We start from the raw sequence: 57,671 nt of genomic DNA, 5'->3' as shown, positions 1-57,671 counted from the left end.
CGCCTTCAACGCCCTCAATGCGTCTGGCCAGTTCACTCCACGGCAGCCGTCCGGCCAGGGTGCTATTGATCGATTCAGTCACCCGCGCCACGCCCGTTTCAGTTTCAAAGCGGGTTTCCAGCACGTTGCTGTTTTCACGATACTGGCGCTGAACGGAGTAGGGCTGCACGGGCTCAAGCTGGAAATATCCGCCGATCTCATCATCCAGAATACGGTCGAACAGCGGCGGGGAGTCGAGATTGGGGGCGCACCACCAGTCAATGGCGCCGTCGGGCGCGATCAGCGCAACGGAACGGCCTTCGCCAATGGCGGCATAATCACCCAGATCGGCATAGCCCTGCTTGCGCGTTGGGCTCTGATACGTTTTGTTTTTCACTCGGCACTCATCCTTGTCAGGGAGGGGTTATACGCGGCCAGGAAACGGCTTTTGCGCAACGGCATTGGACAGAATAAGTGAATCATTCCGGCCCGGTCTTTTTTCATCCTGATTGAAAAGTATAGATAATTTTTGCCGAAGTTCACGTGGCTCAGAAAAAAAGGTTACCGGGAACAATACCTGGCGATCGTGAAATCCTGTTCTATGCTTAGTGGCAACACCGCCCGAAATTAACAGGAGCATACTATGACTAGCAAGAATGGCCTCCCGGCATCACTGAACCAAACCAACAGCGATGCTTATCCCGTTCCGCCTTTCGAGCGACAGAAGCAGCCGTTTCCTGGTCTGGCGAGCAAAATGAATCCCCGTCCCGATCACGGCGAAACCTCCTACAAAGGAAGTGGACGCCTGGCCGGTCGCAAAGCGCTCATTACCGGGGGTGATTCCGGTATTGGCCGCGCCGTCGCCATTGCTTATGCTCGTGAAGGCGCTGACGTGGTGATCAACTACCTGCCAGAGGAAGAGGAAGATGCGCAGGAAGTGATCAAGCTAATCAAGGAAGCAGGCCGTAAAGCGGTTGCTATCCCTGGCGACATTCGTGAAGAAAGCTTTTGTCAGAATCTGGTAAAGCAAGCCGCTGAACAGCTGGGTGGACTGGATATCCTGGTCAACAACGCTGGCCGTCAGCAGTACCATGAATCTATTAAAGACCTCTCGACTGAGGACTTTGACGCCACCTTCAAAACCAACGTTTATGCTATGTTCTGGATAACAAAAGCTGCGCTGGATCATCTGCCACGCGGCGCAACTATCGTGAATACCACCTCGGTACAGGCTTACCAGCCAAGCGATATTCTGCTGGATTACTCGCAGACGAAAGCCGCCATCGTTGCCTTTACCAAATCACTGGCAAAACAGCTGGGGCCGCAGGGAATTCGCGTTAACGCGGTCGCCCCCGGACCCTACTGGACCGCACTACAGTGCTGTGGCGGACAGCCGCAGGAGAAAGTTGAGCAATTTGGTGCCACCGCGCCGCTGGGCCGCCCAGGCCAGCCGGCTGAAATCGCGCCGCTGTACGTCACGCTCGCCTCCCAGGAGAGCACTTACACCTCTGGTCAGGTTTGGTGTTCTGACGGCGGTACCGGTACGCTGTAACAGACCAGGATGCCGTCTTAGCGGCCTCCTGATGCAGTAAAAAAAGGCCAGAGAGAATGCGTTCTCTCTGGCCTTTATGCAGGGTGCGAAACCCTGGCCTGCTTAAGTCAACCGGTCGCGTGTTGCCAGGCGGGGTGAGGCAGGGTATTCATGTCAGCAACCATGCTCCGGAGTTTATCAGGGAGAGGATTCCATTTCGCCAGCTGTCGCTGTTCTGCGGTTAAGTCGAGCATTTTACCTCCTCATTAGTGCCAAAGGAGGCTATTGCCTCCTTTGGTTCTCCTGGCCATCAGGCACAATAACGATTGTTCCATGAATCTCGATAGATAATATTAGACAGGTAATTTCCTTATCTGTGTGTATTAAATATTGGGTTGTTCAGCGTTTCACCATTTCACATAACGACCAAAAATAATCATTACGGCTATGAAGAAAACACCGATTGGCCAGACGGGACTACCGGGGAAGAAATGGGCCTGAATTAAGGCAAAAACGATTGCTAGCACGGTTGGGCCGTAGACCGAAAAGAAGAAGCGCCCCTGCCACCGAAAGAAACGTTTGATATAAGTCATCATAGTTATTGGATCATCCTCCTGATGATGTCCACAATGTCGTTATTTGATGCCCATTGCGCTTCGATAGCGCCCGCTTTTTGGAACACTGGCTCAATGAGGAAGTAGAGCATTTCCAGCCCCTGAACATAAAGAGTAGAATAATAGGCAGGGAATTGAATATGCAGACGATGAGCACTGTCCGCAGCTTTCTGCACTACTCCATAAACACCAACAGCGGCAATACCACGGGAGGCCCAAGTACCGGCAAGAGCGCTTATTTCGAGGCTGAGTTTTAACCCAATACGAACGCTGCTGGCAACTGCTAACGTAAATCCGGCACTGGTGAGAGAACTGGCGGCTATATGGACATTTACGGCCATGAGGCACTTCTTGATGTATTCTAATTGCTCAGATGTTTTGTATTTGAAAATTTCTTCAAAGTAGATCCGAAGCATCTCATAGACCACATCACCGTGGCGTATTACTTTATAAACGGCATCCCTGAAACGCAGGTCTTCCGTCTTTTGTTGCTGGCAAACATCGTTATATTCATCAGTAAAACAGGACGTGTAATACAGCAGACGGGTCGCGCCCTTTCCTAATGTTTCAACTTGATTTTCAACCTGTTGTCCAACGGCAGAAACTGCATGGTCGAGCTTCAATGCGAGGATCTTGTTGGCCTGAAGATAGCTGATAACTTCATTGTTGTTGTACATAACCGCTCCATGCTAATTTTTATTAAATCCAGTTTTCCATTATACACCACGCTTCAGGAGATGGTGAGCCGGGTTCTTTCTGATGAAAGGCAGCGGTTGGGGCGTATTCTGGCGGAGCGGTTTGATGACTCGACAATTGCTGAGCTGGATAAGCTGATTGAGCGTGATATAAACGCTTTTATGAGCAACTGTCATTCTGCGATGTGACCGGCATTTTCCGCTTTGTTAACGAACCGTGCCGCTTCCTCCCTGCAATGAAACCATTACAGCCCCGTTATGCAAAAAAATATGCTGATGCAGACAGTCTTATGACGGTCATCGTTGCTCAGGCGATGAATCAGACGATTCACTCGCCAGATAACCTGGTATCTCCGGGACGGGTAAATTGTAATATAGCCTGAAATGATTTCACCCACATAGGGTTAAAATGGATCGTTATGTGCGCCCTTATCGAAGCGGGCTGTCAGCCTGAGAACGCAGCATGTATGCTAGTCTGTACTGAATCTGACCTGAGATAAAGGTAGCCCGACCATGAAAAAGATAGGCTTTTTGTCATTCGGCCACTGGACGCCCTCGGCGCAGTCGGCAACGCGTTCGGCTGCGGATGCGCTGCTCCAGTCCATCGACCTTGCCGTGGCCGCCGAAGAGCTGGGCGCGGACGGGGCTTATTTCCGCGTGCATCACTTTGCCCGCCAGCTTAGCGCGCCATTCCCGCTACTTGCGGCGGTGGCTGCCAGGACGAAGCGTATCGAGATTGGCACCGGCGTTATTGATATGCGCTACGAAAACCCGCTCTATATGGCGGAAGATGCGGGCGTGGCCGACCTGATCAGCGGAGGCCGGTTGCAGCTGGGGCTGAGCCGCGGTTCGCCGGAACAGGTTGTCGACGGCTGGCGTTATTTCGGTTTTGAGCCGCAGCAGGGTGAAAACGACGCGCAGATGGGCCGCAGGCACACCGAAGAGCTGCTGGAGGTGCTGCGTGGAGAGGGCTTTGCCAAACCCAATCCGCAGCCGATGTTTCCTAATCCGCCCGGATTACTGCGCCCGGAACCCTGGTCCGACGGACTGCGCGAACGTATCTGGTGGGGATCCGGCTCCGATGCTACCGCCGTATGGGCCGCAAAGCTGGGGATGAATCTGCAAAGCTCCACCCTGAAAGACGATGAAACCGGTGAGCCGTTCCATATTCAGCAGGCCAGGCAGATCCGCGCTTACCGGGCGGCGTGGAAAGAGGCGGGTCATCAACGCGAGCCGCGGGTGTCGGTCAGCCGCAGTATTTTTGCGCTGATGAACAGCACCGATCGCGCCTATTTTGGATCCAGCTGGGAGGGCGGCGATCAGATAGGCTATCTGGATGAGAAAACGCGGGCTATTTTTGGCCGTAGCTATGCAGCCGAGCCGGAAGCACTGATCGCTCAGCTGGCAAAGGATGAAGCGATTGCCGAGTCGGATACTCTGCTGTTAACTATCCCCAATCAGCTCGGCGTTGACTACTGTGCTCACGTGATGGAAGCCATCCTGACGCACGTCGCACCCGCGCTGGGCTGGCGCGAGTAAAAGAGCAGGGCGCCATCTGTTTCTCACCGAGCCGGGTTCGCAAGGAGCAGGGCGCCGGTCAGTTTCCCACCTTGCCGTGTTCGGTCTGTTCCGAGGTGGAGAAGCCGGTGGTGCCCTGGGCATGCTCACCGGCTGCGGACACCCTTTGTAACTGGATCGTTTGCCCTTTTTCCCATGCATCGGCTCCAGTGACGATGGGATGAGCCTGAATATCACTGCGCTGCTGGCGGATCTTCCGGGTATCCGTATCGAAGCGACGATCCCTGTCGGCAAGCAGTTTAGGATCCAGCTGCCCGTCGGCGGTAAAGCCCATCATCAGGGACGGAATGCCAAGCGGCAGCGTTTTGTCCCGATCGGTATGCCAGGTGTGCCAGGTTTTGCCGTAGGTATTTACCAGCTTTTTCATCAGTGAATTTTCAGCCGCCTCGGGCAGGCCGGGTGCAATCAGACTGCCGGATTTAACCTCGTAGCGATGACTGTGCCACAGCTTTTTCTCCTCGGGCGGCAGGCCCGCAAAGAGTTTTTCGCTGATAATGTATTCCACGCCCATCAAATGGGCATCACGCGTATTCCCGTCGTAGATAACCGCCTGCATTACATCGTCATTGAGCACGGTGACGTAATGATGCGCTTCCATCTGGCCATTTTTGTCGCCGTTATAAAAATGAAATCCGTCAAGATAGGCATTGATTGCGTCAACGGGCGGGCGCGACTGCATCACCGCTGCGCCTTTATCCAGCACCTCCAGCTTAGTGGATTCGGGGTTTCCCGGCGCGTGAACCTTAGGCGGCGTATTGCCCCCGCCGCAGCCGGTCAGTATCAGCAGCGAACTGAACAGGGCAGCGCAGGATAACGTGGCAGGTTTTCTCAAGGGGGAAGCAATTGTTCCGCGTGTTGGTGCGGAAAGGGGGATAATGTTATTAAGATCGGGCATCGTAATTCCTCTTACAGGCGTACCGCCGCTAAATTTGCTGTAAGTGTAACGGCGGTGAGGAATTGTGCGCCCGCAGGAGGGGATTTATGTGCGTCCGATCATATTTCACCTAACCATTAAAGGGGATGTATACAGCTTCAATAACGGGGCGACTTACTCAACTACAATATATCTGAATGCATCACCATTCTAAGAGTAAATCCAGCATGAAAGCTGGATTTAGGGGTCTGAAGGCCAATGGAACGAAAACATACATACCGTTAGGAGACAGGAATGGTGCGACCGTTGTGAATTTGACGTTTTCCAGAATGATATTGAAATACTCGGCCTCGATGCCCGATTCCAGAATACGGTACATCTTGATTGTCGCTTTCTTCATGGTCCGGCCTTCGCAGACAGCGCGATACAAAAGTGGTGTTGTCTGATCAAATTCTTTCACTATCGTTATAGGGCGGTGTACGCGCGTACCTGTAAGTTTTCCCCAGCTCGGGTCAACCGGAATAGTGACACCGTGAGAGAATGATTTTAACTCGATAGAACCCAGGCGAAGTGGCATCATGCAACTACCGACTATCGGAGAACCGTTCTCATCTTCAAGCCATAAATGTGCGGGTGTAGACATAATATTTACTTATAAATAAATTTACGATGATGCTAACGTTTGAACTTTACAATCTCGCATATTGATAAAACAACCATCACAAATACGAAAAATACGGGGATGAGCCAGATTGGGCTGTCAGGGAAAAATAAACCCTGAGCCAAAGCGAAAATTATTGTCAACACTGCCGGGCCATAATACGAAATCAATGAACTGAATACCCGACTGAAAAACCTTTTAATAAGATTCATCATGATTATCGAATCATCCTGGTGATGATGTCTGCAATACCATCATCCGATGCCCATTGTGCTTTAAATGCCTCAGCCCGCTGAAACAATGGCTCTATCAGGAAGTACATCATTTCTAGTTGTTGCATGTACAGTGCAGAGTAATAGGCTGGGTATTGGACATGTAGGCGATGGGCACTATCTGCCGCTTTCTGTACCACGCCGTATATGCCAATAGCCCCGACAACCCCGCCCGCTCTTCGCCCTGCCAGTGCACTGAGTTCAAGACTTAGATTCATACCTGCAGCGACAAATGATGCTGTTGCCAGAGCAAATCCAGCGTTTGTGAGTGAACTGGCGGCAATATGGATATTAACAGCCATAAGCATCTGTTTGATGCGCTCCAGTTGATCGGGGGTTTTATATTTAAATATTTCTTCGAAATATATTTTGAGCATGTCATACGCAACATTTCCATGTCGCAAAAGATAAATAACGCCGTTTTTGAATCGAATGTCTTCGGTCTTTTGTTTCTGGCAGACATCCTGATATTCATCGGTAAAGCAGGATGTGTAATACAGTGCTCGCGTTGCACCGGCACCTATCGTTTCAATCTGATTGGATACAGCCTTTCCTACGCCCGTTAATGCATGGTCGAGTTTTAACGCAAGAATTTTATTAGCCTGCAAATAACTGATAACTTCATTGCTGTAGTACATAACCGCTCCTTGCTTATTTTCATTAAATCCAGTTCCATTATTTTCCACGGGTAAGCGTCCGATAGACCGTGGGACGGGAGACGGAGAATAATTCAGCCAGATCGCTGATAGAGTACTCACCGCTTCCGTGCATCCTGCAAAGCTCTTTCTGCTGTTTATCTGACAGCTTCGGCTGCTTCCCTCGCAGTTTTCCTTTCGCCCGTGCGATGGCCATCCCTTCGCGCGTGCGGAGACGTATCAGATCGCCTTCAAACTCGGCAAACGTCGCCAGCACGTTGAAGAACATTTTCCCCATCGGGTCCGCCGGATCGTAGATGCTGGTTCCCAGTGCCAGCTTCACGCCTCTGGCCTGTAATGCATCTGCTATCTCCCGCGCATCAGGCACCGAACGCGCCAGGCGGTCAAGTTTGGGAACTACCAGTGTGTCACCACTGCGCACAGCGGCCAGCGCCTGATCCAGGCCGGGCCGCAGGCGATTTGAGCCGGTCAACCCTTTATCGATATAAATTCTGTCCAGGGAGACACCGAGTTTCACCAGCGCTTCCTGCTGAGCAGTCAAATCTTGCTTGTCGGTCGAACATCGTGCATAGCCGATCCGTATTTCTGTCATAAATATGTACGTTTAAGGGGCCATGAAAGAGATTGATGCCTTACCAGTTATATGAGACAACGTCATCAGTGATTTTATCTGAAACACCAAAATTTATTTTACTGTCCGTTGAACGATCCTCTTACGGACACGATTAATCGAGGTCAGGATGACAACTCGTGATACAGCAACAGGCAAAAGTTAACGACTGGCGGTTTTAAACAGGGCTGAGCAGGAAGCGCTGTATGGCCTCCCTGATTTCGATGATGCACAGCGGCTGAAATTTCTGGCGCTGGATGAATCCGAACTGGCGCTGGCCTGTAGTCGTCAGGGGCTTCCTGCCCAGATTTATTGCATTCTTCAGATCGCTTACTTTAAAGCCAAACACCTGTTTTTCCGCTTCGGGTGGAGTGATGTTAAGGACGACTGCAACTTTATCCTGAGCCGTTATTTTCATGGTGAGTCACTTCCGGACCAATCTCCTACTAAGCATGAACGCTATGCGCAGCGGGAAAAAATCTGCGCACTGTATGGTTATCGACCGTGGGCATCTTCGCTGTCTTCACAACTTGAGCAACAGGCTTCCCACATTGTTCACCGCGATGTAACTCCCGGTTTTGTCGCCACCGAGCTGATTATCTGGCTCAACGCGCATAAAATTATCCGGCCCGGTTAAACCACTCTCCAGGAGCTGGTAAGGAAGGTTCTTTCTGATGAAAGGCAACGGCTGGGACGTATTCTGACGGAACAGCTTGATGATAGCGCATGAGTGTAAAACCCGTCAGTAAACTGGCGCTACAGTGGCAGGCCGTGGACGGTATGACGGCATTAATCCGGCGTCACCTGCGACCATTATATCTGTCACTCGATCTCACCAGTGTGGTCCAGGACAGCCCTTGGGCTGAGGCGCTGAGCTGGCTAAGAATAGTGTTCAGCAAAAAGCAGACGCTTTCGCAGCGACCGGTGGCGGAATGCCCGTCAGAAACGTTACCAGCGCGGCTGCGCCCGTACCTGCTGGAATACGGTGAGGATGGTGAACCCACAGGCCTGAATGCCGGGCGCTATGAGTTCTGGTTATATCGTCAGATAAGAAAGCGTTTTCAGTCGGGTGAATTCCACCTCAACGACAGTCTCCGGCACCGCCATCTTTCTGATGAACTTGTACCGGAAGGGGAACAGGCCGCAGTGCTGGCTGAAATAAATATTCCCTTTCTGCAGAAACCGGTTAAAACGCAGCTAAAGGAGCTGTCGTCCGAACTGCACCGGCAATGGAAAGCGTTTAACCGTGAGTTGAAGCAGGGGAAACTGAAACATCTGGAATACGATAAAGAAACGCAGAAACTGACCTGGCATAAATCGGTGGTCAGTCACCATAAGGCACAGGAGACGCGTTTTTACGAGCAACTGCCATTCTGCGATGTGACCGATGTTTTCCGCTTTGTTAACGGACAGTGCCGGTTCCTCCCCGCCATGAAGCCACTGCAACCCCGTTATGCCAAAAAAGAAGCCGATGCAGACAGCCTGATAGCGGTCATCGTTGCTCAGGCGATGAATCATGGCAATCATGTCATGGCGAGAACCAGCGACATACCGTTCCATGTACTGGAGACCACGTACGAACAGTACCTCCGCCTGGCGTCGCTGCTCACGGCCAATGACTGTATCACCGATGCCATAGAGGCCCTGCCGGTTTTTCCACTCTATTCGTTTGATCCAGAGACACTTTATGGTGCCGTTGACGGACAGAAATTTGGTGTTGAGCGCCCAACAGTTAAGGCCAGGTATTCGCGTAAATACTTTGGTCGCGGTAAAGGTATGGTGGCTTACACGCTGCTGTGCAACCATATTCCGATTAACGGATACCTGATTGGCACAAACGACTACGAAGGCCATCATATTTTTGATATCTGGTACCGGAACACCTCAGCAGTGAAACCCTCGGCCATCACCGGTGACATGCACAGTATCAACAAAGCCAACTTTGCAATCCTGCACTGGTTTGGCCTTCGCTTTGAACCTCATTTTACTGATCTGAACAAGCAACGGCTGGAGTTGCACTGCACCAGAGACCCATCGGCATATAAAAATTGCCTGATTCAGCCTGCCGGACAGATAGACCTGAACCTTATAATCCGCGAAAAAAGCAACCTCGATCGCATCGTCGCCACGCTGGGGCTGAAAGAAATGACGCAGGGAACGCTGATCCGCAAATTGTGTACGTACACAACAACCAATCCGACAAGGCAGGCGGTATTTGAATATGACCGGCTGGTTCGCAGCATTTACACACTGAAGTATCTGCGAGACCCGCGACTGGAACGCAATATCCGTCGTTCCCAGAACCGGATTGAATCGTATCACCAACTACGTGCCGCAGTTGCCAAAGTCGGCGGAAAGAAGGAGTTAACTGGGAAAAATGACATTGAAACAGAGATCAGTAATCAATGCGGGCGGTTGATCTCCAACGCGATCGTTTATTACAACTCCGCGATCCTGTCACGACTACTGGAGCGACTGGAAGCAGAGGGTAACGACAAAGGTATTGAGAATCTGACCCGGATATCGCCGGTGGCCTGGCAACACATTTTGCTGAACGGGCATTATACCTTCCAGAATAGCAATGAAATTATTGACCTAGATGTGCTGGTCGCCGGGCTGAAACTGGGGTAACGGAAATTTCGGCGGTTCCGGCGTAGAACCCCGTTAAGAAACTAACCGTCTAAAATGTCGATACTTATGAGACTATATATTGGCCTAGTGGAAGCGAAGCTGCAAAATGCGACATCTGACTTTTTTGAACTGGATCTGAGTAAAAATCACTCACCTGTGAAATGGTTGCCATAGCGATTAACCATCGATGATTCAGGGAGTTGGGATGTTATCACCGGAGTAGACTTTTGATGACAGGGACGAGTGGCGTTTGCTTGCTGAAGAGCTTTCCCTGTTACCGGGAATGACCGATACAGGGCGACTGGGATTTGCCATTCAACTAAAATTCCGACAGGTACAGGGCCATTGCCCTGAGTCATTAAGCGATTTCCCTTCAGGTGTTGTGCATGCTATTGCTGGGCAGATCGGATGCACTCCGGTATCTCTTGAAAACTACCAGCTTCAGGGGCGGCAGGCTCAGCGGCACCGACAAAATGTGTGTGAAAAGGAAGAAGCCTCGTTGTACCCGCATTTGACGCCGATTTTAACCCGGGGGATCGACTGGGAGCTTATTGCACAACAGTATGACGAGATAATCAAATATACAGCGGCACTGAGAACCGGAACAGCCGAACCGGAGGCCATATTACGACGATTCACCCGCAATAACATTCAGCACCCAACCTATAAAGCACTCGCGGAGCTGGGCAAGGCGATGTACAAAAAATGCACTTAGCGTACGTTTTCGTACGGTTGGGCTTCAGACCCCTATTATCTGAATATTGCTGTCACAGTACCAACGCAATAAAGGCGTCAATATCGTCTATTGCCTGCTGACGTGCAGCGGCAGAAGGTGCCACTACCAGCTTATCGGAGTAGCCGTTAAGCAGTGCCGCCAGCTGGCGCGTGATGCGCTGGCTGGCTGTCACCCTGAACGCGCCGCTCGCTTCGCCGGTGATGATAATTTCGGTCAGAAACTGCTTCCACTGATGCATCAGCCGGTCGGCCAACGCGGCCCATGCCGCGTTATGCGCCGCCAGCTGCCACAGGGAAACATAGAGCTGCCAGACTGCATCCTGTCCCTCGGGAAGATAGTTATCCACCAGCGCTTTGAGCTTCTCTCCCGGCGGCAGGTGCGCAATGCGGGCTTTGACCTCCTCCAGCTCAGACAGCATAAAATGCGTCAGCGCCTCAATACAGAGCGCCTGCCAGTCGCGGAAGTAGTGATAGATATGACTGCGCGAGATACCCAGATGTTCCGTCAACTCGCGCGTTGTTACTTTCTCAACGCCTCTGACGATAAACAGTTCGATTGCCCCATCAAGGATTTTGCCTCTGAGCGTGTCAGCCATCTCTTTCATCTTTCTTCCTGTATAAGGAGCCAGTTTTGATATTGAGAATTATGGTAGTAGTTACGTTTTTTAGCTTATTTTTAATTTTTCTTTAACTTCCGTAGGGATGAACACTGACATATGTTTTGACAAAATTTCCCCCTCTAATCTGAGATTAGCGTCCGTTTCAGGTTTTTCGCACTTTATAAAATCATCATAAAATTTATTAAGTTTTCTGCAGGCAATGAATAATGGAGATGTTAGCGCTTCATCTTCTGTGTCAAAACTTTTTTTGCACAATTTTCTGCAATTTTGGCATTTGCTGCGGCTACCGTAATAATTTCCGAAACACCCTGTTTTTTGTACTGTTCAAAAAAAGTTGAAAATTCTTCCTGCACTTTATCCGCAGGGGCAGGCATCTCGGTATAAATAAGGGTATGTGCAAAATTATATCGACAACAGTTCCATGCAAACGTTCTTATCTTTTCTGTTATCCCCTGTGTTTGTAATTCGTCAAGGGACAGCGCAAAAGAATTTTGATTTATAAACAACTCATTATTACTATGAACCTCTCCTGATAAATTAAAACTCTCCCAATCAGTGTCCCCGCATTTCATTGCAGCCATGCCGAATTTTATCTTCAATACCTGCAAATCTTTCTCTAACCTGTTTGTCAACCCATAACCTGCTTCCAGACTACCCTCTATTTGGTTAATAAAACCGAATATCAAATCGTTCAGCTCAAGTTTTCTTTTATTGTCTGGTTCATTTGTGCCGTTTAACTCACTTTCTATCTTCAATAAATTGTTGTTAATGTCACTTATGTCACTTTTGTGATTTATGTTATTTGAACCATTATTATATAATCGATGACCAGATTTTAAACCTACTTGATTATTGTTCATAATACCTCCCTGGATATAACAAAAAAATTCCATTATAAATATAGACATTTCATCTCGCCGGGGCATTTTCCGGTATTTCCATTATTAATTCAATATCTTTTGCAACATCTTGATAGGCTGAACAGCAGTGAATCACTGGTTTTAGCTTTTCGCCCCGACCTGCTGCCGGATTTGAGGCTGTCTTAACATGTATCTCAACGCAACCAGACTACAGGCAACCAGAACTGTCGCGCCGACCAGCACCAGTCTGAATGCGCGATCAAAAGCCTCTCTTGCCAGCTCGGTCAGTATAGTGGCGTAGGGCTGACTCATTTCCCTGGCGATCAGCAGCGCTTCATCCAGGCTGTCATAGGCCTTCACGCCGTTAACTAACCCTTCCGGCAGGACAAGGATAGTGCTGTAGGCCGCCGTCATCAGCCCGCCCAGCAGGGTGACCCCCAGTACGCCACCCAGTTCCCAGGATACATCCTCTATGGCGGCGACCATCCCGGCTTTTTCCTCCGGCGTATTGAGCATGATCGCCGTTGAGGCCGCGGTCACCGGACCGCCAAGGCCGAATCCGAGGATAAACAGTGCAATCATCTGATATAACAGGCCGTTTTCAAAACTTAGCGCCAGGCAAATAATCCCCAGTGCGGTCAGACTCAGGCCACCCAGAATGATCCGCCGCTCACCGAGGCGCGGCAGCAGCATGCCAGCCAGCGTGGAGGAGAGCGCAGAAGCGATCGGAATAGGGAGAATGGTCAGCGCGGCCCTCAGCGGTGACAGATCCTGAACCAGCTGTAGCCGCTGGGTGAGTACCAGCTCGATACCGATCAGCACGATCATTGAGATAATGGCGACGGCGACCCCGGCGCTGAATCCCGCATTTTTGAACAGGGAGAAGTCGATCATAGGATGGGCTGACCGCCTCTGGCGTCTGACAAACAGCCCCATAAACAGGATACCGGTTAACCCGCTTACCGCCACGGCCGCCATCGAGGCATCCATTTTGCTCAGCTCTTTCAGCGCATAAATGACGCCGACCAGCCCGATCATGATCATCAGCGATCCGATCACATCACAAGGGCGTGTTGCGTCGCCCTCGATGCGGGGGATATAGAGCGCGGCGAATACGATGGCCACCAGCACCACCGGTACGTTAATCAGAAACACCGATCCCCACCAGAAATGCGCCAGCAATACGCCTCCGATTACCGGGCCAAGGGCGGCGGCGCCTGAAGCCACAGCGGACCAGATGCCGATGGCAAGCGCCCGTTCGCGCGGATTGGTAAAAACATGGCGTACGATGGAGAGTGTCGCAGGCATCATCATTGCTGCGCCCACCGCCAGAAATACGCGGGAGGCAATCAGGATCTCTGCGCTGGGTGAATAAGCCGCACAGAGTGATGCAGTGGCAAAGACGGGCAGGCCGCTCATAAAGAGTGTTTTATGGCCAATGCGATCGCTGAGCATTCCTGCGCCCGGCAGCAGGCAGGCCACGACCAGCGGATAGGCATTCACAATCCACAGTTTTTGCGAAGCCGTGGCGTCCAGTGCCTGGGTAAGCCGCGGCAGTGCGGTATAAAGAACAGACATATCAATGACAATAAGGAAAAGGGTGCTGGTGATGATCGCCAGTATCAGCCAGCGATTTTTGACGTACATGATTTTGCCTCAGATTGAAAGTATCCTGGTCCCGGATCAGGGTAATGCAGGCGGGTTTCCAGGTTCGATCGCTTCTTGCACCGCGCAGAAGGGCGGCGAAATAACGTTTGAGCAACCGCTCAAGCCGGAAAGTTACTTGAGCGGTTGCTCAAAGGCAAGGTGGATGAACCGGTTGTTTAGGTTGGATTGAGTTTGCAACAGGGGTAAGGCGCGTCTGTCAGACGGAAGGAAGGCGTGATTTAAGGGAACCAGCTGTAACCCTTTGGTACGCGAGAGAAGCCCACCGCTCGCAGCGCCGGAACCAGCGGGGAGCCGCCGACCGGTTTGCTATCCACCCGTTCCAGGGTAAATCTGAGCTGCCTGTCGCGCTTAAGCGCCACGGCCAGCGCAGCAATGGCCGCGCGCTCATCGCTGTCCTTTTCGGGGGTAAAGGTCAGTAGCTCTTTTCCGCCCTGAACCAGACAGAGCAGAAGCCGGCCATGGCAGATAACGATCAGCGAACCATTGCGGCGCGTGGGGCGGACCCCCTGTAGCGATGTTGGCCATGGGAGCGTAGCCCCAAAAGGATTAGCGGGATCGATGGCCGATAACGCCACGGCGAGAAGCCGGTCCGATCGCCTGTCCGCTACGGCTCGGAGTTTTTCGATCGTCGCATTATCGGCAAACTGGGCGCCGCCCAGCCCCTGAACAAAGCGACCCCGCAGCATGCGTCCGGCATCTTCAACGCCGCGCAGAACGGGTTGTAGGGCAGGGAAGCCGCCCGGCACCTGCTCGGATATCGCCGCCCCCCGGGCGATAACGCCATATCGATCCTGCATGTTCTCAACCCACGCCAGTACGCGCCGCGTTGGCGTTACGGTGTCACGAATAACCACAGACCAGCGTCCGGTCACACTGTTAATACCCGGCCCTGCACGCGGTGAGGGCGCTTTTGCTACCAGATGGGTATGTCCACGACGGCTGCGTAGCACCCGATGGGCGCGTCCACGCTGGGTCGGCAAGGGGCTCGTTAGCGCACGCAGCGCAGCCCAGGTATCGGTGGTAATGTAGCCAGACCACACCAGCTGCCACATCGCCCCGGCAACCTCTTCCGGGTCGCTCTCTTCCAGCTGCGCCAGGATCTGACGCATAAAATACGCCCCGCCGTTAGCCAGTATCTTCATAATGGCCTGCTGAAGCGGCGTCTGGATCCCCGTTCCTTCTGCCGCTTCCACGGAGACGGGTAGCGTTTCGGCTGCAAATTCGCTGATATGCAGGGAAACCAGACCGTCATGACCGGCCAGCGCCTGCTCTCCGGTCCAGACCACCTCGCCGGTGGCGAGCAGCTCATCCAGCATGGAAGGCTGATAGTCCCGCACGCGCGCGGGTAAAATCTGCGTCTCCCACTGAGAAGCAGGAAGTGCAACGCCTGCCAGCTGCTCAATGACGCGCGCAACGCCGTTGGTCCCGGTATAGACGCCCTCCGCGACGCCATCCTGGTGTGGGATCCCCTCGCCGATCAGCCCCTGCCGCATTAGCAGCGACGTGACCCAGGCCTCCTGCGAAACCGGGCGCGTTGCCTCGCGGGCAGCCTGCAGGGAGCGTACACGCATTCGTCGAAACACCTCCTGAGCCACCCACTGTTCAGCGGGGGATGCATCTTCCGACAGGTTAAAGTTACCCTTTAGCACCTTTCCCTGTTCCCGCAGGCGTTCCAGCTCTGCGTCCGCTACCGCGACACCCAGCCCGAATCCTGAGGCAACGTCCTGGCTGCTGAACAGCGTATGGGTGCGCGCGTAGCGGCCAATCAGGTCCCGCAGCGGATGCGACACCGGTTCCAGAAAGGCCGCAGGAACAGACGCAGGCAGCAGGGTGCCCAGTGCATCGCGCAGTCGGGCAGCATCCTCAACGGATGCCCAGCACGGCTTACCGGCTATCGTGACCTGAATGATACGCCGGGCATCTGCCAGTACCCGCAGGCACTCCGCTGCCGTCTGATCTTCAGCCTCAAAGCGCCGATTCATCTCCCCGGACGAGAGCGGGCCCAGCTCGCGCAGCAGATCCGCCAGGCCTTCACTGCTGGCGACCCGGTACTCTGGCGTCAGTCGCTGTAGCTGCTGTTCAATGACAGAGACAACACCGGCATCAAGCAGCCCGGCCATATCCACCTGTCCCAGCAGTTCACCGAGCAGGCCGCTATCGAGGGCAAGGAGGGAGGCGCGCCGCTCTGCCGAGGGGGCATCGGTGGCGTACATAAATTCGGCGACATAGCCGAACAGCAGTGGCGCAGCAAAGGGCGAGGGCACCTCCGTGGTCACTTCGGCAAACTGGATCTCGTTCTGCTGGATCCTCCCCATCACCCCGTGCAGCGCCGGAAGGTCGTAGACATCCTGCAGACATTCACGCGCGGTCTCAATCAGTACCGGAAAATCAGCATATTCACGCGCCACCTCGAGCAGCTGACCCGCGCGAAGACGCTGCTGCCAGAGCGGCGAACGTTTGCCGGGGTTGCGCCGTGGCAGCAGCAGCGCGCGGGAGGCGCACTCGCGAAAACGGGCGGCAAACAGAGCGGAGCTGCCGACTGCATCGGCAACGGTGCGCTGAAGCTGCTCCGGTTCAAACAGGAAAAGCTCAGCGCCTGGAACCCGGCCGGCCGTATCAGGAAAGCGGGCAATGATGCCATCATCGCTGGCGACCACCGAGCCTTCCAGCCTCAGATCCGTGCGGATGCGCTCGGCCACGGCCAGCCCCCACGGACTGTTCACCCGCTTTCCCCAGGGGGAGTGGAGAATGACCCGCCAGTCGCCGCTCTCATCGCGGCAGCGTTCAATCAGTAGCGTCCGGTCAGTGGGGATCACCCCGGTAGCCTGATGCTGTTCATCGACCAGCGCCAGAATATTTTGCACCGCATAGCGATCCAGCCCGCTACGCGACAGCACCTTTTCGACCGCGCGCAGACCATGCTTAGCGGCCATCTGTTCTTCAACATACCGCAGGAAAGCCCCGGTCGATTCACCCAGCTCGGCGGATCGCCCCGGGCCTTCGCCGCGCCAGAAGGGTAGGCGGGCAGAACGGCCCGGGGCGGGAACCACTACCACCTGATCGTGAGTGATCTGCTGGATGCGCCAGGAGCTTGCCCCCAGCGTGATGATGTCATTCAGACGGGATTCATACACCATCTCCTCATCCAGCTCACCGACGCGGCGTGAACCCGCCTGCTCCTCACCTTCGGGTAAGACTACGCTAAACATGCCGCGATCCGGGATGGTGCCACCGCTGGTGACGGCCAGATGCTGCGCACCTGGTCGGGGAGTCAGCATACCGCTGTCGCGGTCCCAAACAATCCGCGGGCGAAACTGGGCGAACGCATCAGAAGGGTATTTCCCGGATAGCATATCCAGCGTGGCATCAAATGCGCCGCGCGGCAGCGTCTTAAAGGGATCCGCACGGCGTACAGTGCAGTACCAGTCATCAACGTGCAGGGGATCCATGGCCACGGCAGCAATAGTCTGCTGGGCCAGTATATCCAGCGGATTACGCGGTGGCGCGATTGCCTCCAGCTGACCGGAAAGCATGCAGTTAACCGTTACCGTCGCATCCACCAGATCGCGCCGGGTACGCGGGAAAATTACCCCGGATGAGATGCCGCCCACCTGGTGGCCAGCCCGACCCACGCGCTGGAGTGCGCTGGCGACGGAGGGCGGTGACCCTACCTGAATCACCAGGTCAACCAGCCCCATGTCAATGCCCAGTTCCAGGCTGGAGGTGGCTACCACGCAGCGGAGTTCTCCCGCTTTCAGGGCCGATTCAATCACCCGGCGCTGCTCTTTTGAAACCGAACCGTGGTGCGAACGGGCGATGACCGGCGCGGTTTCCTCTTCGCTCTGTGTGGCGCCGCCGCTGCGCGAGCCATACTGAAAGGCCTGAGTTGAGGCTTCAGGTACCTGGCTGAGCCGCATGGCGTAGCGCTCATTAAGGCGGGCGGTGAGTTTTTCAGCCAGCCCCCGGGAGTTGGTAAAAACCAGCGTCGCGCGGCATGCCAGCACCCGGTCGAGAATGCTGGCTTCCACATGGGGCCATATCGAACCCGCCGCACCGCTCTCCTGCGCGCTGTCCGGGCGCGTCGGACGGCTGGAGATATCCGTCATATCTTCCACCGGCACGATAATTTTCATATTCAGCTGGCGGTCAGAGGCGGGATTCACGATGGTGGTCTGCTGCAAACCGCCGAGGAAGGCGGCGACGGGGCCAACCGGGCGCACCGTGGCGGAGAGGCCGATCCGCTGAGCGGGCGCCGGGAGCAGCGCGTCGAGTCTTTCCAGACTCAGGGCAAGCTGTGACCCCCGTTTACTGCCCGCCACGGCGTGGACCTCATCAAGGATGACGGTGGTGACGTCGCGCAGCGTCTCTCGCGCTTTCGACGTCAGCATTAAAAAAAGGGATTCCGGCGTGGTGATCAGGATATCCGGCGGACGCCGCAGCAGTTTGCCTCGCTCAGCAGTGGAAGTGTCACCGGATCGCAACCCAACGCTAATGCTGATTTCAGGGGCGCCCATTCTGCTGCGCTGCCCGGTGACGCCCTCGAGCGGAAGCCGCAGGTTACGCTCGACGTCGGCAGCCAGGGCTTTGACCGGGGAGAGATAAAGGATGCGCGTGGTCGTCCTGCCCGCCTTTTTACCGGCTTCTGTGGCTATCTGACGCTCTGCAAAAAGGGCATCTATGGCATAGAGAAAGGCGGCCAGCGTTTTGCCCGACCCGGTAGGGGCGATAACCAGGCAGCTACTGCCCAAAGCAATAGCCTGCCAGGCGGCCCGCTGAACGGGCGTCGGGGCAGGGAAAGCGGAACGAAACCAGGCCTGAACGGGCGCGGAAAACCGATTCAGCGGATCTGTTTCAGATTGCGTATCCAGCTCAGGCATGACACTCCTCTACCCCTGATGCAGCCATTTTTCATATTTTTCCGGCCAGGCCACCGTCGGCGTACCGGGTTTTCCCATGCCGAACCCGTGACCCCCGCTGGAATAACGGTGCATCCCGACCGGCACATGCGCTTGCTCGCAGGCCGCCGCCATTATCAGCGTATTATGCGGATCTGAGATGGGATCGTCCTCGGCCTGAACCAGAAACACCGGCGGGGTTTGCCTGGTAACATAATTTTGCACCGACCAGGCCGCTTCTGCAGAGGCCGAAGCCTCTGGCCCAACCATAATTTTATGCGTTGAGGTATGAGTATAGGGCTTTTCCAGCGTGATAACCGGGTAAATCAGCGCAATACGATCGGCATGGACAGGCGCGTTGTCCAGTGCATCACGCGCGGGGTAGGACGCAAAATCAGTACGCGTCGCCGCCATCCCAAGCAAATGCCCCCCGGCGGAGAAGCCTAAAACGCTAACGTGCTTTTCATGCTGTCGGACAATCCTCAGCGCCCGCTGGGCATCCTGAAAGGCCACCACGCTTCCGTCTTTCCAGCCTTCGGCAGGCAGCCTGTAGGTCAGCACCCAGGCCGTATAGCCACGAGCGGTAAGCCACTTTGCGGCGGGCCAGGCTTCCGGGCCCATTTCGATTCTTTTATAACCGCCGCCGGCCGCAATCAGCACCGCCTTACCGTTCGGAACGGCAGGCGTGAAGCGGGTGAGCAGGGGACGGCTCACATGGGTCAGGGCACCTTTGCCTGAGAGATCGGCGCTGCCGGCTGGGCCGCCACCCCCGGGCGGATTACCGTCCCACAAGGGAATTTCACTGTGTTGTCCTGACGGGCTGGCCTGTAAAATGCCCGCCCGGACGGCGATGAATGTAGCAGCAACACCGGTGAGAAAATGACGACGATTCATAGTTCACTCCTGGTCTTAGGGAATGCTATTTCACTACAGTAATAGATTAGCCCCATAGATCACCAGACACTTCGCCTCTCTTAAAATAAGAGGTAGTCTTGGAACTATGTTTAACACCAGTCAGAATAATAAGATGGTTGAAGTGTTATCAGGACCTGAGCGGCGTCGGCGTCGTACACCGCAGGAAAAAATTGCCATTATTCAGCAGACTATGGAACCCGGTATGACCGTGTCTCATGTCGCGCGCCTGCATGGCATCAATGCAAACCAGATATTCAAATGGCGCAAGCAATATGAAGACGGCTCGCTGACGGCTGTTGCATCGGGCGAGGAAGTGGTGCCGGCCTCCGAGCTCGCTGCCGCCAATAAGCAAATCCGCGAACTCCAGCGCCTTCTGGGCAAAAAGACGATGGAAGCCGAGATCCTTAAAGAGGCCGTGGAGTTCGGTCGGGCAAAAAAATGGATTGCGCATGCGCCCTTGTTGCCCGGGGACGACGACTAACCTACGTCTGCCGGAGTATTGGTGTGTCGCGTGCGCAACTGAGCATCCGGGTTCACCGGCCATCTGACTGGCAGGATCACAGACGGCAGCCCCGTTCTGACGATACCACCGTATTGTCCCGGATAAACATGGCGGTGGCTGACCTGCCGACGTATGGTTATCGCCGTGTGTGGGCACTGCTGCGACGGGAGTCAGAGCGGGACGGCCTGCCTGTGGTTAATGCGAAGCGGGTGTATCGCATTATGAGAACACATAATCTGCTTCTTGAACGTAAACCCGCTGATCCTTGCCGTAAGCGGGCCCATAAGGGGCGCGTAGCAGTAGCTGAAAGTAACCGGCGCTGGTGCTCAGATGGCTTTGAGTTCCGCTGTGATAATGGCGAAAAGCTGCGGGTGACCTTCGCGCAGGACTGCTGCGACAGGGAGATCATTGACTGGGCAGCGAGCACCGGAGGCTATGACAAAGAAACGGTGCAGGATGTCATGCTGGGTGCGGTGGAAAAACGCTTCGGAAGGCAGTTGCCAACAGAGTCGCTGGAGTGGCTGACGGATAACGGTTCAGCCTACAGGGCTCATGAAACGCGGGCGTTCGCCCGATTGCTGGGACTGGAGCCTTGCACGACAGCAGTGCGAAGCCCGGAAAGCAACGGCATAGCAGAAAGCTTCGTGAAGACGATAAAACGGGACTACATCAGCATCATGCCGAAACCGGACAGTCAGGCAGCGGTGATGAATCTGGCGGTGGCGTTCAGTCATTACAACGAACATCATCCGCATAGTGCACTGGGATATCGCTCACCGCGGGAATATATACGCAGGAAGTTATCGCAATCGTAAGAGAGCAAAAACGTCTGGATATATAGGGTCAAATCCAAGTAATCAGGACATAATGTGAAGTAAATGGTGCGGTATGTTACATCGTGCAAGCGGGCGTTGCGGGGGGCAGAATTCGCACTGGAAGGGCGGAATGAGCAATGTAATGACTGGGCAGCACACACCAGTAATGCCTGTACGGATAAGGGGGACTGGGTCAATTCTTACAATCCTAACTGCAGTGGCGTGGAGTACGGTCGTCTGATTGAAGAGACCGCAGATTTCAACAATGCTGTGTCGGCGGTCATTGACTGGGTGGAAAAAAACAGCAGCTGGGAGGAAACACTGCTGGTTGTAACGACAGACCACGATAACGGGATGCCTATGGGACCTGATGCGCAAAAATCGGCCTTTCAGGCCGTCATCAATAAGGGCAAAGGCCATATGCCTGGTATCTCATTCCGTCCTACGGGAAATCATTCAAACTCGCTGGTTCCTTTATGGGCGAAAGGCGTCGGGGCCGAGGCGTTTAATGCCAGAGTACGAGGTACGGATGCAGGTTATGCAAGATATGTTGGACTGAATGATGGCAAGTTTATTGATAATACGGACGTTTACCGGGTTGTGAAAGCCGCGCTGGAAGGCAACGTGGTGGATAAAAACACCCCGTAAGATGTGTAAAAGTCGCTCCTGTAGAATTATCAGGGGCGACAATATCAATATCATCACCATTAGTAGAGGCGACAAATCTCAGGATTTCATGTAGCGTTACCTTGGTGCGCATAATGTATATTAATTAAAATTAAATTCTAAATCCGCCACGCGTTATTTTGCGTGGGCGATTCATCTTATGAGATCCAGAATGTTTACGGAAATTACGTTTAGAACTTTTACGAGACATACGACGACGTTTCATTATTTAGATCCTTTCATTGCTTTAATTAAGCGCCGCTGGTAATCAGTTGGTATCAACGGCGGTGTGGAATGTTTTACCTTTTTTGCAGAACTTTGAGGGCCTGGCCCAAGACTTGGATAATCCCGTTGAAAAGAGCGAAGAAAAGTATTAAGAATACCGATATTACCACCGCGAGAAGCATCCATATTGACACGAGCACTCTCCTTTCCTATTGGAGTTTGTAAATAATCACTCATCACTTTGTCTTGCATCGTCTGGTACTTAGTTCTGACAGACTGAGCAGACGACAACCCAGTGTTGGCCTCCAGATTAGATCGGCGCGCAGCTTCTGTCAAAACTTGCTGACCGATCAGCGAATTCTGAACATCCATGTTTTTAACCTGGGCGTCTTTAACACGAACGTCAGCAGCACTAGATTGAGTCTGCATGTCCTGTAATCTGATACTTGAGATAGCCTGTTGTAGGGCAGTTTGTTGTTGACGACGAGCTGTAATAGCTTGTGACGCAGAGTTAACGCCCTGAGATGCCTGAGAGTAGCCTGATGTATCGGCGACGGCACCAGAGGGCTGTGAGGCGGCCTGTAGGGCGCCATTGGTTGCGGCAAGGATAGGATTCATGCCGGCTTTGCGTAAATCCTCAGTACGGCGTTGTACAGCGGTATTAGACATCTTCTCTTGCCACTCGCGATTGCGATTAGCTTCACGATTAGCAGCGGCAGCAGAAGCAAGACCGCCAGCACCACCGACTAAGGCTCCTAAGATTTCACCAAACATAAATCACCTCAGAAATGGTCGATATAGCCAGGAACTGAATAGGTCGGCATTGGCCGGGCGCATTTCAAATCGAAATACACATCGGTGATAAATTCTGGTTCATCTTGCACAGCAAGCACACGTTTAAGAGGAGGGTTTTCCTCAATGAATGTTTTATTGAGGGTAGGGAGTGAGTCAAATTTTTGGCTTAAATGCCAAACGTCGAGACTCTGCGGATCCGTTGACCGCAATTTGCCAGTAATTTTACTATTGGCATAACGATATTCAGCGAAACGCTCTTGATATCCGAAAACGTCATCATCTTTATCAATGCCTTGAGCGAAAATTTCTTTATTTAATACAGCCTGCTCGCCTAAATGGGCGAGAGAAGGCCAGTAGTGATCGAAACGGGTTTGACGGGAAAACATCCGTGGAACGCCTTGCTGATAGGTTAAATCAGCACGAGCGCAGCAAATACCGATAATAAAACAATGCTCAACGAAAGAATGTTTAAATCCATTTTTAACGCCTGCGGCAATACCGTAGCTCGCTAAATTCCCCTGTGGGGTTTCTGAATTAGTAGCCGAGTTTTGAACGACAGGGTTTATATTGACATTAAACTTACCGCCGCCGAGATATTCGGGGCGCTGTACGCGAGCATCGGGGGAAATAACACCGAAGTGGGAACGAATCAACTCAGTATAACGAGTACCGCCACGAGCATCGCGTTCTAATAAACGCTGGAGCTGAAAAGCTTCACGCAGTGAATTAATAGTAACGCCGCTTGCAGTGCTTAAATCAGCGGCTAAACCATCACGAACGAATAAAGGTTCATTTTTAGTATAGGGGGTACTGAATGGTGACATGACATCATCATTTGAGTTACCAGACGTGCGAAAGAACTTGATAGCATTAGTCGGGCCTGTGCCCTCAAATTGTGGGCCAAGCATTAACGGACCTGTGGGAACTATATTAGCATTACCAGCTAAGCCGATATTAACACCTGGGCCTTTTTGCGGCCAGGGAAGACAGGAGGTGAAATAGTCATGGCGCTTACAGCGCTTTAATAGCTCGAATTTGTCTTCGGCGGGAACATTATCGCCGCGAGAGAAAGGAACGGAATCAACCAAATTCTGGTCGCGGAACCATTCATTAAAAATAAGATTGTAGGCACGGAATGGGAGGGCGCTTACGCTCAAATTATCTACGCCTGTTTGAATACCGAAATAATCAGCGATAGAACCAACTTTAAAGCCGCCAGCAGGGGCTTTTAGCTGTGGGATAAGATAATCAGTAGAATCGCCGGGATTCTCTTGCTCACCATTAAATTTCTGCCAGTTGTCCCAGACGAGACGATAGGGGACACTAAAGAAAAAATAATCAAGTGCAATATTATCCATAATCGGAACGATTGGGGTAGAGAGACGAGTAATCATAGAGACTTTCATATCAAAGGTGTCGCCTGGTAGGGCTTCATCAACGAAAAACGGTACGAGATAGCCACTGTCGAAAGTAGTCTTAAAGCCACTTGAACGATTAAACACGCTGCGCTGTATGTTGGCAGACGGAACTGAACTGAAATCATGCTTCATTACGGACTTGTTACGAAAGCTCATATAGAATCCTTATGCAATAAAAGTGAATAACTAACGTTAGGGACTGACACGTGGTGTCAGTCGGAACAATTACATCAAGTAGGGCATGTTCCGGCGTGAATAAATTCACGCTTTAGCCTCCGGTGTAGCGGTGGCTATGGGCGCTGCCGCGGGCTGCTCAGGCGCTTTCGCAGGCTCGCGAGCCTGCTCATCTCCTGAGCCTAATAGGCCAAGCTCTACGGCCTTATCGTAGTTTGCATCGTCGCTCATGAACTGGACGTACTTACCTGGGGTATCATCAAATTCACGCCGTATATTCGCTGGGAGGCTGTAAAAATCCTCTTCGACGGTTTCAAGCGTCTGCAATGCAGTTTGGTAGTCTTCATACATTGAAGTATCAATAAACTCCTGGCGTTCAGGAGGAGTAAAAATAGAAGTATCGCCAGTTCTGGCGACACGCTCGACGATTTTATTAATATTAGTTTCATCGCGAAACTGCTGCTGCGCGAGAGTAGGCTCAAAATCTCCGAGTGCGGGAGAAGTAGGGCGTTTATAACGGGAATATATTTTATTCATCTTCAACCTCTTCAAACATATATATGAGTGTGCGTTTAGCTTCTATAACTTGTAATTCATCACGAGAATTGTGTTGTAACGAAGCTATGCTATATAAACTAAATTCATTAGCGTTCCATTTAGAACAAAGTTCAAAATATATTCTTACAGCTTCCTCGTCAATGTGTGCGCAGAATGAATGAACATCACATCCAAGATGTGTGTCTCTAATTATATATAGTTTGGTCATTTTCTAAAGTCCTCATCATATTTTTGAATTTAATTAGATTGAATTTATCCAAATCCTGCAAACGCCACGGGTCTAATATTTTAGCGTTTTCAATCCTTTTTAATTTATTGGCTTCCAGTAGCTCCAAATCACAACCAGATAACAATTTATCATAATATTTGGGCGGCATAGATTGGCGACCGCCGCGACTAATTACGCGGTCTTGATAAACAATGTCGTCATAATATTTATAAAAAAAATCAGCACCAAGACCGGGCCGACGAGACATAACAGAGTATTCAGGAACTTTACCATTATAGTGTTCATCCTTAATTGAACCGTTGACTTTTTTAACGCAATAACGCGCGACATAGGCGGCAGATTCAAATGAAAAAGCAGCAACGATAGAAAAGCCATAATGCCATAGAGATTGAAGGTGGTCAGATGTAAATAGAGGGAACTTTCCGGCCTGATGTAGTCTTTTATCTGAAAAGTCATGGCCGAAAATAACAGCATGGTAATGGGGACGAGACAATTTAGTACCGTATTCGCCACAAGCGAAATAACGAATTTTTTTACTACCTAAAGATTTGCGATAACGTTTGAAAAATTTAGTTAGATGGTCTTTAACTAACGAACCATCAGAGGGCAGGTTATCATTGTTATATGTGAGCGTGATAAAGCATGAAGAATCATGCATATGGTTCTCATGAACCATGCGCGTAGCCCATTGGCGACTATGAGATAAGCGGCAAGATATGCACTGGCCGCATGGAAGAGAAAGGAAGTTAAAATTATGTAAATCGGAGTGATGGGGCATTTGAAAGAAAATCTTCTTTGATGCCTTAGACTGCCAGCTCTGGAGCGGCTTAGTACATGGCATAGAGACCTCCGTGAAATGTTAGCGCACTGTTACCCCAGTGCGCATAATGTATATTATGTTAAATTGAATATACTGATTACTTAGCTCATGCTCTCACTTACCCAACTCGATGTTCCCTGCTATCAGCGCCGGTGGATTTTTAGAGGTGGCAACCTGTTTGAGTTTTCTTAACGTTTGGCCTTTCTCTATTCATCACGTTAGTGCGTTGATCATCTCATTATCTCACTATCCTTAAGCGGTATACTTTTCACCTGCCCCTGAGAAAACTCAATTCCCGTCACCACGCTTCTTTGTGGCAATCCACCTGGCGCTTCAAGTATGTATTGTACGACGTACTGCGCCTTATCTGTGGATCGGTAAAAGTTGGGTGGAATGCATAACTTGCCGTTTTTAACCCTTAGATCAGGCGAATCCGTAACGGACAACTTTTGTGGGGGTGTTCCCCTGGGATTAATCGAGATCAGAGAAGGTTGGTAGTTTGCTGCGTTACTAACTACAAAACAGACATCTTCTCCAGTCTGACTCACCGTGGTGGTTTCGTCTGCTGTTAACCTGTCACCTGATCCTGGGCAACCAGTCAGAAAAAAAATCGATGCAATCAGTAAGATGGAGCAACGTTTACGCTTATAAATCATCATTATCTCCATGGGAAGTGACTCATTGTTTCCTTGTACTTTTGTCGAATTACAGCCTCGCTCTTATCACCATCCAATGTGATATCCCCTCTTCTCTTAAGTGTCAACCACACTGCATAGCCGTAGTGACTCAAAATAAAATGGTCTGCAATGACTTGAGCCTGTTGTTCCATTGGATGGTACTCTGGGATCTGTCACTAAATCCTGCCGGATCCAATCTTTGTCAGATCCGGTTTGATTATCCCGCCAACCTACTCTTTGGCCATTGGCGTCGCAATCTCATCAACTTTCGTTTCGCCCTGGATTTTTTCGATTCTGTTACGAACCCCGGTTACCTGATCGCGGCTGTGCAGCAGGGTGTAGGTCAGGTCAAATGCGGTACTTGCGCCGGGCTGTAGCTGTTTCACGCGCTTCTGCTCACGCTCAATGGTCACCGGATAGGCATAGCTGGTGCCAGGCTCAATACCGGTCACGTAGCCCTGCTTCAGGGTATCGGTGTTTTTCCATAGCGTCAGGACGGGCAGCTGCCTGGTATCGAACTGGATGGCAGCGCCCTTATCCCCGGCTTTATTGATCACCGCCGCAAGGGTCTGATGGTTTGCATCAGACAGCGGACTGATGTTGAAAACCATTTCATCGAAACCTTTGGTCGGACCCGCATAGGTCTGCCATGTTTTTAAACCCGCTTTGGCATAATCGTTAAAGGGGCTGATGCCGGACATCGGTGCCAGGAACCGCGCGCCTTCTTCAAGAATGGGCGTACTGAAGTTGCTGTGATAGATAATCTGATAATCGTGCGGATAGTCTGCATGGTTGGTTAAAACATCATGCAGGCTAAAGCTGTTGCTGCCGGGCACGTAGCGCAGCTCGGTAAGGGTCTGCAAATCCGCTTTTTTGAAGGTGCTTTCCTTTATCAGGCCGCGAATTCGAATTTCATGCGGAGCGGCGTCCGCCACTTCCACTTCCAGCCGGGATACCGGCGTATTACCCGCTTTGCCGTGTAGGGTATAAATCTGACCGTCAGCGGTGACTGGATGGCCAGTCCATTCGTAGCCGCAGCGGACCATCATTTCGTTAAAACCTTCCAGCCAGCCCACGCCGTTGCGGCTTTCCAGATTGATAAATGCCGGGTTCACGACCTCTTTTACCGGCGAATCCCAGCCCATTCTTGAGCCGAAGCCCTCCACGCGCAGCAGGTTCATGCCCCGGGTCGGACTGAGGGTAATTGTCAGTCCCGACTGACTGTGAATGACAATGATTTTACTGCCTTCCTGTTTACCCCCGTGGAGCACCTTTTGTTCGATGCTGAACGCGCTGTCCTTAATCTTCAGCTCGTCGCTGGAAATCTTCCAGTTCCCTTGATCTACAGCCTGTTCAGCACTTGTCAGCACCCAGGTTTTGGCCACAGCCGGAGCAGAAATCATTACTGCCAGCACCGTCAACGCCGCTCTTTTGTTCATTTGTATCCTCTTTAGCTGAATCGTTTTTAGATTAGTTAAAGGAATTTACTGATAAGTAACAAATAGAAACGTGACTTTCCTCACCCGGCAGGAAAAGGCCGCTAGGGGGCTTCGAAAATGGGATGTGAATCACAACCTGTCGGCAATAACGAAACTGTTACACTGGATTATAGTGATCTTGAGAAGACAAGGCTTTAAACGATTCAGCTTAAACGTATAAAAAGCGAGCGCACTCAGGCCTGGCCCTGTCCCTTTTAACGGGAATCAGGCTCGATCCGCCGTGGATATTACGCTTCGTGCGGATCAAGCAGCGACAGGTGATCCAGAAAGCTCACCGCAAAGCTGCCGGTGCCGCGTGCGGATGATGCCCGCTCGCTGGCCTGGGCATAAACCGCATGGGCGGCCGCCACCGCCGTCAGCGGATCGGCCGGGGTTGAGAGGAAGGCAGCGATTAAGCCACCCAGACTGCAACCCGCTCCCGTGACCTGCGTCAGCCGGGCGTCTCCCCCTTCGACAAATATGGTGCGATTGCCATCGGTGATGTAATCCGTCGGGCCGCTTACCGCCGTGATACAGCCAAGCCTGCGCGAGAAAGACTGAATTGCCGGTAGCGCCTCCTGCGAGGTCAGCGTGGTTTCAACCCCCTGTCCTCCGCCCTCGCCGCCTGCCAGCGCAATCAGCTCCGAGGCGTTGCCGCGAATCGCAGCAGGCCTGAATTCAAGCAGCCCCTGTACGACACGATCGTATTCGACCGCACCTGCGCCGACCGCCACCGGATCCAGCACCCAGGGGACACCCGCATGATGTGCAGCCTGCGCGGCCTGGCGAACCTCCCCGGCCGTATTGCTCATCAGGCTGGCGGCGTTGATCCAAACCGCACTGGCATGACTGCCGAACACCTTTTGCCAGTCGAGCGCTGCGCCAATTGCGGGTCCCGCGCCCACCGCCAACAGCACGTTGGCAGAAAGGTTAGCGGCAATATAGTTGGTCAGCCCGTAGCAAAAAGGCTTGTGCTGTTTGATATGGCTGAGCGCCTCTCGTACTGCGCTGTCGCGCCATGAAAGCTGTTGCATAATAAACCTCATCACCCTGGTAGAAAAAAATCGTCAGTCAGCGGATAAAGATGCCTCTTCCCTGCCCCTTTTCAAGCGGCAGGCCGGGATCGCTCAGCCAGCCGTTTAGCGAATCATCATACAGTCGCAGAGACTGCGGATCTTCGCCTGCGGCGGCAAACGCCAGCGCCAGCCCGGCCGCGTTAATACCGCCGCCACAGTAGAGCAGCGGACGGCTCTCTGCATGCAGGCCCAGCAATGCTAACCCTCTTTTTAATGCGGCGGTATCAATCAGGCCCTCATTATCCAGTATGGTCGGATAAGGCAAACTGTAGCTGCCGGGAATATGCCCCGTTCTGGCGTCTGGATCCGCGTCACCGCGAAACTGCTCGCTGCTTAGCGCACAGATCAGCGGCGGATCGCCTGCTTCCTGCGCCTGCCTGACCGCGTCGGTCGAAACCAGCAGGGGATATTGAGTTGTCAGCCGTATATTTCCGACTGGCCGGAGGGGTTCCGGGCCCGATACCAGAGGGCCGGAGAGGCGGCACCAGGCGGCGAAACCGCCATCAAGCACCCGAACGTTATGAAACCCATAGACCGCGCGCAGAAGGTACCAGACGCGCGCGGCCCAGGCACCGTTAAGCCTGTCATACAGAATCACCCTGCTCTGCTGATCCACGCCGAGCTTTTGCAGAGCCTGGGTGAGGATGGCCGCCGACGGCGCGGTAAACGGGTGCGCGGCATTCGGGGCGGAAAAGCCTTCAAAAAGGTCGGCAAATCCTGCGCCAGGCAGGTGCTGCTGTTCGTAATCCGCCCGGCCAGATAAGTAGCGTGTGGTGCAATCCGGGGCCGTCTGGCGACTTACCGAACAGTCCAGCACCACGACCCTGTGTATATTCGCAACCAGCCATGGAACAGCCACCAGCGGCCCATCGGGCAGTATCAGCGGCGTCACCGGCTGCCTCCCGGACGTTTAGCCCGCTGTTGCCACGCATCACGCGCGGGCCGGTTCAGGCCAAAGTTCTCGCGCGCCGTTTTTCCCTCATAGGCCGTTTTATGCAGGCCGCGTCGCTGTAGCTCCGGCACCACCTGCCCGGCAAACTCTTCAAATGCGCCGGGGAGATGGGTGGCCTGGATCATAAACCCATCCGCCGCGCCGCGTTCGAGCCACTGCTCCATAGTATCGACTATGGTCCTGACCGATCCGACCATGCTTCCTTCGGTTCGCGCACCGTACCAGCGCCCTATTTCCCGGATACTCAGCCGTTCACGCTCCGCAAACTCACGCACCTCATCGTAATGCCCCTGTACGCCAACATTCTCCAGCTTTGGCAGCGGACCCTCCAGATCGAAGCGGGTGAGATCCACATTGACGTGATACGCCAGACGCGACAGGCCCGCCAGCGGATGAACCAGTTCGGCAAATTCCTGATGCTTGCGCTGCGCATCCCGATCGCTGTCGCCCACGACCACCGTCGCCGCCGGAAGGATACGCACCTGCTGTGGATCGCGCCCGGCGGCGACGACCCGCCGCTTCATATCCTGATAAAAATCTACGGCAGAATCGAGAGATTCATGGCTGCAAAAGATGACGTCCGCCCAGCGCGCAGCAAAATCACGCCCCGAGGGCGAGGCTCCCGCCTGGATAAGCAGTGGATAACCCTGAGGCGAACGCGGGACATTTAACGGCCCCTGGGTACGTATATAGTCACCCGTAAAATTCACCGAGCGTACTTTCTCCGGCAGGCCAAACTCGCCCGACGCTTTATTCAACACCAGGGCATCATCATCCCAGCTATCCCAGAGCTGGGTTGCCGCCTGCAATACCTCCTCTGCCCGCGCATAGCGCTGTTCGCGCGGCGGTAGTGCGGGCGCACCGAAGTTCTGCGCCTCGGCGTCCTGAAAGGAGGTAACAATGTTCCATCCCGCCCGCCCGTTACTGATATGGTCAAAGGTCGCCAGTGAACGGGCAAGATTGAAAGGCGCCTGATAGCCGGTTGACAGGGTGGCGGCCAGCCCAAGATGCTCGGTAACGCCAGCCATTACGCCAAGGATAACCATCGGGTCCAGACGCGGTGTTCCCGATCCCCATTCCACAGCAGGCGTAAAGGAACCGCCGAGGGAACGGGGAACCGACAGCGCATCGGGTATAAAAGCAAGATCGAAGACCGCGTCCTCCAGGATGCGTGCAACCCGGCGGTAGTAGTCGGCGGAGAGGAAGTGTGAATCGGCATCAGGATGTCGCCATCCGGTGGTGCCCATTGGCCCGGCGTTCAAAAAAGCAGCAAGGTGCATATCAATCTCATTCTTTTGACATCTCACGCCCCCGCCAGTGGCCGAAACCCGGGCGGGGTATGATGATTATGGGTGTTGAACGAATGAGATTATCACGGCGACTTTTGCCCCTTTATGCCAATAACTTCTGTCTTTTTCTCTTTATCAGCTATTAAAAGCCCGGACGATGCCGGGCTGGTGGGATAATGACGGTGAGGCGTACCCTGTGACGGCCTTACAGAGGACGGAGGCTATCCGCGCCCTGCTACGGCCTTCGGAAGATGGCGATGCTGCGCCCCTCCAGCTCGAACTCTTTCTCCCGCGTGATGACCAGGCCACGCTTTGCGCTGTCAAAAGTGGTCAGCTCAAGCACCCAGCCCCCTTCGCCAAACTGCGGGATCAGGAATGGGACGTTGCCTTCAAAGGGATTAAACAGCATCAGCACGTCGTGCCAGATACCCTCCTCCTGCTGTAAATCCTCGCGGCCGAGATAGACGCCCAGCGTTGATCCTTCATCCCACTGCTCAGGCTGCTGAAAACCGCCCCCGGCGTTAAACCATTTAATATCCATGCCGTCGCGCCAGTTCTCGCGGCGAAGCAGCGGCTGCGCGGCCCGCAGGGTAATCAGCTGGCGGGTAAATTCGCGCAGCGCATCACTGCTCCCGGGCAGATTGTCCCAGTGGATCCAGGAAACCTCGCTGTCCTGACAGTAACCGTTATTGTTGCCCATCTGGCTGCGGCCAAACTCATCGCCCGCCAGCAGCATCGGCGTACCGTGTGAGAAGAAGATGGTGGTCAGGAAGTTGCGCTTCTGCCGCTCACGTACCGCATTAATGCCCTCGTCGTCGGTTGGCCCTTCGGCCCCGTAGTTGTCGGAGCGATTATCATTATGGCCATCGTTGTTATCTTCGCCGTTCGCCTCATTGTGCTTTTCGCTGTAGGAAACCAGATCGTTTAGCGTAAACCCGTCGTGGGCGGTAATGAAGTTAACGCTCGCCCAGGGCCGGCGTCCACGCTGATCGTAAAGGTCGCCGGAACCCAGCAGGCGAGCGGCAAAGTCCGTCGAGACGTTATTGCCCTTCCAGTATTCTCGTACCGTATCGCGATATTTGTCGTTCCATTCGGCCCAGCCCGGTGGGAAACCGCCAACCTGATAGCCTCCCGGGCCAATATCCCAGGGTTCTCCAATCAGCTTTAGCCTGGAGAGCACCGGATCCTGCATCACGGCATCGAAAAAGCCGCTGCGCTGATCGAAGCCCTCCGGTTCACGGCCAAGAATGGTCCCGAGGTCAAAGCGAAAGCCGTCGATATGCATGGTTTCCGCCCAGTAGCGCAGCGAGTCGGTGATCAGTTGCAGTACGCGCGGGTGCGAGGTGTTAACGGTATTACCCGTGCCGGTGTCATTAATGTAATAGCGGTGCTGGTCTGGCAGCGTGCGATAGTAGGAGAAGTTGTCGATGCCCTTGAAAGAGAGCGTTGGCCCCAGCTCGTTCCCCTCTGCGGTGTGATTGTAGACCACGTCCAGAATCACCTCTATACCGGCGTCGTGGAAGGCACGTACCATATCGCGGAAGCCCTGAATGCCCTTCGGACCAAAATAGCGTGAGGCGGGCGCAAAGAAGCCCAGGGTATTGTAGCCCCAGAAATTCTTCAGTCCGTTGTCTAGCAGGTGCTGGTCATCGGGGAACCAGTGAACCGGCAGAAGTTCGACCGAAGTGATGCCCAGGCTCTTGATATAGTCAACCGAGGCCTGATGCCCCATCCCTTCAAAGGTGCCGCGCAGCTCCACGGGCAGCGCAGAGTTAAGCTGGGTGAAGCCTTTGACATGGGTTTCGTAGATAACGGATTTCGGCCAGGGCACCGAGGGCCGGTTATTGTCCTGCCAGTCAATGGCATTCGGATCGATAACCCGGCACTTAGGCATAAAGGGCGCGCTGTCGCGCTCGTCAAAGGTGAGGTCCTTCTCCTCATGCAGCAGGTCATAAGCGTAGTGCGCATCATTCCACTCAACGTCACCGACCAGTTCGCGTGCATAGGGGTCAATAAGCAGCTTGTTGGCGTTGAAACGGTGACCGTTCTCCGGATCGTACGGGCCGTGAACGCGATAGCCATAGAGCGCGCCCGCCTTCAGACCCGGCACATAGCCGTGCCATACTTCGTGGGTATATTCCGGTAGCGTAAGCCGGGCGATTTCCGTTTTGCCACTTTCGTCAAACAGGCACAGCTCAACGCGCTCCGCGTGTGCCGAGAAGATGGCGAAATTGACGCCGCCCTCATCGACGGTGGCACCAGGAAGATGGCTGGATCCTGCCGTAATTTCAAAAGGTTTACCGTCAGACATTTATCCCTACTCCTGATAATTCATCACTTAACAGCACCAGCGGCGACAGGTTACCCAGCGCCGTTAAAGTCAATCGGTCCACCAGCGAAATGGTTTCACCGCTGAGAACATTTCGGTAGCGTCGGTTTGCGAGACGCTCGGGCAGGATGATTTCCGTCTGCGTCCAGCCCGCAGGGTGCCCCGGGTCGGATCCGTCAACGGCATCAAACACCAGACGCGGCGCGATAACCAGTAGCGCGGCCTCATGCCCCACCCGGGCAAAAGCGATAACTTTCTCTGCACGGTTACCCGATGCGCTAAGCGGCAGATACTCCCCGCGACTAAACAGGGTCGGCATTTGCTGACGCAGATGCAGCAGCCGGGCGATAACCTGCTGCTTGAGCTGGCCATCGAAGTCCCTGTCCGGCGTCAGCGACAGGTTTTCCTCCCCCAGCCGCTCAAGCGCGGTGAAATCCGGCTCGCGGCGGTTATCGGGATCGACAAGGCTGAAGTCCAGCGTTTCGCTGCCCTGATAAATATCCGGCACGCCGGGCGCGGTAAGTTTGAGCGTGGTCTGGGTCAGGCCGTTGACCAGCCCGGTACGGATAACGGGCTGCAGAGAGGCAGTAAAATCGTGCAGGAAGGCGTGACTGGCTGGTGCAAGCAGCTGGCGGGCATAGTTGAGCACCGCCTCTTCGTAGGGCGCATTGCTGTTGCCCCAGTCGGTGCGCAGCTTGGCTTCGCGCAGCGCCTTTTCGACAAAAGCGATAAACCGCCCCTCAAGCGCCTCCAGTCCCGCGTTATCTTCCGGACGCAGGCGAACCGGCCACGCGCCTGCCAGCGCCTGATACAGCATCCATCTGACTGCGGGTTCAGGTGCCGGACCGTCGTCGAGCGTGATGATATGATGCTGGTTAATCTGGCTCCAGCGTGCCACGCACCCGGCCCAAAGCCCCGGCGCTTCGGTCAGCGCATAGAGGCGGGCGCGGGCATCTTCCCCGCGTTTGGTGTCATGGGTCGAGGTGGATGAAATCGCGTCCGGCTGCCGTTCCAGTCGTCTCTGCATATCTGCATGAAACCGGGCGGGCGAAAAGTCGCGCGGCAGCGGATCCGCGCCCACTTCGTTGAGCCCGAGGTTCACGCCGTGGCGGAAGAACAGCGTATCCTCTACCGATTTTGCCATCAGCGGGCCAGTAAGCTGCTGGAAGCGAAGGCGAAATGTGACGGCGTCACTTAATGCAGGCTCGGAGAGGCAACCTTTCAGGATCCCGACAATGAAATTGACCGCCTGAGAGTCCGGCGCATTAACGCCGCTCCTGACCGCTTCAACCACCCGGTCCAGCAGCGCACTGTCGGCCTCAGGTAGTCCCTGTGCGGTGCCATAGGTGCGATACACCGGAAAGGCAACCAGCAGTTCGCGCAGTGCCGCGCGGAGGGGACTTTCGCTTTGCGTCCCCCCCTCCTGCGTGGCAATGTCCTGGGCGAGATGCAGGAGTCGGTTAAACTCCCCGGCAAAATTCCTGTCGGCCATCAGCACCTTTGCCGCGCGCAGTTCGCTCTCCATCGCCACGGGCCTGCCGACCTGCTGTTCGTAGGCCCTGCGCAGGTTGCCTGTCCCACTGTTATCCACCAGTACGTCGGAAAGCGAAGAGATAAATTCATAGCCCGTGGTGCCGGAAACCGGCCAGTCGGCGGGAAGCTGCTCGCCCTCGCCGAGAATTTTTTCGACCGTAATATAACAAGCGGGTCCGGCTTCCTGGCGAAGACGCTCAAGATACCCTTTCGGATCGGCCAGGCCATCGACGTGATCCACGCGCAGCCCGTCAACCGCACCGGAGTGCACCAGCTCCAGGATCAGCCGGTGCGTATCGTCAAACACGGCGCGATCCTCCACCCGTACGCCAGCCAGCCCGGTTATCTCAAAAAAGCGGCGGTAGGAGAGATCGCTCGCCGCATCCCGCCATGACGTCAGTCGCCAGGGCTGACGCTGATGGAGCGCAGCGATCCCGGCGTTATCGGTCAGCGCGAGTACCTCAGTTTCCTGCCCCTGCCAGGTTTCGGGTGCCAGCGGATAAAAACTCTCGTAGCAGGCCAGCGCGGGTTTGCCGGTATGCGGATCGGCTTTGACTGCGATATCCCCGTTCTCCAGTACCTGCTCAAACGAGTCGCCAAGAAAGGGCAAGGTCAGAGGGCGCGACCAGTCGATATCAAAATGTCGGGCGTAGCGGCTTTTTTCGCCGTGCTCAATCACGTCATACCACCACGCATTCTCCAGCGAGGCGGCCATATGGTTCGGTACAATATCCAGAATCAGGCCAAGCCCTGCTTCCTTCAGTACCCTAACCAGCCGGTCAAAGCCTGCACGCCCGCCAATCGCCGGGTCAATGGCGTTAGCATCGGTCACATCGTAGCCGTGGCCAGATCCAGAGGTCGCCGTAAAAACCGGCGAGGCATAGAGGTGGCTGATGCCGAGACGCTTAAGATAGGGTACAAGGCCAGCGGCCCGGTCAAAGGTCATGCCGTTGCGAAACTGAATACGCCAGGTTGCCGTTGGGATAGTCATTTACTCTCTCCCGGGGCTAATCGTACAAGAATGCTGTTTTGCGGCAGCGTTTCACCGGCTTCAGGCCAGGCGAAGATTGTCTCGCCTGGCTGGTCAGGAAGCGGCTGGGCGGCCGCGCCAATATTCAGCGCCAGGGAGAGCGTCCCCTGTGGGAAGGCCCAGCTTACGGCGACAAAGCCCTCCGCGGTTTTCACCACCCTGCCCGCGTTGCCGCCAGCGGTGGCAAGCAGCGGCACAACAGACTTTTGCCGTAGCGCCAGCAGTTCGCGGGTCAGCGCCAGCCAGTTTTTCCCCTCGTCGCTCTCTGGTTTGCGCCAGTCAAGTTTGGACAGGGCAAACGTCTGCTCTGCGCTAGGATCGGGAACGCTGCCATCTTCATGACCCGCATGCCCTTCAAACTCCTTCGCGCGACCCTCGCGCACGGCCCTGGCAAGTTCGCCATGAAAGTCAGTAAAGAACAGGAAGGGATTCGTTTCCCCATACTCCTCACCCATAAACAGCAGCGGGATATGCGGTGAGAGAAGCAGCGTGGCCAGTAGGATCTGGGTGCGATCGGCTCCGGCAAGCTCAATCAGCCTTTCACCCCTGGCGCGATTGCCTGTCTGATCGTGATTCTGAATAAAGTCGACAAAGGCCAGCGGCGGCTGACCGCTGCTTTTAACCCCGTGCTTTTTGCCGGTCTGCGCTGAAACCTCACCCTGCCAGGCGAAACCTTCCGTCAGGATGCGGGCAATCAGCTTTTCCGGCTGATGGGCAAAATCGCGATAGTAGCCGTGGGTTTCGCCGGTCGCAAAGACGTGAATGGCATTATGGAAGTCGTCGTTCCATTCGCCGCTATACAGCGGCACGGTGCCATCCTCCCCGCGCGGATGCAGGAAGATCACGTTGCGGTTGTCCTCGGTGGTCAGATGCACGGGACGGTCGGTGATTTCAGCGCGGACGCGCTCAGCAATCTCAATGAGAATGTGCTTCCCGGAGGGATCGTCGATCTGGTCGATGGCATCAAAGCGCAGGCCGTCAAGGTTATACTCCTGTAGCCAGTAAAGCGGTGCCTCGGCGATATAACGTCGGACGGCATCGACATCGTAGGCAATGCCCGCGCCCCACGGCGTCATCCGCTCTTTATGGAAGAAGTCCGGTGCCAGCAGCGGCAGATAGTTACCCTCAGGCCCGAAATGATTCAGGACAATATCCAGCACCACGGAAAGGCCATGGCCATGCGCAGCATCGACGAAGGCTTTGAAATCATCCGGTGTGCCATAGGCAGAATGTGGTGCGTAGAGCAGGACACCATCATAGCCCCAGCCACGATCGCCGCCGAACTGGGACACCGGCAGGAGTTCGATCATCGTGATGCCGGTTGCGGCGAGGTAAGGCAGCTTTTCAATGGCGGCGTTAAAGGTGCCTTCCGACGTGAAGGTGCCAATATGCAGCTCGTAGACCACCGTCTCTTCCCATGGGCGCCCCGCCCAGGCGGTGTTTTGCCAGCGGTAACTCAGTGGATCGATCACTATCGAGGGGCCATTAACATCTGCTTTTTGTGCCCGGGCAGCGGGATCCGGCACCTGCGTGCCGTCGGCAAGCACAAAATTATACTCCGCACCCGGCGCAACGCCCTGTAATGTCGCTTCAAACCAGCCGTCGCCGGCCGGGTCCATCTCTGTGTCTTTACCTGAGAGTCTTAACGTCACCCTCTTCTGTCCGGTCGCCCAGAGACGAAAACGGACTTCACCCGCGCCGACGTATTCCGCGCCCCAACTTTTCGTAAATTTCCCTGACGCCATTCGATTGCCTCGTTTAACCCGTAAGTGAGCAATGGGCGCCATCGCCCGTTTGTTGTTCAGGTGATGCCAGTATAAACCGTTAAAATTTGTGGCTGTTGGGCAGCTGTCATCGGACGGCCGCCCGAAGAACAATCATAGACTATTCCTTACAACCCGTACTTTAAGGTAACCGTCTGTTTCAGGTCGTGCGCTTACCTGAGACGGGCATTTTAATTACGGAACAACCCTCTGATTAGAAAGGGGAAAGAGGGGCAAAATTTAATCAAAATAAATCATTGAGTCATAACCTGAAAAGCCCTATATTGGCCGCGCTTTATTTATGGCAACGACTAACTTAATTCAATTATTCAACCCAGGCGTTCTCAGACCCCCCGGTTGTAGGAGTGATATGATGACGGATAAAGTCCGTATTGATACTTTAGGTGCGAATTCATTAAACGGAAACAATGAAACCTTTTTAGCCAGACAAGCTGAATTTGAATCGAATGTCAGGAGCTACCCCCGTAAGCTGCCGTTAGCCATTGCGAAAGCACAGGGCGTGTGGATCACCGATGTTGAGAATAATCAATATCTTGATTGCCTGGCGGGCGCAGGTACGCTGGCGCTGGGCCATAATCATCCTGATATTCTGCAAAGCATCCAAAATGTCATTACCAGCGGCTTGCCGTTACATACTCTCGATCTGACTACGCCGTTAAAAGATCAGTTCTCGGCTTATCTGCTCTCTCTCTTACCCGGCCAGGGTAAAGAGTATTGCCTGCAGTTCTGTGGTCCTTCAGGTGCCGATGCAGTGGAAGCGGCGCTGAAGCTGGCGAAAAAGCACACCGGCCGCACCGGCGTAATCAGCTTTTCCGGCGGCTACCACGGTATGACGCATGGCGCGCTGGCGGTAACGGGTAACCTGGGACCGAAAGAAGCGATCAACGGCATGATGCCGGAAGTGCAGTTTATGCCTTACCCGCATCTTTATCGCTGCCCGCTGGGCATCGGCGGTGAAGCCGGGGTTAACGCGTTAACCTACTACTTCGAGAATCTGATTAACGATGTTGAAAGCGGCGTGCGCAAACCTGCAGCGGTGATCCTCGAAGCGGTTCAGGGTGAAGGCGGCGTTAACCCGGCACCGATCGAGTGGCTCCAGCGCATTCGTAAGGTGACCCAGGAGCACGGCATTCTGCTGATTCTGGACGAGGTTCAGGCCGGATTTGCGCGTACCGGGAAGTTTTTTGCCTTTGAGCACGCCGGTATCGAGCCGGACATCATCGTCATGTCCAAGGCCGTCGGTGGCGGCTTGCCTCTGGCCGTGCTCGGCATCAAAAAGCAGTTCGATGCCTGGGAACCCGGTCACCATACCGGTACCTTCCGCGGCAACCAGCTGGCGATGGCCACCGGCCTTAAGACGCTTCAGCTGCTGAAAGATAATCAGATTGCTGACAAAGTCGCGGCGCAGGGCGAGTGGCTGAAAGCACGCCTGGCGGAACTGCAGGCGCGTTATCCGGTAATGGGCAATATTCGCGGGCTGGGCCTGATGATCGGTATCGAGATCGTGAAGCCGGGCGAAGCGCCGGACCATATGGGTAGCTACCCTGCCGACGGCGAGCTGTCTGCTCTGTTACAGAAGAAATGCTTTGAAGCCGGCTTAATTCTGGAGCGCGGTGGCCGTCACGGTAGCGTATTGCGTCTGCTGCCTTCCCTGCTGATCAGCAATGATGAGCTGGGTATTTTCCTGGAAAAATTTGAACAGGCCCTGTTAGCGGCCGGCGTTCAACCAGTCTGAGTGGAGTAATTGTCATGTCCGGGTCAAACCCAATTCTGGCAGGCTCTGCGCAGAGTATCGAAGCCTACCAGCAGGCGATTGCGCAGAGCAGTCAGGCGGTGGTCGAGTGGCTTAAGCAGCCTGAGATGTATCAGGGCAAAACCGTCGCTGAACTGCGTGAGCGCATCGCGCTGGATTTTAATCCTCAGGGCCTGGGCAACCAGGTCGCCATTGAGCGCGCGATTGAATACTTTCTGAAAGACAGCCTGTCGGTGCATCATCCGCAGTGCGTGGCGCATCTGCACTGCCCTTCCCTGGTGGTCAGCCAGGCGGCGGAAGTGTTGATCAACGCCAGCAACCAGAGCATGGACTCCTGGGATCAGAGCCCTTCCGCCACCATCATTGAGATGAAGCTGATTGAATGGCTGCGCGGACTGGTCGGGTTCCCGCACGGTGAGGCGGGCGTCTTTACCAGCGGCGGTACGCAGAGCAACCTGATGGGGCTGATGCTGGCACGCGATGCCTTCTTTGCGCGTCAGGGCCATGCTATTCAGCAGGATGGCCTGGTCGGCGACCTGCGCAAAATCAGGGTGTTATGTTCTGAAAACGCACACTTCTCGGTGCAGAAGAACATGGCGCTGTTGGGCCTGGGCTACCAGTCGGTCACGCTGGTGAAAACCGACGCGCTGGCGCGGATGGACGTGAACGATCTGGCAGAGAAAATCACGCAGGCGAAGGCCCGGGGTGAGCAGATCCTGGCCATTGTCGCCACGGCAGGTACCACCGATGCCGGTGCTATCGATCCGCTGCGCAGCATTGCCACGCTGGCGGCAGAACACCAGATCTGGGTTCACGTCGATGCGGCCTGGGGTGGCGCGCTGTTGCTGTCCGAAAAGTATCGTGATTATCTGGACGGCATTGACCTGGTGGATTCCATTACCCTGGACTTCCACAAGCAGTTCTTCCAGACCATTAGCTGTGGCGCTTTCCTGCTGAAAGATGAGCGCCACTACGAGCTGATGCGCTATCAGGCTGCCTATCTGAACTCCGAGTTCGATGAAGCCCAGGGCGTACCGAATCTGGTTTCCAAATCGCTGCAAACTACCCGCCGTTTTGATGCGTTAAAACTGTGGATGGGTCTGGAAGCGCTGGGACAGCAGCAGTACGCGGCCATTATCGATCACGGCGTGACGCTGGCGCAGCAGGTTGCCGGTTACGTCAGCGAGCAGAGCTCGCTCGAATTAGTGATGCCGCCACAGCTGGCCAGCGTGCTGTTCCGCTATCGCTCGCCGGAGCAGGCAGGCAGTCATAACGATGCCGCCGTCGCGCTGCTTAATCAGCGGATTGGCGATGCCCTGCTGGAGTCGGGCCGCGCCAACGTGGGCGTCACCGAATTTAACGGTGTCACCTGCCTGAAACTGACGCTGCTAAACCCAACCGTCACGCTGGAGGATATCAAAGTCCTGCTGACGCTGGTTGAGCGCACCGCCGGACAGCTGCCTGGCGCGTAGCAGCAGCCGCTTTATGAAGCACCCACTCTTAACGGGGACTGAATGGCCCCCGATAAGTTAAGGGGCTTGAGGGCCTGGATTCGGCATGTAGCCGGACTCAGGCTTTTTTTTTGCTTCAGGACCGCGGGTGCTGCGCTGAGGGTTAAAATCATTAATAGGTGGATTTTCCCTTTATATAATCGAGAAGGTACGCGACACCAGACCTGTCAATCTCATTGCTATCGCTCAGGGAAATATCAACCGGAGAGAACTTATTCTCTGCTTTATCATAGAGAAAGTTGTTTTCTGACAGGTCCGAGGGTGGGCATCCTTTTGAATTCATTTCAATGAGCAGACTCAGGAACCTGTCAGCAGCATTGGCGGGGAACTCTTTTATTTGAGATAAGGGAACGCCCTTAATTTTATCCATGTGGATAGCTCTTCCAAATAAAGCCTCCGCTGATTTTTCTCCATAAAATTTTTCGAACGCCCTGACCTGATTGTTTATTTCTTCCGGACTGGTATCATCGAAGAAGATTTTTATTACTTTATTATTATCCTGACTGTCATTAACTACGATAGCTTCACCTCCTTTGCCGATGGTTTCACCAATCTTATGCGAATACTCCTTAACAAACTCACCTGCACTCATAACTCTTATTACGCCGGTGGTCGAAGTTCTGTTTTTAAGATGAACGACAGGAGCGCTAGCATTACAGTTGAAGATAAATTTATTTATTTTATCACGCAGCTCATCGTTGGAAACCTGTGGAAGCGCCTTTTTTAGCTCAAAAGCCAGCTTTGCCGAAGGGCACCTTTATCGACCAGGTCATTTTTAAAAAATATCTTTTTTGCTTCCAATTTTGTCAGACCCAAAGAGGTGTTTGAAATCTTCACCAGTTTCTCAAGCGTTTTATCAGAAAATGATTTATTGTTTATTTTTTTTAATAATGCGGTGTAGATAGAATCCTTATATATATTAATCTGATTGCTTCTGTTTATAAACATCTGTATTTCCATGATAATAAATCAACAAAGATACACCTCAGACAAAAAGACTGATATAAAAAAACGCCCGCAGGGAATAATCCTGCGGGCGTTTTTTAGCGACGGCACCCCGGAAGGTCGTTAGGCTTACAGCGCCATATCATGCCCGGCCGCAGCCGCTTTTTTCTGCTGACCAGCGTCAGCTGGTGCGTCGCTGGCTTTATCACCCATCTGAATCACCGGCGGCTTAGTCAGCTGTAGCGTGGAGGCGGTATCGTCCCAGACCTTCTGCGTCAGGGCAACGTTGCCATTCAGCTTCTGACCATAGCTCGGCACAATTGAGCGTATTTTGCTCTGCCACTCAGGCGACTTAAACTGCTCGGGGAACAGTTTCTCAATCACGTTAATCGCAATTGGCGCGGCGGTAGAGGCGCCCGGGGATGCGCCAAGCAGTGCCGCCACGGTTTTCTGTTTATCGGTGACAATTTCAGTACCCAGCTTGAGCACGCCGCCCTTATCCGCGTCCTTTTTAATGATCTGCACGCGCTGCCCGGCCTGAATCAGTTTCCAGTCCTCTTTCTTCGCATCGGGATAGTACTCCTTCAGCGATTCGAAGCGGTCCTCGTCGGTCAACATCACCTGCCCGACCAGATATTTCACCAGGTCGAAGTTATCCATACCCACGTGGGTCATGGGGATAACATTATGGCTGGTGGTGGTGCTCAGCAGATCAAACAGCGAGCCATTTTTGAGAAATTTAGTTGAAAAGGTCGCAAACGGCCCAAACAGCACCACGCGCTTGCCATCGAGATAACGGGCATCAAGATGTGGCACGGACATCGGCGGTGCGCCTACCGAAGCCTGACCGTACACTTTCTCCTGATGACGGCTGGTGATAGCCGGATTTTCGGTCACCAGGAATGAGCCGCCTACCGGGAAGCCGGCATAGTTTTCGCCTTCCGGAATGCCGGTTTTTTGCAGCAGCTTCAGTGCCCCCCCACCCGCGCCGATAAAGACATATTTTGCATCGACAACGTGTTGCTCGCCGCTTTTCACATCTTTGTAGGTCACGTGCCAGGAGTTGTCGTCGTTACGCTTAAATTCCGTCACTTCCGCCGAGGTTTTCAGCGTAAAGTTATCATTCTTTTTCAGGCTGCCTACCAGCTGCCGGGTTATCTCACCGTAGTTAACATCGGTGCCTACCGGCGTCCACGTCGCCGCGACTTTCTGCTGCGGATCGCGTCCTTCCATAATTAATGGCGCCCACTGCTCAATCTGCTTATGGTCGGTAGAGAACTTCATCCCCTGGAACAGCGTGGTGGTTTGCAGGGCCGCGTAACGCTTAGTCAGGAACTCAACGTTTTTGTCACCCCAGACAAAACTCATATGCGGCGTCGAGTTGATAAAGGAGTGTGGATTGCTCAGCACGCCGTTACGCACCTGAGTGGTCCAGAACTGCCGGGAAATCATAAAGGCTTCGTTGATTTCCAGAGCCTTACTGAAATCAATCGTGCCATCCGGACGCTCCGGCGTATAGTTCAGCTCCATGTTAGCAGAGTGACCCGTGCCCGCGTTGTTCCAGCCGTTAGAAGACTCAAGGGCCACACCGTCGAGTTTTTCCACCATCAGCTGTTTCCAGCCCGGCTGTAACGTTTCGAGCAGGGTCCCTAAGGACGCGCTCATAATACCGCCACCGATAAGCAGTACATCCGTTTTTTCTGGCGCAGTTTCTGCGCGGGTGGCAGTACAGACCAGTAGCGCTGCCAGCGAAAGCGTGGTGGCGAGTTTTGTTGCTTTAGTCATCAGGGTTCTACACTTTTGTCTAAAAGGGTTAAAAATATCCCCGGAATATTAAAATATTGTTACTTAATGGTTGGTTGTTTTTTAGTTAATTAATTATTAATGTTGAAAACCGTTTTATTTAGTTACTAAACCTGCAGGTGGAAACGACTGATAATGCCGGTCAGTGACTGCACCTGCTCCTCCAGGATGGTGGTTGCCGTCGCCGAGGCCTGCACCAGGGTAGCATTTTGCTGGGTGACGCTGTCCATTTCGGTGACCGCCACGCCAATCTGACTGATGCCCTTGCTCTGCTCAGAGGAGGCAGACGCAATTTCACTCATCAGCGAGGTCACGCCGGTCACAGAGGTGATAATCTCTTCGGTCGTGCGTGTGACCAGCGCAACCTTCTCTTCTCCCTGTTTGACGTTCAGATTTGAATCGGCAATGAGCTTTTCAATCTCACGCGCTGAGTGCGTACTGCGCTGCGCCAGCGTGCGAACCTCATTAGCGACAACCGCAAAACCCCGTCCCTGCTCGCCCGCCCGCGCAGCTTCAACGGCGGCGTTCAGCGCCAGAATATTGGTCTGGAAAGCAATGCCATTAATCACCGAGGTGATTTCGCTGATGGCCGTGGCGCTGGTACGAATATCGCTCATGCTGCGAACCACATCCTGCATGGCTTCTCCGCATTGACGGGCGGTGGCCGATGCCGATGCCGCCGCGCCGCTTGCCACATCCGCATTCGCCGCGTTCAGGGTCACGGTAGAAGAGAGCTGTTCCATACTGGCCGCGGTCTCCTCCAGCGCAGCGGCCTGCTGCTCGGTGCGGCTGGAAAGGCTGTGATTACCGTCGCTGATTTGCGCGGTGACGCGCGCGACTTCTCCGACGCCCTGCACTATTTCGCCCATCAGCGTATTCAGGCTCCGCTGCATCCCTTCCAGCCCCTGTAACAACCTGCCCACTTCATCATTGCGGGCGGGCGGGAAGCGGGAGGTCAGATCGCCTTCACCTATTGCCGTCGCCACTTCTCCTGCCCGACGCAGTGGTGCTATCAGCACGCGCCGCAGCAGCATCGCAATCACCAGGCCGGTAAGAATAAACAGACCGAATGAGAGTATCGCGGCAAGGCGGGCTGTCCAGCTATCGCGATCTGCCTGCTGCGTGATTTCGACTGAAGCCTGTTTATGCAGAGCGATAACCTTATCAAGCGGTACACGGTAGGCTTCATCCAGCGCTACCACCCGGGTACCCGCCAGTTGCAGGAAAAGCGGGACATCCTTTTTCTCCAATGCAGTGAACAGCGCACTGACGCCCTGCCCGGTATAGTCCGCATAGCGTGTGGCCAGCTCATTTGCCAGCGGCTGCTCCCCGGGCATTTTCGGCGCCGCCTGATAGGCCACCATAAATTTCATACCACCATCATAATAGAAGCGCGCCTGCTTCAGCGCGCTGTTGAGCGCCTGAGGGTCGCTTTCCGTCACGTGGGGCACCGCAGCAAGCAGCGTGGTTCGGGCTGCCCGCATCCAGTTAGTGGTATCGGCCACGCCCAGAGTGGCTGATACCTCACGGTTCAGGTTTTTAAGAGAACTGGCGCTACGCTGCAAATAATGTGCGCTGAGCAGTGCAGAGGCGAGAAAAACCCCCAGCAGGCACAAACCTGAAACCAGCAGTAGAGTGGTGAGACGGATATTTTTCAGCATAGCGATAATCTCTTTGGGAGGTTATCGGGTTATCGGCAAAATCGAATGAGTTTGTTAGCAGAATGTAAACTTATCGAGGCTAAATGTGATATGCATCGTAGTATTTATGCAGCGGGAACATCAGTTGCCCGGCATAAAGTGGTTGGGATCACAGGATAACGTACTCAGTGGCGAATTTGTTCCAGTTCATCATCAGAGAGACCAGTCAAATCTTTTACCGAATGCAGCGGCATGCCCGCTTTAAGAAGGTTACGTGCAACGTCCAGCTTTCCTTTTTGCTCACCGAGCTGCATACCCTTCTCAATGCCCTTCTCAATGCCCTTCTCAATGCCCTTCTGTTCCAGCTGTTGTGCAATGGTCATCAATTCGTTCTCATGCTGCGGCACTTTTTGTGCCAGGTTGCGTACAAAGGCTTCAGCGTCATCCGTCTCACCCGCCTGTACAAGATAGTTTATCAGCGAAATCAGTTGTTGTCCCGTCAGGTTGCTGGCCAGCAACGCTGTTGATAGCTGATCCAACAAATCGCTCAGGTCACGGCGGTGAATATGTTTTTGCAGCAGCGTGAGAGCCGCCATGCTGCGATGATTCATGATGTCATCATCAGGAATAACCGTAACGTCTACCAGTGGAAAAGCCCCGCCATAAAGATTACCGGCCAACCCGGGATCATCAAACTCATGCAGCCAGTCGGTAGAAAAAGGATACGGGCTACGCCGGCCTGTGTAAAACAACACAGGGATAACCAGCGGTAGCTTTTTATGCCCGGCGTCCAGATGGCGCTGCATTGCCGCTATCGCATAGCGCATCAAACGAAAAGCCATGTGCCTGTCGGGTGTTGACTGGTGTTCAATAAGCACGTGAATGTAGCCATCACCGGCACAGGTTTTGAGGCTGTAAAGCACGTCACTGTAATAAGCGCGCAGGTTGTCTTCAACAAAGCTACCCGATTCAAGCTTCAGGGTAGACAGGTTGCAGATCGCACGCAGTTCTGGCGGCAGATGGAGAGTAATGAAATCCCTGGCGGTATCCGGGTGGGTCAGAAATGCCTTAAATGCTGCGTCATGCGGTATCGGCGTGTACTTCCCCATGCTTTCAGCTTCCCTCTGTGAGCACACCACGGCGGCAGGTCAGAAATATAGGGTAGAAGCTACCCTGGCCTCAGCCTGTTCCACAGGCAAAGTAATCACCCAATAATAACCCTCATAATCTGCTGTTATAAATAGAAAAACATCTAATATTAAACGTTTTTTGGGGTAGCCCCAGTTCAGGGATGATTGACACTCATAACGAGGAGGTCGTGAGATAACCCTCTGAGGAGTAACTACTCAGAGGGTTTGTACGCCTGAACGCGGATATCAGCTCCTGTAGACAGGAAACCTCAACCCTGAAGCCTCTTAAGGTTTAAGGATTACCTTAGTCCAGTCTTTATCGCGGGCATCAAAATGCTTGTAGCCCTCTGCCGCATCGGCCAGCTTCAGACGCTGGGAAATAATCTGTGCCGGATTGGCTTTTCCTTTATGGATAAGGTTGGCAAGCTGACGATTATAGGCTTTTACGTTCGCCTGACCGGTGCGCAGTGTCTGGCCTTTAAACCAGAAGCTGCCGAAATCGAACGGCATCTTCCCTTCCTTCGCCAGATCGGTGCTGCCACCCGGATCCTGTGGCACAAATACGCCCACGGCGCCAATACCGCCTGTGGCCCTGGTCGATGCGACCAGGCTGTTCATGGTTGCGCTATTATCCTCTTTACCGTGCTTGTTGCAGCACTGATAGCCTACGCATTCACAGCCGCGATCCGTTCCTCTGCCTTCGGTCAGGTCCAGGATCTTTTGCACCGCCTCATCACCTACCGCATTGATCGCGGTCGCGCCCATTTTCTCAGCCAGCGCCAGGCGATCGGGATGGGTATCGACAACGTAAACACTGGCCGCGCCTTTGATCAGGGCTGAGTGAGCCGCCATCAGGCCAACCGGTCCGGCACCGTAAATCGCCACGCTTTCACCTGCCCGCAGTCCTGCCAGCTCTGTTGCATGCCAGCCAGTGGGGAAGATATCGGACAGCATGACGTAATCGTCCTCTTTTTCGACCGCATCTTGCGGCAGCGTCAGGCAGTTAAAGTCTGCAAAAGGCACGCGCAGCAGCTCTGCCTGCCCGCCTTCCCAGGAACCCATCTCTGCAAAACCATAGGCCGCGCCTGCTGTGCCAGGATTGGCGGTCAGGCAATAGCCGGTCAGGCCTTTTTCACAGTTTTCACAAAAGCCACAGCCAATATTGAACGGCAGACAGACATAATCGCCTACTTTCACGCGCTCAACGCCGCTGCCGACCTCAATAACCTGGCCCATATTTTCATGACCAAGAATACGGCCCTGCTCAAAACTGGTTCGTCCCTCATACATATGCAGGTCGGAGCCACAAATATTGGTGGTGGTAACACGAATCAGGGCATCAGTGGGTTTGACAATTTTTGCATCCGGCACATCCTTCACGGAAACATCGTACGGGCCATTGTAAATAACCGCTTTCATAATTCTCTCCTGTATATTGCCATCATATTGCCATCGCATCATGACGTTACTGATAACCTGATAAAACGTAGTTCCTCCTGAATGATTTCGCCATTGTATTAAGAAAAGCTTACAAAAAGCCTCCCAACAATTTTAACAGAGAGATAATTACGCAGATTATTCCTAAGCGAGACCGCCGCTATTTCGCAGATTAATCTTAAAAAGATAATATTGGGAAGCAAGCCCGCTTAATTTAGTCAGCCTGCTGATTTTCATCATTTATAACGGTGCAGAGCACCCACCAGATTGCAATATTTAATCACTGTGCTGAAAAAACGCAGAAAGTCTGGCCATATTTCTTCACAATTCTCTTTGCTAGTTATTCCTTCTGAGGAACGGCAGCAGATGCCCCAGCAATTCCCCGGGGAGCTCTTCCTGGGGAGAATGAACACAGGGAAACCCCACGCCCGTTACCTCTCTGGCCTTCTCCTGCCAGGTGCTGATAACAGCGCAGATAATCGGCAAAAATAGCAGGTTCGGTGGCATCTGGCGTTTTATTGTGCGCATTAATATGCTGGCGTAGAAAAAATGCCGGATCCTGACCAATCATTTTCTCAGGCAGCGGTGCAGGCTGAATAAGAAAAAACCACCAGAAATAACGCGTGGCGAATGCTTTATCCGTCAGTGCATACAGGGTCGCCGTCGGCGCAATATCAATGAATATGCAGCGGCTGACCCGGTCAGGATAATTCAGCGCCAGCGTGGGAGCCACTTTATGCCAGGTTAGATGATTTTGCGGATGCCCAGGGACTGTCGACGGGTGTTACGGCAGCTTTTTTACTGCCCGCGTTAAGCATCGTAAGATACAGATCTTCCACTTCCTTACGCGCCCAGGGGGTACGGCGCAGAAACTTCAGGCTGGATTTAACACTGGGATCGCTTTTGAAGCAGTTAATATTGATGCGACGACCCAGCTCTCCCCAGCCATATTTTGCTACCAGCGCGTTAATCTGCATTTCCAGCGTAACGCCGTGTAAAGGATCTTTGGAAGCGTGCGTGTTCATAAACGTCCTGAATAAGTGAAAAATGGATCCACCAGGGGTGCGAAAAAAAACTCTTCTGACTACTGGCGATAAAAAAGGCCAGCGCATAACCGCGCTGGCTTCAGTTTATCTTAACGCATTGTCAGGACAATCGTCAGAAATCCGCTTTAAGTACCACGCGGTAATTCGCTTTTCCGGCGCGGACGTGCTCCAGCGCGTCGTTAATTTTCGACATAGGGAAGAACTCTACCTGCGGCGCGATATCCGCACGCGATGCCAGTTTCAGCAATGAGCGAAGCTGGCCCGGCGAGCCGGTTGATGAGCCGGTCAGGGCTTTATCTCCGGTAATCAGATCGAAGGCGCTGACCTGGAACGGCTTCATGACGGCACCAACGGTATGGAATTTACCCTGCGGAGCCAGTGCATCAAAGTAAGGTTTCCAGTCCAGATCGACCGCCACGGTGCTGAGGATCAGATCGAAACGGCCTGCCTGATTTTTCAGCGCTTCCGGATCGCGGCTATTAATCACCTCATCGGCACCCATATCCAGAATTGACTGCTTTTTGCCCGGCGTGGAGCTGAATGCGACCACTTCGGCTCCCATCGCGCGCAGAATTTTGATCGCGATGTGGCCCAGGCCACCGATACCGATAACACCCACGCGGCTGGTAGCGGTGATATTGCTCATCAGCAGCGGTTTAAAGACGGTGATCCCCCCGCACAGCAGCGGGCCGGCACTTTCGACATCCAGTTTTTCCGGCAGCGGGATGACCCACTGCCAGTCGGCGCGCAGCTTCTCAGCAAAACCACCATGATTAAGGATGGTCGGTGTCGTGCCGTTCTCACAGTTGACCTGGTGACCATTAATACAGGCGTCACAGTGCTGGCAGCTTTTCGCCGTCCAGCCAATACCCACGCGCTGGCCAAGCGAAAGGCCCTTCTCTTTAGCCGCTTCGCCCAGCGCGGTTACGCGACCCACCACCTCATGACCGGCAATGGTCGGGTAGCGTGAAATGCCCCACTCGTTATCGATCATCGATAAATCGGAATGGCACACGCCGCAGTATTCAACCGCTACCTCAACTTCTTCTGCGCTAAGCTCGCCGGGTTCGTATTCATACAGTTCCAGCGCCTTTCCGGCTTCCATTGCTGCGTAGCTTTTGATTTTCATTCGTTACCTCAGATTCCATTAACATCGGCAGTGAGTGTAGCAAAGCCTGAGGGTGTGCTATAAAGCCAGACGTGTGATTGGTCCTGTGGTGTGTATCAGGATGTAAATTTTGCGGGGTTTTTATGCAGCTATTCGCTTAATTATGTCTTCTGATAAGCTGCTTCTTCAACGTCAGGCCCGCTATCTCTGCCGGACCTGACGATTAACGTTAAATCTACAGTGAACTGAATGACTACTTTAAATGCTAAGGATGTGAGACCGGTATTGACATTTCGCTTCGGAAAATATTTTCAGGATCAACGGCTCGTTTAGTATTGATCAGCATATTTACTTTGTCTCCATAGTAAAGCTCCAGCCAGCGCGTATCTGTAGTGCCGGGTTGATTACTGATATACCGCATATCCACGTCAGGATAATTAATAAAACAACCTTCATAGCGCTGATTATCGCTAAAGGGCTTACCATTCTGCGGCGAAAAAAAGTCGTTAAAAAAATCCTGACACCAGCGTATACACTTATCTTCATTAATCGGGTCTGTCCAGTAAGCCTGCAGCTGTGATTTCAATAGTGAATGTCGCTGATGTACCGCCGTGGGATTACTGACCTCATCATTTGTGTTAACGCAACCACCATATGAGTCAATTTGTAATAGAGCCTGGTTAAGATGTGTCTGACCGGTCTGATTAAAGTGAGTCCATATTGCATCAACTTCAACGTCGGTAAAATTCTCTATTTGATAAAAAGATTTATATTTTCCGAACTGGTTGCTACCTGAACCGTTTATAGTTTGAGTTAAATACAACCAATCCATTAAACGCGCATCTTTGAGTGGGTTGCTTAATCTGGCCTCTTTCCCCTGAAGCCTGGTCACCGGCCCCCACGAGTTTTCCATGGAAGCGACATAAGCATTGGTCCCCGCGGCGCTATTCATGTGGTGAACAAAATCTATCAGTGGCGCGGTCTGATTAAGCGCATCAACCCGCCCGTTAGTTCCTGTATACTGGATCAACAAACTAATATCACCGGTAGAGCGATGCTGTAACTTGAGTAGCGTAAAAAGCCCACCATTAGCCAGCGCAGGATCGCTACTGTTCCAGTGCCGATCGTTCTCTTTAAACCAGCGCCAGTATTCCTTAAGAAAATGTTTTAGCTTTTCTTTGGTGAAACTTGCCCATGGCCATGAAAGTGTGAGCAGATAGGCCTGACGGGGAGCGTGAGGTAGATCTTTGTAATAATAATTGAGAATAATGCCATAGTTGCCGCCGCCGCCACCGCGGCAGGCGATAAAAAGGTCACGTTCAGTGCCCGTGCTGTTCAGGCTAACATGTTTTGAAACCAGTCCCTTGCCATTCAGGTCAGGCACAAGAATATCCACACCACTTAACCAGTCTACGGTAAGTCCATGCAGTCTTGAAAGTAGACCGTAGCCCCCGCCACATATATGGCCACCCGATCCCACGGAGTAACATGAACCGCCAGGAATTGTTCGGTTAGCTGTTTTATACAGTGCGTTGTAACCGTCCCAGTTCTGATTGCCCGTCGCCGCGCGAAATTTATATTTCTCACAGGTATTGTAAGGGGAGTTAACATCGCCCGCCTCACTAAATTCCATACCGGTCATCAGGCTAAGATCGATGATAGCAAGTGGCTGGTGTTCTTCACCCTCCAGCTTATTAGATACAAGGCCTTCGTAGCAGTGTCCACCACTTCGTATCGTAATGCGGTAACCTTTTTCAAGCGCATCATTTGCGGAACGGTGAACTGATTCAGCACTATCACAAATATAAATATAATCGCCTTCTTTTCCTTGCGTAGGCCATCTTAAATTAAATCCTTTTTTAAGCGTTTCATAACGATCGTCTTGCTTGTCTATAATGATATGATTCGACATTCCGGCATCCTTATATCTGATAATTCGATGTAATACTTTATACAGATAGATTTATAAAAAATAACTGGTAAGTTATAAAGAGCATTGTTTATCACACCCTTCGCATTTAAGCTGAAATGGAGTATGGGTTTATTTTATTTATTAATCAATGCTATTAAAATAACCTTTTTTGTTTTTTAATGGGGTATTAAATGGAAACCGAAAACACATTATGATTGAGGTCTTGATTACCACCTGAAGGTTGGTACGGTTTCGAGTGGGGCATGTCCTGTCCCCACTCCGGTGGTAAATTATGGATCGCTTTCTGCATCAGGCGTCGTCCGTCGCGGGGTATTGGTGTTATGATCGGCATCGCTCAGTCCGGTTTTAGTTACACTTCCGCCATCCCTTTATTTGCCCTGGAGTTATAATTCCCGGAACGGCAAATTCAATACTTTTAGAATGGATGCTGTGACTTACCTCAAGGGTTGCAGCTGTATCGACCCCCTGGTGTGGTTGCAGGTAGATAGCATATTCATATTTTCCATAAGATCCGCTTTTTAGCCTTTTAATTGATGTGGAAACATATGAATATTGATCACGTGAACCAGTCATATGGTCCTCAATTGTACCTGGTTTTTCCTTTTGGGGATGAAAGCCGCCTGCTGCTATTACTTCATCCAAAGAACGATTATCCTGCCGATAAACCATGATGGGTTCTTTATTTGTAACCCATCTTTTGGCTGAAAATCTTTTTTCCAAATCAAACGGACCATGAGAGTGCTGATTAAATTATTACCATCAGCTAACCGAACCTGGCTTAGCAGCATTAGCAGCGGGGCTGCTATACCCTGTCTCGGATTTGTAGTCTGGTGCGATACTCGGTTTAGTTCATCATTAGAATTGACGACAGTGTGAATGCTACTTTCGAAGTGAATTTTTCCATCCGGGATGGCAGAGCGGTCTGGGCCTTTGCTCTGAGCCTGTGTTGTGGAATACCTCTGAAGCTTATTCTGGTGAATTCCGGCTAATTTTCTGTGCTGTAACAATGATACTGGCATGATTGAGCTCTTTTACTTTTAAAAATACCTTAATCGCATACCTGTGCATGTATTACTTTCAATAAACAATCATTTCGCTCATTTAGTTACTCCCTGCCGGTTTGATCCCGTTAACCTCCTGTCGATATCAATCCGGTCCGGAGGGACACCGATTTTCGCCAGGGCTTCCTGCTGGACAGTCAGATCCTCTTACGGACACGATTAATCGAGGTCAGGATGACAACCCGAATAAAGCAACAGGCAAAAGGTGGCCTGGCAACACACTTTGCTGAACGGGCATTGCACCTTCCAGAGCAGCAATGAAATTATTGACCTGGATGCGCGGGTCGCCGGGGTGACGGAGATATCGGCGGTTCCGACGTAGAACCGCCTAATGTGAACCGATGGCGTTTTTCACTTGTCGTTAATGTGATGCAAAATTTGCGCCGATTGCGAGTCGGAGGGATTTCGAATGCGAGCCGCTATACGCAGGGATGGCTGAATAACCCACTGCCAGATAGCCATGCTTCGGGCTGAAAAAAGTATTAGCCTTACATTTCGCTCTTCAGCTGCTGTGTAACCTGGCCTATCGCGTCAACCACCTGGGTGGAGTTGTTTTGTATATCAATAATCACGCTCCCCGCTTCCCGCACCATCATCACGCCCTGGTCAGCGCGGATCAGGTTAGCCGAGATATTTTTCTGTGCCAGGCTGGCCAGGGACTGATTGCTTTCCACCACGCTGGCGATTTGCAGCGTGGCGCTGTTAATGTTCGCCGCCAGGCTGCGCACCTCGCTGGCAACCACGGCAAAGCTGCGACCGTGGGTTCCGGCCCGCGCAGCCTCGACGGCCGCATTCAGCGCCAGCAGGTTGGTCTGATTGGCGATGGTTCTTATCGTTTCCACAATAACCCCAATCTGCGCCGACTGGGTACTCAGGCCATTCACATCTTCGGAAACCTTCCGCAGCTCATGGGCGATTTCATTCATCTTCGTGACGCTGTTTTCAATCACGCTGACGCCCTGTCGGGTATTATCGCGCGTTTCCAGCGCCGCCTGATAAGCATGCTCGGCGGCGTCCCGTTCCTGCTGATTTTTAATCACCTGTTCGGTGACGTCGGTGGCAAATTTAACCACCTCATACAGCCGGTTGTTTTCATCAAAAACCGGGTTGTAGGTCGCGCGCAGCCACAGGGCCTGACCTTTCTTATCCACCCGCAGGAACTGCCCGGAAATGAAGTCACCCCGTCCCAGCTTGTCCCAGAATTCCTTATATTCAGCGCTGTTATACAGCGCGGGTGAGCAGAACATACGGTGATGCCGACCGACTATCTCCGCACTCTGGTATCCCGTGGCCTTCAGAAAGTTAGTATTGGCGCGCAGCACTTCTCCCTCAGGGGTAAAAGCAATCACCGCCATCGAACGGTTGATGGCATTGGTCATTGCCCGCTGCTCCTGCGCGGCCAGGATCCGGCGGGTGACATCGGTCGCCAGCTTAACAATTTTGATGATGTGTCCACGACGATCCGCCACCGGAACATAGTGCGCCTCCAGCCAGAGCGCGGTGCCGTCTTTTGCCCGCCGCTGGAAGGTATCACTGAAGCTTTCACCACGACGAAGCCGTTGCCAGAACTGCGCATACTCCGGCGACCGAATCAACTCCGGGGGGCAGAACATTCGATGATGCTGACCGACGATCTCGGCCAGTCCGTAGCCCATTTTGGCCAGAAACAGCCCATTAGCCGAAACAATTTGCCCGTCGGGCGTGAATTCGATCGTCGCAACGGCATCGTTAAGCGCGCTCAGCGTAGCCTGAGAATGTCGACGCCCGCTGCGGACGAAGCGTGAAAAGAACCCTGGTATGAATGTCCCGCTCATGGTGTAACCTTATTAGCCATAATTATTATATTCGTCACAAAGATACTATCGGCAAAGGTCAGAAAAACTCCATAATTAAATTGTGTGAAATATAATAGCACCCTATTTATTAGCAGGGTTCAGGATCCGCCAGCCGCGCCCGGCGGCATTGTGCAATCTCATTGGGAAAGTAATCGCCTGTTTACCCTCTTATTTCCGCATTCGATTTAAGTCAAATCCCCTAAAGTGGTCAGCAACCCGGAGCGTGTCTGACTCACTGATACCGGATATCTGACTAAAAAGGTCCTTTTTGCGTGGCAAAATCATTTTTACGCAGCGGAAGTCTTGATGCGGTTCTGCCGCTCGGAGAGAACGGCCAGCCTGTTTACCTGTCAGCCCTACAGCTGCGCGAGACGCTGCGCCTGAGAAAACAGCAGCAGATTGCAGACTGCCTGGCAGTACCCCAGCCCAATGAGGCTGGCGATCGTCTCGACTGGTACTCGCCCGTCTCCGGCAAGGTTACCTCCTGGGCGGCCGCCAGTGAATCCGCGCGCGCCCATGCACTCAATCAGCTTATTGCCTGCCAGCAGGCAGTGGACGTGATGTGTCAGCGGGCTCAGCAGTCTGACAAACCCAGCCAGAAGCTGTTTGGCGCGCTGTTATCCCGGGCGATGCAGTTTCCCGACCCGAACTACGTGTATCTGGTGGGCGGTAAGCCGGTGATCACCTTCTGGGGGTTCGTCAGCCCGGAGAAAAAAGCCCGTCAGGACGCGCTGGAGTGCCTGCGCGCGACGGAAGAGGAGCTGCCACCGCGAGTCTTATCAAAACTGACCGCTTCAAAACTTACTGAGGTGGCCGCGCCAGCGCCGGTACTGACGGCCAGTCACGATACCCCGGCGGTACCCGCTGAGCCTGAAGCGACGCAGGCAAGTCCCGCTGCCGATCTTCCTGCGGCCCCCGCGGTTGCCGTATCGCCGACCTCACCCTTATCCGAACTAAACGCGAAGAGGCCTGCGTTAAAAAACAGTCTGCTTCGCTACGGCTGGACTCTGCCCGCCGCCGCACTGCTGGTCGCGCTGGGCGTACAGCTGAAAGGCTGCGAGTCCACGACCCCACCCGCTTCTCAGGCCAGCGCCCCACGGCCTGCCGATGGGCATGACACGAAAACCACTCCGCCGGACGTCAGCCCGACCCGCGCCGCTGAACAGTCTGCGGCTAATGAGGCGACACACCGGTCAGGCGAAACCGTTAAAACGCAGCCGGCCGGGAACACGGCGGAAGCGGCGGCCAGTGTCCGGCCTGAACAACCGGCCAGTGCGTCGGGCACCGACGCAGGGGAATCCGCCCCTGCGGTATCTGCCGTTAACGCACCGGCTGGCGGAAACTCAGCGAATCCGACCCTGCCCGTCGCGGCGGCCAATGCCGTACCCGCGTCGGTTGAACAGCCCGCAGCGACCAGTGAAGCGGCGGCGGCGATCCCGGTCGCAAAAGATGATTTAGTGATGCCTGCCGATGCGGTGAAGCTGGGATCGACGCGGTTTATTAACGGCGGCTGGCGGGTTATCGTCGGCGGTAAAAACCCCATTACCGGCAGGCCACCCAGCCTGCGCTACCAGATGAAAAATGGTAAAGGGACGGCGCGGATAATCCAGGGCGATGGCATCAGCTGCCGCGTGGATGTCTATGCCGGTCTGATGAAGTCAGGCAACCTGGTGATTAACAGCCGAACCAAAGCGAAATGCAGCGACGGCTCGCGCTACCAGATGCCTGAACTGGTGTGTAAGCAGGGAGCCAGTGGCCCGGCCGAATGTAGCGGCCAGTACGATGCCAATACGGTATTACCGATGACGATGAAGCGCGAGAGTAAATGATGATGCTGGCGACGATCGCTGATTTTAAACCGAATATGACGCTGATTCAGAACAGTGGCATTCAGTTCCTCGACTTTTCCCTGACGCCGGTGCTGGATGCTGACATGCCGGGCAAGTTTGTGCGCCAGACGGCCAACGGCCCGCTGTTGCGTTTGAACTTTAACGCGCAGAATGGCCGATACCTGCTGCCGGTGGTAGCCGGTGGCATGCCGGAAGTGGTGAAACCTGAGTTTAGTTTTCCCCTTGAGCAGTCTCTGTCACTGCTGGAAGGGATATGGCTGCCGCTGCCCTTTTTCCGTTTCAATCCGCCGCGCAGCTTCAGCAGCGGCCCGGATAACTGGGCGCGTATGCAGATCGTCGCGCTGGATAAGCCCGATCAGAACGGTAAAACGCACCGCGTCTGCCTGGCATTTGAAACGCGCACCTGGCCCGAAGGCGAGGATGAATCACTGGCGTTAAACGAGAGTGATGCCCAGTCCGGCGTCAGTTTTGCGCT

At 53.5% G+C, this 57,671-nt stretch carries 46 protein-coding genes and 4 pseudogenes (2 of these 50 cut by a window edge); 12 read left to right on the top strand and 38 right to left on the bottom strand.

What is annotated here, in order from left to right; all coding sequences use genetic code 11:
- Window positions 1-376: the beginning of a glycoside hydrolase family 15 protein gene (locus AC4PCC_RS10955; RefSeq protein WP_492127397.1), read on the bottom strand. 1,466 nt of this gene lie to the left of the window's left edge; 376 of the gene's 1,842 nt are visible here — the first part of the coding sequence; it begins with the start codon at window positions 374-376; the stop codon falls past the left edge of the window.
- A 246-nt stretch (window positions 377-622) separates the two neighbouring features.
- Between AC4PCC_RS10955 and AC4PCC_RS10950 the strand changes: the two genes are divergently transcribed.
- The gene (locus AC4PCC_RS10950) at window positions 623-1,531 is read left to right on the top strand and encodes an SDR family oxidoreductase (protein WP_067701920.1); all 909 of its coding nucleotides are present in this window, start codon (window positions 623-625) and stop codon (window positions 1,529-1,531) included.
- Window positions 1,532-1,638: 107 nt separating this feature from the next.
- On the opposite strand, the gene AC4PCC_RS10945 is transcribed toward AC4PCC_RS10950, so the two are convergent.
- The 3 genes from AC4PCC_RS10945 to AC4PCC_RS10935 all read right to left on the bottom strand — a co-directional run bounded on the left by AC4PCC_RS10945 (window position 1,639) and on the right by AC4PCC_RS10935 (window position 2,801).
- Window positions 1,639-1,764 (bottom strand): hypothetical protein, encoded by a 126-nt coding sequence (locus AC4PCC_RS10945; protein ID WP_492127396.1) that lies wholly within the window; start codon window positions 1,762-1,764, stop codon window positions 1,639-1,641.
- A gap of 153 nt (window positions 1,765-1,917) precedes the next feature.
- Entirely contained in the window at window positions 1,918-2,106 is a 189-nt protein-coding gene (locus tag AC4PCC_RS10940) for a hypothetical protein (RefSeq protein WP_492127395.1), read from the bottom strand.
- 2 nt (window positions 2,107-2,108) lie between these two features.
- On the bottom strand, window positions 2,109-2,801 hold the full coding sequence (locus AC4PCC_RS10935) for a hypothetical protein (protein ID WP_492127394.1): 693 nt from the start codon (window positions 2,799-2,801) through the stop codon (window positions 2,109-2,111).
- A 9-nt stretch (window positions 2,802-2,810) separates the two neighbouring features.
- Here AC4PCC_RS10935 and AC4PCC_RS10930 point away from each other — a divergent pair, with 9 nt between their 5' ends.
- Both AC4PCC_RS10930 and AC4PCC_RS10925 read left to right on the top strand, forming a co-directional pair.
- Window positions 2,811-3,008 carry a hypothetical protein gene (locus AC4PCC_RS10930; RefSeq protein WP_492127620.1) on the top strand — a complete coding sequence of 66 codons (198 nt, stop codon included), beginning with the start codon at window positions 2,811-2,813 and terminating at the stop codon, window positions 3,006-3,008.
- Window positions 3,009-3,332: 324 nt separating this feature from the next.
- Entirely contained in the window at window positions 3,333-4,358 is a 1,026-nt protein-coding gene (locus AC4PCC_RS10925; RefSeq protein ID WP_492127393.1) for an LLM class flavin-dependent oxidoreductase, read from the top strand.
- A 58-nt stretch (window positions 4,359-4,416) separates the two neighbouring features.
- Here the strand turns inward: AC4PCC_RS10925 and AC4PCC_RS10920 are convergent, their stop codons facing one another.
- From AC4PCC_RS10920 to AC4PCC_RS10900, 5 genes are all read right to left on the bottom strand, one after another.
- The gene (locus AC4PCC_RS10920) at window positions 4,417-5,292 is read right to left on the bottom strand and encodes an OBAP family protein (protein ID WP_492127392.1); all 876 of its coding nucleotides are present in this window, start codon (window positions 5,290-5,292) and stop codon (window positions 4,417-4,419) included.
- Between the two features lie 181 nt (window positions 5,293-5,473).
- On the bottom strand, window positions 5,474-5,914 hold the full coding sequence (locus tag AC4PCC_RS10915) for an Hcp family type VI secretion system effector (protein WP_492127391.1): 441 nt from the start codon (window positions 5,912-5,914) through the stop codon (window positions 5,474-5,476).
- Between the two features lie 32 nt (window positions 5,915-5,946).
- Window positions 5,947-6,147 carry a hypothetical protein gene (locus tag AC4PCC_RS10910; protein WP_492127390.1) on the bottom strand — a complete coding sequence of 67 codons (201 nt, stop codon included), beginning with the start codon at window positions 6,145-6,147 and terminating at the stop codon, window positions 5,947-5,949.
- A 2-nt stretch (window positions 6,148-6,149) separates the two neighbouring features.
- Entirely contained in the window at window positions 6,150-6,842 is a 693-nt protein-coding gene (locus tag AC4PCC_RS10905) for a hypothetical protein (protein ID WP_492127389.1), read from the bottom strand.
- Window positions 6,843-6,879: 37 nt separating this feature from the next.
- Complete coding sequence (locus tag AC4PCC_RS10900) at window positions 6,880-7,452, bottom strand: recombinase family protein (protein ID WP_492127388.1); 573 nt, start codon at window positions 7,450-7,452, stop codon at window positions 6,880-6,882.
- Window positions 7,453-7,639: 187 nt separating this feature from the next.
- Here AC4PCC_RS10900 and AC4PCC_RS10895 point away from each other — a divergent pair.
- The 3 pseudogenes from AC4PCC_RS10895 to AC4PCC_RS10885 form a co-directional block, all read left to right on the top strand.
- Window positions 7,640-10,101, top strand: a pseudogene (locus AC4PCC_RS10895) (Tn3 family transposase).
- 283 nt (window positions 10,102-10,384) lie between these two features.
- Window positions 10,385-10,525 (top strand): annotated as a pseudogene (locus tag AC4PCC_RS10890) (hypothetical protein); the annotation flags it as partial.
- Window positions 10,526-10,561: 36 nt separating this feature from the next.
- Window positions 10,562-10,798, top strand: a pseudogene (locus AC4PCC_RS10885) (Tn3 family transposase); the annotation flags it as partial.
- A 70-nt stretch (window positions 10,799-10,868) separates the two neighbouring features.
- On the opposite strand, the gene AC4PCC_RS10880 reads toward AC4PCC_RS10885, so the two are convergent.
- The 5 genes from AC4PCC_RS10880 to AC4PCC_RS10860 form a co-directional block, all read right to left on the bottom strand.
- Entirely contained in the window at window positions 10,869-11,441 is a 573-nt protein-coding gene (locus tag AC4PCC_RS10880) for a TetR/AcrR family transcriptional regulator (protein ID WP_492127387.1), read from the bottom strand.
- Window positions 11,442-11,671: 230 nt separating this feature from the next.
- Complete coding sequence (locus tag AC4PCC_RS10875) at window positions 11,672-12,316, bottom strand: hypothetical protein (RefSeq protein ID WP_492127386.1); 645 nt, start codon at window positions 12,314-12,316, stop codon at window positions 11,672-11,674.
- Between the two features lie 141 nt (window positions 12,317-12,457).
- A complete protein-coding gene (locus AC4PCC_RS10870; protein WP_492127385.1) occupies window positions 12,458-13,963 on the bottom strand; it encodes an MFS transporter in 1,506 nt (501 codons plus the stop codon).
- Window positions 13,964-14,202: 239 nt separating this feature from the next.
- Window positions 14,203-18,861, bottom strand: a complete 4,659-nt coding sequence (locus AC4PCC_RS10865; RefSeq protein WP_492127384.1) for an ATP-dependent helicase — start codon at window positions 18,859-18,861, stop codon at window positions 14,203-14,205.
- Between the two features lie 9 nt (window positions 18,862-18,870).
- Entirely contained in the window at window positions 18,871-19,773 is a 903-nt protein-coding gene (locus tag AC4PCC_RS10860; RefSeq protein WP_492127383.1) for an alpha/beta hydrolase, read from the bottom strand.
- Between the two features lie 133 nt (window positions 19,774-19,906).
- On the opposite strand from AC4PCC_RS10860, the gene AC4PCC_RS10855 reads away from it, so the two are divergent.
- Window positions 19,907-21,111, top strand: a protein-coding gene (locus AC4PCC_RS10855) for an IS3 family transposase (RefSeq protein WP_492127382.1) whose coding sequence is annotated in 2 segments (ribosomal slippage) — window positions 19,907-20,234 and window positions 20,234-21,111 — 1,206 coding nt in all. Because the reading frame shifts where the segments join, the coding sequence is not laid out codon by codon here.
- A 63-nt stretch (window positions 21,112-21,174) separates the two neighbouring features.
- Window positions 21,175-21,759: a hypothetical protein gene (locus tag AC4PCC_RS10850; protein ID WP_492127381.1), complete on the top strand. Its 585-nt coding sequence runs from the start codon at window positions 21,175-21,177 to the stop codon at window positions 21,757-21,759.
- A 243-nt stretch (window positions 21,760-22,002) separates the two neighbouring features.
- Here AC4PCC_RS10850 and AC4PCC_RS10845 read toward each other — a convergent pair whose 3' ends face one another.
- From AC4PCC_RS10845 to treZ, 12 genes are all read right to left on the bottom strand, one after another.
- Window positions 22,003-22,776 (bottom strand): hypothetical protein, encoded by a 774-nt coding sequence (locus tag AC4PCC_RS10845; protein WP_492127380.1) that lies wholly within the window; start codon window positions 22,774-22,776, stop codon window positions 22,003-22,005.
- A gap of 8 nt (window positions 22,777-22,784) precedes the next feature.
- On the bottom strand, window positions 22,785-24,371 hold the full coding sequence (locus tag AC4PCC_RS10840; RefSeq protein WP_492127379.1) for a major capsid protein: 1,587 nt from the start codon (window positions 24,369-24,371) through the stop codon (window positions 22,785-22,787).
- A 105-nt stretch (window positions 24,372-24,476) separates the two neighbouring features.
- Entirely contained in the window at window positions 24,477-24,926 is a 450-nt protein-coding gene (locus tag AC4PCC_RS10835; protein WP_492127378.1) for a hypothetical protein, read from the bottom strand.
- Window positions 24,927-25,132: 206 nt separating this feature from the next.
- Window positions 25,133-26,017 carry a rolling circle replication-associated protein gene (locus AC4PCC_RS10830; protein ID WP_492127377.1) on the bottom strand — a complete coding sequence of 295 codons (885 nt, stop codon included), beginning with the start codon at window positions 26,015-26,017 and terminating at the stop codon, window positions 25,133-25,135.
- A 209-nt stretch (window positions 26,018-26,226) separates the two neighbouring features.
- Window positions 26,227-26,652 carry a putative T6SS immunity periplasmic lipoprotein gene (locus AC4PCC_RS10825; RefSeq protein ID WP_492127495.1) on the bottom strand — a complete coding sequence of 142 codons (426 nt, stop codon included), beginning with the start codon at window positions 26,650-26,652 and terminating at the stop codon, window positions 26,227-26,229.
- A gap of 251 nt (window positions 26,653-26,903) precedes the next feature.
- Window positions 26,904-28,112 carry an aldose 1-epimerase family protein gene (locus AC4PCC_RS10820; protein WP_492127376.1) on the bottom strand — a complete coding sequence of 403 codons (1,209 nt, stop codon included), beginning with the start codon at window positions 28,110-28,112 and terminating at the stop codon, window positions 26,904-26,906.
- 287 nt (window positions 28,113-28,399) lie between these two features.
- The gene (gene thiM, locus AC4PCC_RS10815) at window positions 28,400-29,185 is read right to left on the bottom strand and encodes a hydroxyethylthiazole kinase (RefSeq protein WP_492127375.1); all 786 of its coding nucleotides are present in this window, start codon (window positions 29,183-29,185) and stop codon (window positions 28,400-28,402) included.
- A gap of 37 nt (window positions 29,186-29,222) precedes the next feature.
- Window positions 29,223-30,119 carry a sulfurtransferase gene (locus AC4PCC_RS10810; protein WP_492127374.1) on the bottom strand — a complete coding sequence of 299 codons (897 nt, stop codon included), beginning with the start codon at window positions 30,117-30,119 and terminating at the stop codon, window positions 29,223-29,225.
- A complete protein-coding gene (locus AC4PCC_RS10805; protein WP_492127373.1) occupies window positions 30,116-31,459 on the bottom strand; it encodes an LLM class flavin-dependent oxidoreductase in 1,344 nt (447 codons plus the stop codon). The genes AC4PCC_RS10810 and AC4PCC_RS10805 overlap by 4 nt, the downstream gene beginning before the upstream one ends.
- Window positions 31,460-31,703: 244 nt before the next feature.
- Window positions 31,704-33,779, bottom strand: a complete 2,076-nt coding sequence (glgX, locus tag AC4PCC_RS10800) for a glycogen debranching protein GlgX (protein ID WP_492127372.1) — start codon at window positions 33,777-33,779, stop codon at window positions 31,704-31,706.
- The gene (gene treY, locus AC4PCC_RS10795; protein ID WP_492127371.1) at window positions 33,772-36,321 is read right to left on the bottom strand and encodes a malto-oligosyltrehalose synthase; all 2,550 of its coding nucleotides are present in this window, start codon (window positions 36,319-36,321) and stop codon (window positions 33,772-33,774) included. Before treY ends, glgX begins: the two co-directional genes overlap by 8 nt.
- Window positions 36,318-38,105 carry a malto-oligosyltrehalose trehalohydrolase gene (gene treZ, locus AC4PCC_RS10790; protein ID WP_492127370.1) on the bottom strand — a complete coding sequence of 596 codons (1,788 nt, stop codon included), beginning with the start codon at window positions 38,103-38,105 and terminating at the stop codon, window positions 36,318-36,320. The genes treY and treZ overlap by 4 nt, the downstream gene beginning before the upstream one ends.
- Before the next feature lie 391 nt (window positions 38,106-38,496).
- Here treZ and AC4PCC_RS10785 point away from each other — a divergent pair, with 391 nt between their 5' ends.
- Together AC4PCC_RS10785 and AC4PCC_RS10780 are read left to right on the top strand one after the other, a co-directional pair.
- A complete protein-coding gene (locus tag AC4PCC_RS10785; protein ID WP_067701866.1) occupies window positions 38,497-39,879 on the top strand; it encodes a diaminobutyrate--2-oxoglutarate transaminase in 1,383 nt (460 codons plus the stop codon).
- A gap of 14 nt (window positions 39,880-39,893) precedes the next feature.
- The gene (locus AC4PCC_RS10780; RefSeq protein WP_492127369.1) at window positions 39,894-41,369 is read left to right on the top strand and encodes a pyridoxal phosphate-dependent decarboxylase family protein; all 1,476 of its coding nucleotides are present in this window, start codon (window positions 39,894-39,896) and stop codon (window positions 41,367-41,369) included.
- A 151-nt stretch (window positions 41,370-41,520) separates the two neighbouring features.
- Here AC4PCC_RS10780 and AC4PCC_RS10775 read toward each other — a convergent pair whose 3' ends face one another.
- From AC4PCC_RS10775 to AC4PCC_RS10720, 12 genes and pseudogenes are all read right to left on the bottom strand, one after another.
- A complete protein-coding gene (locus tag AC4PCC_RS10775) occupies window positions 41,521-42,000 on the bottom strand; it encodes an OspG family effector kinase (protein WP_492127368.1) in 480 nt (159 codons plus the stop codon).
- A 131-nt stretch (window positions 42,001-42,131) separates the two neighbouring features.
- On the bottom strand, window positions 42,132-42,356 hold the full coding sequence (locus tag AC4PCC_RS10770; RefSeq protein ID WP_492127367.1) for a hypothetical protein: 225 nt from the start codon (window positions 42,354-42,356) through the stop codon (window positions 42,132-42,134).
- A gap of 126 nt (window positions 42,357-42,482) precedes the next feature.
- Complete coding sequence (gene mqo / locus AC4PCC_RS10765; RefSeq protein WP_067701860.1) at window positions 42,483-44,138, bottom strand: malate dehydrogenase (quinone); 1,656 nt, start codon at window positions 44,136-44,138, stop codon at window positions 42,483-42,485.
- 125 nt (window positions 44,139-44,263) lie between these two features.
- Complete coding sequence (locus AC4PCC_RS10760; protein ID WP_492127366.1) at window positions 44,264-45,817, bottom strand: methyl-accepting chemotaxis protein; 1,554 nt, start codon at window positions 45,815-45,817, stop codon at window positions 44,264-44,266.
- A 164-nt stretch (window positions 45,818-45,981) separates the two neighbouring features.
- A complete protein-coding gene (locus AC4PCC_RS10755) occupies window positions 45,982-46,905 on the bottom strand; it encodes an Rpn family recombination-promoting nuclease/putative transposase (protein WP_492127365.1) in 924 nt (307 codons plus the stop codon).
- A 306-nt stretch (window positions 46,906-47,211) separates the two neighbouring features.
- The gene (locus AC4PCC_RS10750) at window positions 47,212-48,345 is read right to left on the bottom strand and encodes a glutathione-independent formaldehyde dehydrogenase (RefSeq protein ID WP_492127364.1); all 1,134 of its coding nucleotides are present in this window, start codon (window positions 48,343-48,345) and stop codon (window positions 47,212-47,214) included.
- A gap of 354 nt (window positions 48,346-48,699) precedes the next feature.
- Window positions 48,700-49,129 (bottom strand): annotated as a pseudogene (locus AC4PCC_RS10745) (alpha/beta hydrolase family protein); the annotation flags it as partial.
- Window positions 49,098-49,388: a VF530 family protein gene (locus tag AC4PCC_RS10740; RefSeq protein ID WP_492127363.1), complete on the bottom strand. Its 291-nt coding sequence runs from the start codon at window positions 49,386-49,388 to the stop codon at window positions 49,098-49,100. The gene AC4PCC_RS10740 and the pseudogene AC4PCC_RS10745, both read right to left, overlap by 32 nt.
- A gap of 133 nt (window positions 49,389-49,521) precedes the next feature.
- Window positions 49,522-50,538 (bottom strand): NADPH-dependent aldehyde reductase Ahr, encoded by a 1,017-nt coding sequence (gene ahr, locus AC4PCC_RS10735; RefSeq protein WP_067701846.1) that lies wholly within the window; start codon window positions 50,536-50,538, stop codon window positions 49,522-49,524.
- Between the two features lie 244 nt (window positions 50,539-50,782).
- Complete coding sequence (locus AC4PCC_RS10730) at window positions 50,783-52,429, bottom strand: BBE domain-containing protein (protein WP_492127362.1); 1,647 nt, start codon at window positions 52,427-52,429, stop codon at window positions 50,783-50,785.
- 366 nt (window positions 52,430-52,795) lie between these two features.
- Complete coding sequence (locus AC4PCC_RS10725; protein ID WP_492127361.1) at window positions 52,796-53,170, bottom strand: scabin-related ADP-ribosyltransferase; 375 nt, start codon at window positions 53,168-53,170, stop codon at window positions 52,796-52,798.
- An 829-nt stretch (window positions 53,171-53,999) separates the two neighbouring features.
- Window positions 54,000-55,325, bottom strand: a complete 1,326-nt coding sequence (locus AC4PCC_RS10720; RefSeq protein WP_492127360.1) for a methyl-accepting chemotaxis protein — start codon at window positions 55,323-55,325, stop codon at window positions 54,000-54,002.
- Window positions 55,326-55,618: 293 nt separating this feature from the next.
- On the opposite strand from AC4PCC_RS10720, the gene AC4PCC_RS10715 reads away from it, so the two are divergent.
- Both AC4PCC_RS10715 and AC4PCC_RS10710 read left to right on the top strand, forming a co-directional pair.
- A complete protein-coding gene (locus AC4PCC_RS10715; protein WP_492127359.1) occupies window positions 55,619-57,175 on the top strand; it encodes an SrfA family protein in 1,557 nt (518 codons plus the stop codon).
- A gap of 2 nt (window positions 57,176-57,177) precedes the next feature.
- Window positions 57,178-57,671: the 5' end (the start) of a virulence factor SrfB gene (locus tag AC4PCC_RS10710; protein ID WP_492127494.1), read on the top strand. Its footprint extends 2,491 nt past the window's final position; only the first 494 of its 2,985 coding nucleotides appear in the window; its start codon is at window positions 57,178-57,180; the stop codon falls past the right edge of the window.

This window comes from Erwinia sp. L03-1, from assembly GCF_058686115.1.
The sequence above is the reverse complement of the archived record's forward strand: the minus strand, read 5'-3'. Positions and strand labels throughout refer to the sequence as shown.

Bases quoted from the DNA above. Each gene is read 5' to 3' on its own strand.
- AC4PCC_RS10950 (WP_067701920.1), top strand. From the start codon at position 623: ATGACTAGCAAGAATGGCCTCCCGGCATCACTGAACCAAACCAACAGC.
- AC4PCC_RS10945 (WP_492127396.1), bottom strand. From the start codon at position 1,764: ATGCTCGACTTAACCGCAGAACAGCGACAGCTGGCGAAATGGAATCCT.
- AC4PCC_RS10940 (WP_492127395.1), bottom strand. From the start codon at position 2,106: ATGATGACTTATATCAAACGTTTCTTTCGGTGGCAGGGGCGCTTCTTC.
- AC4PCC_RS10935 (WP_492127394.1), bottom strand. From the start codon at position 2,801: ATGTACAACAACAATGAAGTTATCAGCTATCTTCAGGCCAACAAGATC.
- AC4PCC_RS10930 (WP_492127620.1), top strand. From the start codon at position 2,811: ATGCTAATTTTTATTAAATCCAGTTTTCCATTATACACCACGCTTCAG.
- AC4PCC_RS10925 (WP_492127393.1), top strand. From the start codon at position 3,333: ATGAAAAAGATAGGCTTTTTGTCATTCGGCCACTGGACGCCCTCGGCG.
- AC4PCC_RS10920 (WP_492127392.1), bottom strand. From the start codon at position 5,292: ATGCCCGATCTTAATAACATTATCCCCCTTTCCGCACCAACACGCGGA.
- AC4PCC_RS10915 (WP_492127391.1), bottom strand. From the start codon at position 5,914: ATGTCTACACCCGCACATTTATGGCTTGAAGATGAGAACGGTTCTCCG.
- AC4PCC_RS10910 (WP_492127390.1), bottom strand. From the start codon at position 6,147: ATGATGAATCTTATTAAAAGGTTTTTCAGTCGGGTATTCAGTTCATTG.
- AC4PCC_RS10905 (WP_492127389.1), bottom strand. From the start codon at position 6,842: ATGTACTACAGCAATGAAGTTATCAGTTATTTGCAGGCTAATAAAATT.
- AC4PCC_RS10900 (WP_492127388.1), bottom strand. From the start codon at position 7,452: ATGACAGAAATACGGATCGGCTATGCACGATGTTCGACCGACAAGCAA.
- AC4PCC_RS10880 (WP_492127387.1), bottom strand. From the start codon at position 11,441: ATGAAAGAGATGGCTGACACGCTCAGAGGCAAAATCCTTGATGGGGCA.
- AC4PCC_RS10875 (WP_492127386.1), bottom strand. From the start codon at position 12,316: ATGAACAATAATCAAGTAGGTTTAAAATCTGGTCATCGATTATATAAT.
- AC4PCC_RS10870 (WP_492127385.1), bottom strand. From the start codon at position 13,963: ATGTACGTCAAAAATCGCTGGCTGATACTGGCGATCATCACCAGCACC.
- AC4PCC_RS10865 (WP_492127384.1), bottom strand. From the start codon at position 18,861: ATGCCTGAGCTGGATACGCAATCTGAAACAGATCCGCTGAATCGGTTT.
- AC4PCC_RS10860 (WP_492127383.1), bottom strand. From the start codon at position 19,773: ATGAATCGTCGTCATTTTCTCACCGGTGTTGCTGCTACATTCATCGCC.
- AC4PCC_RS10850 (WP_492127381.1), top strand. From the start codon at position 21,175: ATGGTGCGGTATGTTACATCGTGCAAGCGGGCGTTGCGGGGGGCAGAA.
- AC4PCC_RS10845 (WP_492127380.1), bottom strand. From the start codon at position 22,776: ATGTTTGGTGAAATCTTAGGAGCCTTAGTCGGTGGTGCTGGCGGTCTT.
- AC4PCC_RS10840 (WP_492127379.1), bottom strand. From the start codon at position 24,371: ATGAGCTTTCGTAACAAGTCCGTAATGAAGCATGATTTCAGTTCAGTT.
- AC4PCC_RS10835 (WP_492127378.1), bottom strand. From the start codon at position 24,926: ATGAATAAAATATATTCCCGTTATAAACGCCCTACTTCTCCCGCACTC.
- AC4PCC_RS10830 (WP_492127377.1), bottom strand. From the start codon at position 26,017: ATGCCATGTACTAAGCCGCTCCAGAGCTGGCAGTCTAAGGCATCAAAG.
- AC4PCC_RS10825 (WP_492127495.1), bottom strand. From the start codon at position 26,652: ATGATTTATAAGCGTAAACGTTGCTCCATCTTACTGATTGCATCGATT.
- AC4PCC_RS10820 (WP_492127376.1), bottom strand. From the start codon at position 28,112: ATGAACAAAAGAGCGGCGTTGACGGTGCTGGCAGTAATGATTTCTGCT.
- thiM (WP_492127375.1), bottom strand. From the start codon at position 29,185: ATGCAACAGCTTTCATGGCGCGACAGCGCAGTACGAGAGGCGCTCAGC.
- AC4PCC_RS10805 (WP_492127373.1), bottom strand. From the start codon at position 31,459: ATGCACCTTGCTGCTTTTTTGAACGCCGGGCCAATGGGCACCACCGGA.
- glgX (WP_492127372.1), bottom strand. From the start codon at position 33,779: ATGTCTGACGGTAAACCTTTTGAAATTACGGCAGGATCCAGCCATCTT.
- treY (WP_492127371.1), bottom strand. From the start codon at position 36,321: ATGACTATCCCAACGGCAACCTGGCGTATTCAGTTTCGCAACGGCATG.
- treZ (WP_492127370.1), bottom strand. From the start codon at position 38,105: ATGGCGTCAGGGAAATTTACGAAAAGTTGGGGCGCGGAATACGTCGGC.
- AC4PCC_RS10785 (WP_067701866.1), top strand. From the start codon at position 38,497: ATGACGGATAAAGTCCGTATTGATACTTTAGGTGCGAATTCATTAAAC.
- AC4PCC_RS10780 (WP_492127369.1), top strand. From the start codon at position 39,894: ATGTCCGGGTCAAACCCAATTCTGGCAGGCTCTGCGCAGAGTATCGAA.
- AC4PCC_RS10775 (WP_492127368.1), bottom strand. From the start codon at position 42,000: ATGAGTGCAGGTGAGTTTGTTAAGGAGTATTCGCATAAGATTGGTGAA.
- AC4PCC_RS10770 (WP_492127367.1), bottom strand. From the start codon at position 42,356: ATGTTTATAAACAGAAGCAATCAGATTAATATATATAAGGATTCTATC.
- mqo (WP_067701860.1), bottom strand. From the start codon at position 44,138: ATGACTAAAGCAACAAAACTCGCCACCACGCTTTCGCTGGCAGCGCTA.
- AC4PCC_RS10760 (WP_492127366.1), bottom strand. From the start codon at position 45,817: ATGCTGAAAAATATCCGTCTCACCACTCTACTGCTGGTTTCAGGTTTG.
- AC4PCC_RS10755 (WP_492127365.1), bottom strand. From the start codon at position 46,905: ATGGGGAAGTACACGCCGATACCGCATGACGCAGCATTTAAGGCATTT.
- AC4PCC_RS10750 (WP_492127364.1), bottom strand. From the start codon at position 48,345: ATGAAAGCGGTTATTTACAATGGCCCGTACGATGTTTCCGTGAAGGAT.
- AC4PCC_RS10740 (WP_492127363.1), bottom strand. From the start codon at position 49,388: ATGAACACGCACGCTTCCAAAGATCCTTTACACGGCGTTACGCTGGAA.
- ahr (WP_067701846.1), bottom strand. From the start codon at position 50,538: ATGAAAATCAAAAGCTACGCAGCAATGGAAGCCGGAAAGGCGCTGGAA.
- AC4PCC_RS10730 (WP_492127362.1), bottom strand. From the start codon at position 52,429: ATGTCGAATCATATCATTATAGACAAGCAAGACGATCGTTATGAAACG.
- AC4PCC_RS10720 (WP_492127360.1), bottom strand. From the start codon at position 55,325: ATGAGCGGGACATTCATACCAGGGTTCTTTTCACGCTTCGTCCGCAGC.